51 protein-coding genes and 1 pseudogene (1 of these 52 running past the window's edge) are annotated in these 56,177 nt (G+C 74.4%); 26 read left to right on the top strand and 26 right to left on the bottom strand.

Annotated features, from left to right (window positions below; all coding sequences use genetic code 11):
• From KDL28_RS10545 to KDL28_RS10525, 5 genes are all read left to right on the top strand, one after another.
• Positions 1 to 960, top strand: the 3' portion of a protein-coding gene (locus KDL28_RS10545) for a substrate-binding domain-containing protein (protein ID WP_252437286.1). It extends 171 nt beyond the left edge of the window; the window shows 960 of its 1,131 coding nt (coding positions 172-1,131); its start codon lies beyond the left edge, outside the window; it ends in the stop codon at positions 958 to 960.
• A gap of 53 nt (positions 961 to 1,013) precedes the next feature.
• Entirely contained in the window at positions 1,014 to 2,534 is a 1,521-nt protein-coding gene (locus KDL28_RS10540) for a sugar ABC transporter ATP-binding protein (protein ID WP_252437285.1), read from the top strand.
• On the top strand, positions 2,535 to 3,629 hold the full coding sequence (locus KDL28_RS10535; protein ID WP_252437284.1) for an ABC transporter permease: 1,095 nt from the start codon (positions 2,535 to 2,537) through the stop codon (positions 3,627 to 3,629).
• A gap of 22 nt (positions 3,630 to 3,651) precedes the next feature.
• Entirely contained in the window at positions 3,652 to 4,911 is a 1,260-nt protein-coding gene (gene mtnK, locus KDL28_RS10530) for an S-methyl-5-thioribose kinase (protein WP_252437282.1), read from the top strand.
• Positions 4,912 to 5,001: 90 nt separating this feature from the next.
• Complete coding sequence (locus KDL28_RS10525) at positions 5,002 to 5,496, top strand: FBP domain-containing protein (protein WP_252437281.1); 495 nt, start codon at positions 5,002 to 5,004, stop codon at positions 5,494 to 5,496.
• A gap of 10 nt (positions 5,497 to 5,506) precedes the next feature.
• Here the strand turns inward: KDL28_RS10525 and KDL28_RS10520 are convergent, their stop codons facing one another.
• The gene (locus tag KDL28_RS10520) at positions 5,507 to 6,880 is read right to left on the bottom strand and encodes an L-serine ammonia-lyase (protein WP_252437280.1); all 1,374 of its coding nucleotides are present in this window, start codon (positions 6,878 to 6,880) and stop codon (positions 5,507 to 5,509) included.
• Positions 6,881 to 6,985: 105 nt separating this feature from the next.
• Here KDL28_RS10520 and KDL28_RS10515 point away from each other — a divergent pair, with 105 nt between their 5' ends.
• On the top strand, positions 6,986 to 7,660 hold the full coding sequence (locus KDL28_RS10515) for a GntR family transcriptional regulator (protein ID WP_252437278.1): 675 nt from the start codon (positions 6,986 to 6,988) through the stop codon (positions 7,658 to 7,660).
• 20 nt (positions 7,661 to 7,680) lie between these two features.
• Here the strand turns inward: KDL28_RS10515 and KDL28_RS10510 are convergent, their stop codons facing one another.
• The 7 genes from KDL28_RS10510 to KDL28_RS10480 form a co-directional block, all read right to left on the bottom strand.
• Positions 7,681 to 8,298: a trimeric intracellular cation channel family protein gene (locus KDL28_RS10510; protein ID WP_252437277.1), complete on the bottom strand. Its 618-nt coding sequence runs from the start codon at positions 8,296 to 8,298 to the stop codon at positions 7,681 to 7,683.
• A gap of 34 nt (positions 8,299 to 8,332) precedes the next feature.
• Complete coding sequence (locus tag KDL28_RS10505; RefSeq protein ID WP_252437275.1) at positions 8,333 to 8,932, bottom strand: sarcosine oxidase subunit gamma; 600 nt, start codon at positions 8,930 to 8,932, stop codon at positions 8,333 to 8,335.
• Positions 8,925 to 11,717 carry a 2Fe-2S iron-sulfur cluster-binding protein gene (locus KDL28_RS10500; protein WP_252437274.1) on the bottom strand — a complete coding sequence of 931 codons (2,793 nt, stop codon included), beginning with the start codon at positions 11,715 to 11,717 and terminating at the stop codon, positions 8,925 to 8,927. The genes KDL28_RS10505 and KDL28_RS10500 overlap by 8 nt, the downstream gene beginning before the upstream one ends.
• Complete coding sequence (locus tag KDL28_RS10495; protein ID WP_252437272.1) at positions 11,714 to 11,995, bottom strand: sarcosine oxidase subunit delta; 282 nt, start codon at positions 11,993 to 11,995, stop codon at positions 11,714 to 11,716. Before KDL28_RS10495 ends, KDL28_RS10500 begins: the two co-directional genes overlap by 4 nt.
• 9 nt (positions 11,996 to 12,004) lie before the next feature.
• The gene (locus tag KDL28_RS10490) at positions 12,005 to 13,264 is read right to left on the bottom strand and encodes a sarcosine oxidase subunit beta family protein (RefSeq protein WP_252437271.1); all 1,260 of its coding nucleotides are present in this window, start codon (positions 13,262 to 13,264) and stop codon (positions 12,005 to 12,007) included.
• A complete protein-coding gene (gene glyA / locus KDL28_RS10485) occupies positions 13,261 to 14,559 on the bottom strand; it encodes a serine hydroxymethyltransferase (protein ID WP_252437270.1) in 1,299 nt (432 codons plus the stop codon). The genes KDL28_RS10490 and glyA overlap by 4 nt, the downstream gene beginning before the upstream one ends.
• Positions 14,560 to 14,763: 204 nt before the next feature.
• The gene (locus KDL28_RS10480) at positions 14,764 to 15,009 is read right to left on the bottom strand and encodes a hypothetical protein (RefSeq protein WP_252437269.1); all 246 of its coding nucleotides are present in this window, start codon (positions 15,007 to 15,009) and stop codon (positions 14,764 to 14,766) included.
• Between the two features lie 291 nt (positions 15,010 to 15,300).
• Here KDL28_RS10480 and KDL28_RS10475 point away from each other — a divergent pair, with 291 nt between their 5' ends.
• Positions 15,301 to 16,194, top strand: coding sequence for an MBL fold metallo-hydrolase (locus tag KDL28_RS10475; protein WP_252437268.1), 894 nt, complete (start codon positions 15,301 to 15,303; stop codon positions 16,192 to 16,194).
• Positions 16,195 to 16,213: 19 nt separating this feature from the next.
• On the opposite strand, the gene KDL28_RS10470 is transcribed toward KDL28_RS10475, so the two are convergent.
• Positions 16,214 to 16,399 carry a hypothetical protein gene (locus KDL28_RS10470; RefSeq protein WP_252437267.1) on the bottom strand — a complete coding sequence of 62 codons (186 nt, stop codon included), beginning with the start codon at positions 16,397 to 16,399 and terminating at the stop codon, positions 16,214 to 16,216.
• An 84-nt stretch (positions 16,400 to 16,483) separates the two neighbouring features.
• The gene (locus tag KDL28_RS41445) at positions 16,484 to 17,749 is read right to left on the bottom strand and encodes a PP2C family protein-serine/threonine phosphatase (RefSeq protein ID WP_252437266.1); all 1,266 of its coding nucleotides are present in this window, start codon (positions 17,747 to 17,749) and stop codon (positions 16,484 to 16,486) included.
• A 152-nt stretch (positions 17,750 to 17,901) separates the two neighbouring features.
• Here KDL28_RS41445 and KDL28_RS10460 point away from each other — a divergent pair, with 152 nt between their 5' ends.
• The 6 genes from KDL28_RS10460 to KDL28_RS10435 all read left to right on the top strand — a co-directional run bounded on the left by KDL28_RS10460 (position 17,902) and on the right by KDL28_RS10435 (position 23,584).
• Entirely contained in the window at positions 17,902 to 18,909 is a 1,008-nt protein-coding gene (locus KDL28_RS10460) for an ABC transporter substrate-binding protein (RefSeq protein ID WP_252437265.1), read from the top strand.
• A gap of 7 nt (positions 18,910 to 18,916) precedes the next feature.
• Positions 18,917 to 19,963 (top strand): FecCD family ABC transporter permease, encoded by a 1,047-nt coding sequence (locus KDL28_RS10455; protein WP_252437262.1) that lies wholly within the window; start codon positions 18,917 to 18,919, stop codon positions 19,961 to 19,963.
• A gap of 8 nt (positions 19,964 to 19,971) precedes the next feature.
• Positions 19,972 to 21,039 carry a FecCD family ABC transporter permease gene (locus tag KDL28_RS10450; protein ID WP_252437261.1) on the top strand — a complete coding sequence of 356 codons (1,068 nt, stop codon included), beginning with the start codon at positions 19,972 to 19,974 and terminating at the stop codon, positions 21,037 to 21,039.
• On the top strand, positions 21,036 to 21,809 hold the full coding sequence (locus KDL28_RS10445; protein ID WP_252437259.1) for an ABC transporter ATP-binding protein: 774 nt from the start codon (positions 21,036 to 21,038) through the stop codon (positions 21,807 to 21,809). Before KDL28_RS10450 ends, KDL28_RS10445 begins: the two co-directional genes overlap by 4 nt.
• 88 nt (positions 21,810 to 21,897) lie before the next feature.
• Entirely contained in the window at positions 21,898 to 22,566 is a 669-nt protein-coding gene (locus KDL28_RS10440; protein ID WP_252437258.1) for a HEAT repeat domain-containing protein, read from the top strand.
• A gap of 4 nt (positions 22,567 to 22,570) precedes the next feature.
• Entirely contained in the window at positions 22,571 to 23,584 is a 1,014-nt protein-coding gene (locus KDL28_RS10435) for a MerR family transcriptional regulator (RefSeq protein ID WP_252437257.1), read from the top strand.
• Here the strand turns inward: KDL28_RS10435 and KDL28_RS10430 are convergent.
• Both KDL28_RS10430 and mgtA read right to left on the bottom strand, forming a co-directional pair.
• Complete coding sequence (locus KDL28_RS10430) at positions 23,581 to 23,847, bottom strand: GlsB/YeaQ/YmgE family stress response membrane protein (protein WP_252437256.1); 267 nt, start codon at positions 23,845 to 23,847, stop codon at positions 23,581 to 23,583. The two genes, KDL28_RS10435 and KDL28_RS10430, sit on opposite strands and share 4 nt — an antisense overlap.
• A gap of 3 nt (positions 23,848 to 23,850) precedes the next feature.
• Entirely contained in the window at positions 23,851 to 26,577 is a 2,727-nt protein-coding gene (gene mgtA, locus KDL28_RS10425) for a magnesium-translocating P-type ATPase (protein ID WP_305882194.1), read from the bottom strand.
• Positions 26,578 to 26,691: 114 nt separating this feature from the next.
• On the opposite strand from mgtA, the gene KDL28_RS10420 reads away from it, so the two are divergent.
• Together KDL28_RS10420 and KDL28_RS10415 are read left to right on the top strand one after the other, a co-directional pair.
• The gene (locus KDL28_RS10420; RefSeq protein WP_252437255.1) at positions 26,692 to 27,054 is read left to right on the top strand and encodes an ArsR/SmtB family transcription factor; all 363 of its coding nucleotides are present in this window, start codon (positions 26,692 to 26,694) and stop codon (positions 27,052 to 27,054) included.
• 121 nt (positions 27,055 to 27,175) lie between these two features.
• Complete coding sequence (locus KDL28_RS10415; protein ID WP_252437310.1) at positions 27,176 to 27,433, top strand: dodecin family protein; 258 nt, start codon at positions 27,176 to 27,178, stop codon at positions 27,431 to 27,433.
• A 24-nt stretch (positions 27,434 to 27,457) separates the two neighbouring features.
• Here KDL28_RS10415 and KDL28_RS10410 read toward each other — a convergent pair whose 3' ends face one another.
• Genes KDL28_RS10410 through KDL28_RS10395 form a run of 4 tightly spaced genes read right to left on the bottom strand, consistent with a single transcriptional unit; the run spans position 27,458 to position 31,333 of the window.
• Positions 27,458 to 28,411, bottom strand: a complete 954-nt coding sequence (locus KDL28_RS10410; protein WP_252437254.1) for an alcohol dehydrogenase catalytic domain-containing protein — start codon at positions 28,409 to 28,411, stop codon at positions 27,458 to 27,460.
• A gap of 51 nt (positions 28,412 to 28,462) precedes the next feature.
• Positions 28,463 to 29,119 (bottom strand): TetR/AcrR family transcriptional regulator, encoded by a 657-nt coding sequence (locus tag KDL28_RS10405; RefSeq protein WP_252437253.1) that lies wholly within the window; start codon positions 29,117 to 29,119, stop codon positions 28,463 to 28,465.
• Positions 29,116 to 30,669, bottom strand: coding sequence for a class I adenylate-forming enzyme family protein (locus KDL28_RS10400; protein WP_252437252.1), 1,554 nt, complete (start codon positions 30,667 to 30,669; stop codon positions 29,116 to 29,118). The genes KDL28_RS10405 and KDL28_RS10400 overlap by 4 nt, the downstream gene beginning before the upstream one ends.
• Positions 30,670 to 30,673: 4 nt before the next feature.
• Positions 30,674 to 31,333, bottom strand: a complete 660-nt coding sequence (locus KDL28_RS10395) for a nitroreductase family protein (RefSeq protein WP_252437251.1) — start codon at positions 31,331 to 31,333, stop codon at positions 30,674 to 30,676.
• Between the two features lie 111 nt (positions 31,334 to 31,444).
• Here KDL28_RS10395 and KDL28_RS10390 point away from each other — a divergent pair, with 111 nt between their 5' ends.
• The gene (locus tag KDL28_RS10390) at positions 31,445 to 33,361 is read left to right on the top strand and encodes a flavin-containing monooxygenase (RefSeq protein WP_252437250.1); all 1,917 of its coding nucleotides are present in this window, start codon (positions 31,445 to 31,447) and stop codon (positions 33,359 to 33,361) included.
• Here the strand turns inward: KDL28_RS10390 and KDL28_RS10385 are convergent.
• Positions 33,301 to 34,833, bottom strand: coding sequence for an MFS transporter (locus KDL28_RS10385; protein ID WP_252437249.1), 1,533 nt, complete (start codon positions 34,831 to 34,833; stop codon positions 33,301 to 33,303). The two genes, KDL28_RS10390 and KDL28_RS10385, sit on opposite strands and share 61 nt — an antisense overlap.
• A 254-nt stretch (positions 34,834 to 35,087) precedes the next feature.
• Entirely contained in the window at positions 35,088 to 36,071 is a 984-nt protein-coding gene (locus KDL28_RS10380) for a LacI family DNA-binding transcriptional regulator (protein ID WP_252437309.1), read from the bottom strand.
• Positions 36,072 to 36,179: 108 nt separating this feature from the next.
• On the opposite strand from KDL28_RS10380, the gene KDL28_RS10375 reads away from it, so the two are divergent.
• The 4 genes from KDL28_RS10375 to arfA are packed head-to-tail and all read left to right on the top strand — an operon-like array spanning position 36,180 to position 40,953.
• Positions 36,180 to 37,487, top strand: coding sequence for an extracellular solute-binding protein (locus KDL28_RS10375; protein ID WP_252437245.1), 1,308 nt, complete (start codon positions 36,180 to 36,182; stop codon positions 37,485 to 37,487).
• A gap of 46 nt (positions 37,488 to 37,533) precedes the next feature.
• Positions 37,534 to 38,490: a carbohydrate ABC transporter permease gene (locus tag KDL28_RS10370; RefSeq protein ID WP_252437241.1), complete on the top strand. Its 957-nt coding sequence runs from the start codon at positions 37,534 to 37,536 to the stop codon at positions 38,488 to 38,490.
• Positions 38,487 to 39,401: a carbohydrate ABC transporter permease gene (locus KDL28_RS10365; RefSeq protein WP_252437238.1), complete on the top strand. Its 915-nt coding sequence runs from the start codon at positions 38,487 to 38,489 to the stop codon at positions 39,399 to 39,401. The genes KDL28_RS10370 and KDL28_RS10365 overlap by 4 nt, the downstream gene beginning before the upstream one ends.
• A 28-nt stretch (positions 39,402 to 39,429) precedes the next feature.
• Entirely contained in the window at positions 39,430 to 40,953 is a 1,524-nt protein-coding gene (gene arfA / locus KDL28_RS10360; RefSeq protein WP_372496941.1) for an arabinosylfuranosidase ArfA, read from the top strand.
• Between the two features lie 20 nt (positions 40,954 to 40,973).
• Here the strand turns inward: arfA and KDL28_RS10355 are convergent, their stop codons facing one another.
• Together KDL28_RS10355 and KDL28_RS10350 are read right to left on the bottom strand one after the other, a co-directional pair.
• On the bottom strand, positions 40,974 to 41,942 hold the full coding sequence (locus KDL28_RS10355) for an LLM class F420-dependent oxidoreductase (protein ID WP_252437235.1): 969 nt from the start codon (positions 41,940 to 41,942) through the stop codon (positions 40,974 to 40,976).
• A gap of 5 nt (positions 41,943 to 41,947) precedes the next feature.
• Complete coding sequence (locus tag KDL28_RS10350; protein WP_252437234.1) at positions 41,948 to 43,522, bottom strand: ABC transporter substrate-binding protein; 1,575 nt, start codon at positions 43,520 to 43,522, stop codon at positions 41,948 to 41,950.
• A 422-nt stretch (positions 43,523 to 43,944) separates the two neighbouring features.
• Between KDL28_RS10350 and KDL28_RS10345 the strand changes: the two genes are divergently transcribed.
• Genes KDL28_RS10345 through KDL28_RS10330 form a run of 4 tightly spaced genes read left to right on the top strand, consistent with a single transcriptional unit; the run spans position 43,945 to position 47,943 of the window.
• On the top strand, positions 43,945 to 44,946 hold the full coding sequence (locus tag KDL28_RS10345) for an ABC transporter permease (protein WP_308215983.1): 1,002 nt from the start codon (positions 43,945 to 43,947) through the stop codon (positions 44,944 to 44,946).
• Positions 44,943 to 45,854: an ABC transporter permease gene (locus KDL28_RS10340; RefSeq protein WP_252437232.1), complete on the top strand. Its 912-nt coding sequence runs from the start codon at positions 44,943 to 44,945 to the stop codon at positions 45,852 to 45,854. Before KDL28_RS10345 ends, KDL28_RS10340 begins: the two co-directional genes overlap by 4 nt.
• Entirely contained in the window at positions 45,851 to 46,912 is a 1,062-nt protein-coding gene (locus KDL28_RS10335; RefSeq protein WP_252437231.1) for an ABC transporter ATP-binding protein, read from the top strand. Before KDL28_RS10340 ends, KDL28_RS10335 begins: the two co-directional genes overlap by 4 nt.
• Positions 46,909 to 47,943: an ABC transporter ATP-binding protein gene (locus tag KDL28_RS10330; protein WP_252437230.1), complete on the top strand. Its 1,035-nt coding sequence runs from the start codon at positions 46,909 to 46,911 to the stop codon at positions 47,941 to 47,943. The genes KDL28_RS10335 and KDL28_RS10330 overlap by 4 nt, the downstream gene beginning before the upstream one ends.
• Positions 47,944 to 47,949: 6 nt before the next feature.
• On the opposite strand, the gene entS is transcribed toward KDL28_RS10330, so the two are convergent.
• The 5 genes and pseudogenes from entS to KDL28_RS10305 form a co-directional block, all read right to left on the bottom strand.
• A complete protein-coding gene (gene entS, locus KDL28_RS10325; RefSeq protein WP_252437229.1) occupies positions 47,950 to 49,173 on the bottom strand; it encodes an enterobactin transporter EntS in 1,224 nt (407 codons plus the stop codon).
• An 87-nt stretch (positions 49,174 to 49,260) separates the two neighbouring features.
• On the bottom strand, positions 49,261 to 50,103 hold the full coding sequence (locus KDL28_RS10320) for a siderophore-interacting protein (RefSeq protein WP_252437228.1): 843 nt from the start codon (positions 50,101 to 50,103) through the stop codon (positions 49,261 to 49,263).
• A 211-nt stretch (positions 50,104 to 50,314) separates the two neighbouring features.
• Positions 50,315 to 50,458, bottom strand: a complete 144-nt coding sequence (locus KDL28_RS10315) for a ferredoxin (RefSeq protein ID WP_252437227.1) — start codon at positions 50,456 to 50,458, stop codon at positions 50,315 to 50,317.
• A 10-nt stretch (positions 50,459 to 50,468) separates the two neighbouring features.
• A pseudogene (locus tag KDL28_RS41085) lies at positions 50,469 to 50,660 on the bottom strand (cytochrome P450); the annotation flags it as partial.
• Between the two features lie 41 nt (positions 50,661 to 50,701).
• Positions 50,702 to 52,141 (bottom strand): fused MFS/spermidine synthase, encoded by a 1,440-nt coding sequence (locus KDL28_RS10305; RefSeq protein ID WP_252437225.1) that lies wholly within the window; start codon positions 52,139 to 52,141, stop codon positions 50,702 to 50,704.
• Between the two features lie 106 nt (positions 52,142 to 52,247).
• Here KDL28_RS10305 and KDL28_RS10300 point away from each other — a divergent pair, with 106 nt between their 5' ends.
• Entirely contained in the window at positions 52,248 to 53,828 is a 1,581-nt protein-coding gene (locus KDL28_RS10300) for a SagB/ThcOx family dehydrogenase (RefSeq protein WP_252437224.1), read from the top strand.
• Between the two features lie 89 nt (positions 53,829 to 53,917).
• On the top strand, positions 53,918 to 55,276 hold the full coding sequence (locus tag KDL28_RS10295) for a M20/M25/M40 family metallo-hydrolase (protein WP_252437223.1): 1,359 nt from the start codon (positions 53,918 to 53,920) through the stop codon (positions 55,274 to 55,276).
• A 26-nt stretch (positions 55,277 to 55,302) separates the two neighbouring features.
• Here KDL28_RS10295 and KDL28_RS10290 read toward each other — a convergent pair.
• Positions 55,303 to 56,177 (bottom strand): IS630 family transposase (locus KDL28_RS10290; RefSeq protein ID WP_252437222.1); only part of this gene is annotated, 875 nt, incomplete at its 5' end.

Below are 56,177 nucleotides of genomic sequence, written 5' to 3'. Positions count from 1 at the left end.
GCCCCGTTCGACGGGGCCGAGCCGGTCAAGATCGCGATCGTGCAGAACAGCGGCGCCGGCGACTACTTCCAGCAGTGGACCAACGGCGCCCGCCAGCAGGCGCAGGCGCTGGGCATGGAGATCCAGGTCTACGACGCCCAGGCCGACAACGCCCGCCAGGCCACCGACATGCAGACCGCGATCGGCTCCGGCGTCGACGCGATCATCGTCGACCACGGGCAGTCCGACACGATGTGCCCGCTGATCAACGACGGGCTCACCGCGGGGCTGCCGGTCGTCATCTACGACGTCGAGATCAGCGCCTGCGCCCCGGAGGCCGTGGAGACGGCCCAGGACGACGCGAACCTGGCGAGCCTGATCCTGGACAAGATGAGCGAGGACATCGGGCCGAACCAGCCGGTCGGCTACGTCAACGTCCTGGGCATCGCCCCGCTCGACCGCCGCAACGCGGTCTGGGAGCAGGTGCGCGCGCAGAACGCCTGGGACCAGAAGTTCTTCGTCGGCGAGTTCACCAACTCCGTCGCCACCGACAACGCCCAGCTGGTCGACGCGGCGCTGAAGGCGAACCCGGGGGTCGCCGGCATCTTCGCGCCCTACGACGAGCTGACCAAGGGCACGGTCTCGGCGGTGCAGCAGAACAACCTGCAGTCCCAGATCAAGGTCTACGGCGTGGACATCTCCACCGCCGACATCGAGGTCATGACGGCCGAGGGCAGCCCGTGGGTCGCCACCGCGACCACCGACCCCAACGCCATCGGCGCCGCCGTGGTCCGGGTGACCGCGCTGGAGCTGGCCGAGCAGCTCGACTCCCGCGAGGTCGTCTTCCCGGGGACGCTGGTGACCCAGGACCTGCTCAAGCAGAACGGCATCCAGAACCTCGACCAGCTGCGGGCCAAGCTGCCGGAGCTGAACATGACCGGGGTCGCCACGGCCGACTGGATCCCGGTCGTCTCCTTCTGACGGGCGGCGTCCGGACGGACCGAGCGGCGGGCGGATCTGAAGGCGATGGTCTAGTGGCGACGATCGAGCTGCACGACGTGCGGCACGCGTTCGGCGGCAACCCGGTGCTGCGAGGGGTGAGCATCGAGTGGGACGCCGGCGAGGTGCTCGCGCTGATGGGCGCCAACGGCGCGGGCAAGTCCACGCTGATCAAGGTGCTGGCCGGGGTGCACCCCCTGCAGCACGGCCGGATCAGCGTGGACGGCGCGTCGCCCGACCCGGCCGACGGCCCGCAGGCCGCCCGCCGCCTCGGCATCGAGACGGTCCACCAGCGGATCGACGAGGGCGTGGTCCCCGGCCTGTCGGTGGCCGAGAACCTGCTCTTCGAACGCATCGCGCAGGGCGACCTGCCCGCCGTCGGCTCGCTGCGCCGGCTGCTGCCCGCCGCCCGCGAGGTCGCGGCGGGCCTCGGGCTGGACTGGAGCGACGCGGTCCTGCGCGGTGACGTCCACGAGCTCGGCATCGCCGACCAGCAGCTCGTGCTGCTGGCCAGGGCGCTCTCGCGGCGCCCGAAGCTGCTGGTGCTCGACGAGCCGACCTCGGCGCTGTCGGGAGCGGAGACCGAACGGCTCTTCGGCGTCATCGACGACATGCGCCGCGGCGGGGTCGCCGTGCTCTACGTCTCGCACCGCATCGGGGAGATCGAGCGGCTGGCCGACCGGATCGCGGTGCTGCGCGACGGCAGCATCCGCTCCGAGCAGACCCGGCCATACGACTGGCAGGCCGCGGTGCGCGACATGCTCGGCGAGCGGGGCGCCCGCGAGCTCGCCGAGGTCCACGACCGGCGCGGCGACGAGGTCGCGCTGGAGCTGCGGGGGGTGCGGCTGTTCGCCGGCGCCGCCCCGTTCGACCTGGAGCTGCGCCGCGGCGAGGTCACCGGCGTCGTCGGGCTGCTCGGCGCGGGCAAGAGCGAGCTCGCGATGGGCGTGTTCGGCGCCGAGCCCTTCGCGGCGGGCACGATGCGCCTGGGCGACGAGCCCTACGCGCCGACGTCACCGGCCGCGGCGGTGGCGCGCGAGGTCTACCTGGTGCCCGAGGACCGGGCCGCGCAGGCGATGCTGCCCGGCTGGTCGATCGCGCGCACCGCGTCGCTGCCGTTCCTGCGGGCGCTCTCGCCGCGCGGGGTCCTGCGGCGCGGGGAGGAGCGCGCCGACGGGCGCGACGTCATCGACCGCTTCGACGTGGTCGCGTCCTCGGAGGACCAGGGCGTCGACGCGCTGTCGGGCGGCAACCAGCAGAAGGTCGTCGTGGGGCGCTGGCTCCGCGGGCAACCGAGGGTGATGCTGCTCGACGAGCCGTTCCGCGGCATCGACATCGGGGCCCGCCACGACCTGTCGCGCCGGGTGCGCGAGCTGGCCGCGGGCGGTTCGGCGGTGGTCGTGCTGGCCGCGGACGTGGACGAGGTGCTGGAAGTGGCCGACCGGGTGGTCGTGCTGGCCGAGGGCGTTCCCCGGCTGGATGCGCGCACCGCCGGGGTCAGCCGGGATCTGATCGTCGCCCGGATGGCGGCGCTCGACGGAGAGGACGTGGCCTGAGTGGCGCTGCCGGAGGTGGACGGGAGCGGGGCGAAGCAGACCGCGCCCGGGCCCGACAAGCAGGCCGTGGCGGTGGCACGGCCGTCAACGGGAGCGGGCGTGCGCGAGTTCGCCGTCCGCTACGGGTTCATCGCGATCACGGTGGGGCTGTTCGTCTTCTTCGCCGTCTCCGAGGAGAGCTTCCGGCAGCCGAGCACGCTGTTCTCGATGCTGAAGTTCGCCTCGGTGGTGGCCGTCGTCGGGCTCGGGGTGACCCTGACGATGGTGGTGGGCGGGCTCGACCTGTCGGTCGGCTCGGTCGCCGGCATGTCGGTGACCATCTCGGCGATGGCCATGGTGTTCTACGCGCAGGTCGGCGGCGTGGCCATCGCGGTCGTGCTGCTCGCGGGCGCGCTGGTCGGGGCGCTGAACGCGCTGCTCATCGTGGTGCTGCGGATACCCGACCTGCTCGCCACGCTGGCCTCGATGTTCGTGATCATGGGGCTGAAGCTGGTGCCGGTGGACGGCCAGTCGGTGTCCTCGGGCATGGTGCTGCGCGACGGCAGCGTGGCCCCCGGCCGCTTCACCCCCGACTTCCTGGCCATCGACCGGGCGTTCCTCGGTCCGGTGCCGCTGCCGGTCGTCATCGTCGGCCTGCTCGCCGTGGGCACCTGGTTCTTCCTCAACCGCACCCGCTGGGGCCGGCTGATGTACGCGGTGGGCGCCAACCCCGAGGCCGCGCGGCTGGCCGGGGTGCGGGTCGGTCGCTACCGCGCGCTGGCCTACGTGCTGTCCGGGGTGTTCGCCGCCATCGGCGGGCTCATCCTGTCCTCGCGGATCGGCCAGGGCGACATCAGCGCGGGCAACTCCCTGCTGCTCGACGCCGTCGCCGTGGCGCTGGTAGGCACCTCGGTGCTCGGCCTGGGCCGGCCCAACGCCTGGGGCACGATCCTGGGCGCGGTCCTGATCGGCATCCTGATCACCGGCCTGACGATCACCGGCTTCCCCTACTACGGCCAGGACATCGTCAAGGGGATCGTGCTGCTGCTGGCCCTGCTGTTCTCGTTCACGCTGTCGCGGCGCCGCTCCCGGTACGCGCCCGCCGCCGTCATCTGAACCAGCCATCCGAGGAGCGACGATGACGACCACGCAGACGGCGCTCGACGCGCCCTACGAGCTGCTCACCCCGGAGACCGCGCCCGCCTACGTGCGCTCCCGGCCCGCGCTGCACGAGCACATCGACGGCGGCGACATCCGCTCGGTGCGCGAGATCGGCGACGGCAACCTCAACCTGGTGTTCATCCTGGCCGACGGCGCCGGGCGCGGGCTCGTGCTGAAGCAGGCCCTGCCCTACGTGCGCCTGGTCGGCCCGAGCTGGCCGCTGGGGCCCGACCGGGCCCGCCACGAGGCCGAGTCGCTGCGGCTGCACGGCAGGCTCGCCCCCGGGCTCGTGGCCCGGCTGCACGACTACGACCCCGACCGCTACGTCCTGGCCATCGAGGACCTCTCCGACCACCGCGTCTGGCGCACGGCGCTCAACGACGGCCTGCGCCACGACGGCGCGGCCGAGGCGATGGGCCGCTACGTCGCCGCCGTCGCCTTCGGCACCTCGGTGCTGGGCATGGACGCGGCCGCGCGCGCGGCCACCCTGGCCAGCAGCGTCAACCCCGAGCTGTGCCTGATCACCGAGGACCTGGTGTTCACCGAGCCCTACGTCGACGCGGGGCGCAACAGCGTGCTGCCGGCCAACGAGGGCGACGCGGCCGAGCTGGCCGCCGACCGCACGATGGTCGATGCCATGGGCCGGGCGAAGTGGACGTTCATGACGCGGGCCGAGGCGCTCGTGCACGGCGACCTGCACACCGGCTCGGTGATGGTGCGCGCCGCCGACGGCGAGCAGGGCCCGGTCGACTCGGCGAAGGCCTTCGACCCCGAGTTCGCCTTCTACGGCCCGGTGGCGTTCGACCTCGGCGCCCTGTGGGGCAACTACGTGATCGCCGCGGCCCGGGCCACCGCGCTCGGCGACGACGAGCGCGCCGCGTGGGCGCTGGGGCTGTGCGCGCGCACCTGGGACGCGTTCGAGGCCGAGTTCCGCCGGCTCTGGACCGACGGGCGCGTCGACCCCCGCATGTTCGGCGACGACCTGCGCGAGCACCTGCTCGGCACGTGGCGCTCGGAGGCGTGGCTGTTCGGCGCGGCCAAGATGACCCGGCGCATCGTCGGGCTGGCCAAGACCACCGACATCGAGACGCTCCCGCCCGAGCTGCGCGAAGGCGCCGCGCGGGGGGTGCTGCGGACCGCGCGGCGGTGGGTGCGCGAGCGGGAGGTCGACAGCGCGCCGCGGCGGGCGGAGGAGGTCGCGGGGGAGCTGCTGGGGGAGGCGGCGACCCGCGGCTGACCCCGTGGCGGCGCTGATGCGCAGCGCAATCCGGAGGCGGGTGGTCGCCGCGCTGCCTAGGGTGGAGGCGACCCCGACGACGGACGGACGATGACCCGGACGACCAGCACCGAAGCCCGCATCCGCGGCGCCATGGCGAACTCGACCAAGGGCGAGGCGGCCCGGATGACCCTGCCGGCCTGGGTGCGCGACCTCGACCTCGACTCCGTCGACGACGTGCTGGGCTGGCGCGACCCGAAGGCGCCCGAGCGCGGCGTCCTGCTCGTCCCCGGCGCCGACGGGCCGGTGGGGATCATGCTGCGGGCGGGGGAGCGGGGCGCGCGCACGACCGCGATGTGCGCGCTGTGCCGCACCACCCACGCCCCCGGGCGGGTGGAGCTGTTCGTGGCCCGGCGACCCGGCCCCGCCGGTCGCAACGGCGACACCGCGGGCACCTACGTGTGCGGCGACCTCGCGTGCGCGGAGCACGTGCGGGTCGAGAAGGCGACCGCGGCGCGGAAGCCCACGCCGGGCACGGACGTCGAGCAGCGCCGGGCCGGTCTGCGCGAACGCGCCCAGGAGTTCGTCAGCGCCGTGCTGGGCTGAGCCGGCGGGCTCAGCACTCCACGATGTTGAGCGCGAGCCCGCCGCGAGCGGTCTCCTTGTACTTGTCCTTCATGTCCGCGCCGGTCTCGCGCATGGTCTTGATCGCCTTGTCCAGCGACACGTGGTGGGTGCCGTCGCCGCGCACCGCCATCCGGGCGGCGGTGATGGCCTTGACCGAGGCGACGGCGTTGCGCTCGATGCACGGGATCTGCACCAGGCCGCCGACCGGGTCGCAGGTCAGGCCCAGGTTGTGCTCGATGCCGATCTCGGCGGCGTTCTCGACCTGCTCGGGGGTGCCGCCCAGGACCTCGGCGAGCGCGCCGGCGGCCATCGAGCAGGCGGAGCCGACCTCGCCCTGGCAGCCGACCTCGGCCCCGGAGATCGAGGCGTTCTCCTTGAACAGCAGCCCGATCGCGCCCGCGGTGAGCAGGAACCGCACCACCGCGTCGTCGTCGAAGGAGGGCAGGAACGTCGCCGCGTAGTGCAGGACCGCGGGCACGATCCCGGCCGCGCCGTTGGTCGGCGCGGTGACCACGCGCCCGCCCGCGGCGTTCTCCTCGTTGACCGCGAGCGCGGAGAGGGTGACCCACTCCATGGCGTGCAGCGGGTCGGTGCGGTCGGCGTCGGCCTCCAGGCGCTCGCGCAGCCCCGCGGCGCGGCGGCGGACCTTCAGCCCGCCGGGGAGCACACCGCCGGTGCGGGTGCCGCGCTCGATGCACTCGCGCATGACCGCCCAGATGCGCAGCAGGCCTTCACGGATCTCGTCCTCATCGCGCCGGGCCAGCTCGTTGGCCAGCATGACGTCGCTGATGCGCAGCCCGGACTCGCGGGTCAGCGCGAGCAGCCCGTCGCCGGTGGTGAACGGGTAGCGCACCGGGGTGTCGTCCGCGACCAGGACCGGGCGGCCGGCCTCGTCCTCGTCGAGCACGAACCCGCCGCCGACCGAGTAGTACTCGCGGCGCTCGATCTCGGTGCCCTCGGCGTCGGCGGCGGTGAAGACCATGCCGTTGGAGTGGAAGTCGAGCCGCTTGCGGCGGTGCAGCACGACGTCGTCGTCGACCGAGAAGTCGATCTCGTGGGTGCCGACGAGCCGCAGCCGCCGGTCGGTGCGCACCGCCTCGACGGCCGGGCCGGCCGCGGCGGGGTCGACGAGGTGGGGCTGCTCGCCGGACAGGCCCAGCACCACGGCCTTCACCGAGCCGTGGCCGTGCCCGGTGGCCCCGAGCGACCCGAACAGCTCGCAGCGGACCGCCGCGGTGCGCGCGAGCAGGCCGGACTCCCGCAGCCTCGTGGCGAACAGGAAGGCCGCGCGCATCGGCCCGACCGTGTGCGAGCTCGACGGGCCGACACCGACCTTGAACAGGTCGAACACCGAGACGGTCATGTCGCTCCTCTGCCGTGCGCCGGTGATATGTCAGGTCATTCCGATTGGTACATCAACTGGATGTCGCTGTCGCTACGGATGGTTCGCACGTACTACGATGCCGGGGTGACCGCCGCCCCGCAGGAGCACGCGACGGCGCCGCCGGCGCCGACATCGCTGGCCGACCAGGCCTACACCGCCATCCAGGACCGGCTGATCATGCTGGACATCCCGCCGATGGCCCCGATCGACGACGCCGCGCTGAGCAGCTCCCTGGGGGTGGGGCGCACGCCGGTCCGCGAGGCGCTCAAGCGCCTGGAGGTCGACCGGCTCGTGGTCGCCTACCCCCGTCGGGGCACGTTCGCCACCGGGGTCGACATCACCGACCTGGCCTACATCTCCGAGATCCGGGTGCAGCTCGAACCACTGGCCGCGCGCCGGGCGGCCGAGGTGGCCGGGTCCGGCATGCGCACCGAGCTGGCCGAGCTGGCCGAGGCCACCGGCGGGCTCGACGCCGGGGCGGTCGACCGCACCGAGCTGATGCGCTGGGACCTGCGCGTGCACCGGGCGATCTACCGCGCGGCGGGCAACCCGCACCTGCAGGACACCCTCGTGCGCTACCACAACCTGGCCACGCGCATCCACTGCCTGTTCCTCGACCGCCTCGCCCACGTCGACCGGCACGTGGGGGAGCACGCCGGGCTGCTGCGCGCGATCGCCGCCGGCGAGGCCGACACCGCGGAGACGATCAGCCGCGACCACGTGACCGGGTTCGAGCGGGCCATCCGCGCGGTGATCTGAGCCCGCCCCGACCGGCCCCATCACGGCCGGTCCCGCGGCGCCGGGGGCAGCGGGGCGTTCCAACCCCGCAGCATCGCCACGATCCGCACGGCGAGCACGAGACCCGCGGCGCCGATCGCCACCGGGACGGGCGGCAGCCCCATGTCGTGCCCGACCACCACCACGGCCGCGCCGAGCAGGGCCGGGACCGCGTAGACCTCGCGCCGCAGCACCTGCGGCACCTCCCCGACCAGGACGTCGCGGATGACGCCGCCACCGATCGCGGTGATCAGCCCGACCACGACGGCGGTGACGCCAGGGGCGCCCGCCGCCAGCGCCGCGCCGGACCCGGCCGTGGCGAACAGGGCCAGCCCGAAGGCGTCGGCCCACTCGATGGCCCGCCGCAGCCGGGTCACCCAGGTGTGGAAGGCGAACACCAGCAGCCCGACGACGACGGGGGCGAGCAGGTAGGGCCAGCGGCGCAGGCTGGTCGGGGGAGTGAGCCCGAGCAGGACGTCGCGGATGACGCCGCCGCCCAGCCCGGTCAGCACGGCCACGGTGACCACGCCGAACAGGTCCAACCGTGCCGCGACCCCGGCCAGCGCGCCGGAGGCGGCGAACACGGCGATGCCGGCGAGGTCGAGGACCGTCAGGAGCATGGGTGGTGCCGCCCGAGCTCGGCGCCGGGCGCCATCAGAGCGCCGCGGCGGGGCCGGGCGGCTCGAACTCGACGGCGGCGTCGAGCAGCCAGTCGGCCAGGTAGCCGGCGAAGGAGGGCCGCACCAGGATCCGGTAGTCCTCGCCGCGGTCGTCGAGGGCCAGCAGCACGACCCCGACCAGCCCGAGCGTGGTCTGCGCGCTGCGGCCCGCCCCGAACACCGACGGGTGCAGGTCCAGGGCGCAGCCGGTGGCGAGCAGGGCGCGGGCGTGGCGCCCGCGCAGCCGCACGGCGGTGCGCTGGGCCGAGACGTCCACGGCGGCGCCGTCGTGCGGTGCGACCGCCGCGCGCAACGCCGCCTCCAGCGCCTCCGGGCGCTCGTCCGCGTCGCTGACCAGCCACTCGTCCGGCCCGAGCCAGACGACCTGGCCGCCGGGGCGGGCCACCCAGGTGTTCGGCTCCAGCGGCAGCGCGACGCCGACGACCCCGGTCGCACTCGCGACGGCGCCCTCGGGCACCCGCAGGTCGGCCAGCGCGACGTCCGGCTCCGCGACGATCTCCAGCCCCTCGGGCAGCCGGGCGAACGCGTCCTCCCGGTGCCGCAGCACGGGGCTGCGGTGCAGCGTGTCAGCCATCGCGACGGTTCCCTTCCGGGTCGACCAGGACCGAGGAGGTGATCTCGGCGGGGACGAGGGCGTCGCCGACCGGCACGTGCACGACGTCACCGACCCGCTGCCGCCCGCCCTTGACCAGGGCCAGCGCGAACGGGCGCCCGAGCGCGGCGCTGCGGTAGCTGGAGGTGACGTGCCCGAGCATCGGCACCGGCGGCGCGGGCAGCGCGCCGTCCGGGCAGAACTCCACCACCTGCGAGCCCTCCGGGATCTTGGTGCGCGCGTCGGTGGGCAGCAGCCCGACCAGCTGCTTGCGCAGCGGGTCGGTGTTCTCGGCCCGGCTGAAGGAGCGCTTGCCGATGAAGTCGGACTTCTTCTTCGACACCGCCCAGGCCATCCCCAGGTCGTGCGGGGTGACGGTGCCGTCGGTGTCCTGCCCGATGATCGGGTAGCCCTTCTCGGCCCGCAGGACGTGCATGGTCTCGGTGCCGTAGGGGGTGATGCCGTGCTTCTCGCCGGCGGCGAGCAGCCGCTCCCACACGGCGGGCGCGTACCAGGCGTTGACGTTGACCTCGTAGGCCAGCTCGCCGGAGAAGCTGATCCGGGCGACCCGGACCGGCACCCCGTCCAGCTCGGTGTCGCGCCAGCACATGAACCCGAAGGCGTCGTTGGAGACGTCGAGGTCGGCGAAGAGCCGGCTGATCACATGGCGCGAGCGCGGCCCGACGACGGGGAAGACCGCCCACTGCTCGGTGACCGAGGCCAGGTGCACGCGCAGGTCCGGCCACTCGGTCTGCACCCACTCCTCGAGCCAGTCGAGGATCTTGGCCGCGCCACCGGTGGTGGTGATGACCGTGAAGCGGTCCTCGGCCAGGCGCAGCACGGTGCCGTCGTCGATGACCATGCCGTCGGGGCCGCACATCACGCCGTAGCGCACGCGCCCGACGGCCAGGTTGCTCATCATGTTCGTGTAGACGCGGTCGAGCAGCACCGCGGCGTCGCGGCCCTGCACGTCGATCTTGCCGAGGGTGGAGCCGTCGAGGATGCCGACGCCGTCGCGCACGGCCGCGCACTCGCGCAGCACCGCGGCCTCCATGTCCTCGCCGGGGCGCGGGTAGTAGCGCGGGCGCTTCCACTGGCCGACGTCCTCGAACACCGCGCCCGCCCCGACGTGCCAGGCGTGCAGCGCGGTCGTCCGGACGGGGTCGAACAGCTGCCCGCGCTCGCGCCCGGCCAGCGCGGCGAACGCGACCGGCGTGTACGGCGGGCGGAAGGTGGTGGTGCCGAGGTCCTCGATCGGCACGCCCAGCAGCTCCGCGGTGATCGCCGAGGCCAGCACGCCCGAGGTCTTGCCCTGGTCGTGCGCGGTGCCGATGGTCGTGTAGCGCTTGACGTGCTCGGCGGAGCGCATGCCCGCGCCCACGGCGCGGGCGATGTCGGCGACGGTGGCGTCGCGCTGGACGTCGACGAACTGGCGGTCGTGCGGGCCCTCGACCCGCCAGACGATCGCGCCGGGGGTGCGCTCGGGCTCCCCGTCCGCCGACGGCGGCCGCTCGCCGCTCGCGCCCTCGCGCAGGCAGCCGGCCAGGTCGAGGGTGCCGTTCGCGGCCCCGACGACCGCGACCCCGTCGAGGTCCTCGCCCGGCCGGAACGCGCCCAGCGCCGGGTCGTAGGCCAGGGTGCCGCGCACGTGGCTGAACAGGTGCGCGGTGGGGTTCCAGCCGCCCGAGACGGCCAGCAGGTCGCAGCCGAGCACCGTCCGGGCGCCGTCGGCGCCGGTGACGACCGCGGCGCTGACGCGCCCGTCGCCCGGCGCGCCCTCGGTGCCGGCGACCAGCGAACCGGTCAGCACCGGGATGCCGCGGTCGGCGGCCGCGCCCGCCCAGTGCGCAGGCGCCTGCGGGCGGGCCTCCACGACCGTCACCGCGGCGCCGGCGTCGGCCAGGTCGACCGCGGCAGCGTAGGCGGCGTCGTCGCCGGTGAACACCACGACCTCGCGGCCGGCCAGCACGCCGTAGCGGTGCAGGAGATCGCGCGCGGAGGCGGCGAGCAGGATCCCGGGCCGGTCGTTGTCGGCGAAGACGATCGGGCGCTCGTGCGCGCCGGTGGCGATGACGGTGCGCCCGGCCCGGATCCGGTGCACCCGCTGGCGGGACAGGGTGCGCGGGGCGTCGGCGCCGAGGTGGTCGGTGCGGTGCTGCAGGGCGAGCACGAACCCGTCGTCGTAGCGGCCGAAGGCGGTGGTCCGCTGCAGGTGCGCCACCTCGGGGTGGGTGGCGAGCTCGGCGACGACATCGGCGACGAACTCCCGCGACGGGCGGCCGTCGATGCGTTCGGTGCCGGTGAGCGAGCCACCGGGCTCGGGCCGGTCGTCCAGCAGCGCCACGCGCTCGCCCCGGCGGGCCGCGGCCCGCGCGGCCAGCAGCCCGGCCGGCCCGGCCCCGACGACCAGGGTGTCGACGTGGTGGTGCATGCGGTCGTAGCGGGCGGTGTCGGCGACCTCGGCGAGGCGGCCCTGCCCGCCCAGCCCGCGGGCGACCAGCCCGTCGACCAGCTCGACCGTGGTGGCCAGCAGCATCGGCTCCGGGAAGGGCTCCTCGACCTGGACCAGGCCGGTGGCGTCCTCGGACCAGGCGGCGCTGATGCCGCGGGGCCGCCCGAGCGTGACGCTCGACCCGATCCGGTGCACGCCGTTGGCCAGCAGCGCCGAGGCCAGGGTGTCGCCCGGGTGCCCGGTGTAGCTGCGGCCGTCGAAGGTGAAGCCCAGGGTGCGCGAACGGTCGATCCGCCCGTATCCGTCGACCCTCACGACGCCACCTCCGGGCGGGCCTCGCCCGGCTTGTAGACGGCGAGGAACCGGTAGGTCCGCGTGTCGCGCACCGCGTTGAACCAGCGCCGGCAGCCCGCGCTGTGGCTCCACCGCTCGGCGAAGGCGCCCTTGGGGTTGTCGCGGAAGAAGACGTACCGGGCCCACTGCTCGTCGGTGAGCGCGGCGGGATCGTCCGGGTAGGCGACGTGGGCCTGCCCGCCGTAGTGGAACTCGACCTCCTCGCGGGGGCCGCACCAGGGGCAGCGGATGAGTTGCACGGTGGTCTCCTAGTGGGCCACGGCGGCGGCGCCGTGCTCGTCGACCAGCGCTCCGGTGGTGAAGCGGTCGAGGCTGAACGGGGCGACGTGCGGGTGCGGCTCGTCGTGGGCGATCGTGTCGGCCATGCACCAGCCGATGCCGGGGGTGGCCTTGAACCCGCCGGTGCCCCAGCCGCAGTTGAGGTAGACGTTCTCGTAGGGCGTGCGCCCGACGATGGGGGAGGCGTCCGGGGTGACGTCGACGATCCCGCCCCAGGTGCGCAGCAGGTGCGCGCGGGCGAACACCGGGAACAGCTCCACCGCCGCGGCCATCTGGCGCTCGATGACGTGGAACGCCCCGCGCTGGCCGTAGCCGTTGTAGGAGTCCACGCCCGCCCCCATGACCAGCTCGCCCTTGTGCGCCTGCGACACGTACACGTGCACGGCGTTGGACATCACCACCGTCGGGTGCACGGGTTCGAGCAGCTCGGAGACCAGCGCCTGCAGCGGGTGCGACTGCAGCGGCGCGGCGACGCCGAGCATGTCCAGCAGCACCGACGTGTGCCCGGCCGCGCACAGCGCGACCCGGCCGCAGGCGATGTCGCCGCGGGTCGTGCGGACCCCGGTGACCCGGTCGCCGTCGGTGGTGAAGCCGGTGACCTCGCAGTCCTGGATGAGGTCGATGCCGGCCGCGTCGGCGCGGCGGGCGAAGCCCCAGGCCACGTAGTCGTGCTTGGCGATCCCGGCGCGCGGCTGGTAGGTCGCGCCCTGCACGGGGTAGCGGATGTCGGCGGAGACGTTGACGATCGGGCAGAGCTTGGCGACCTCGTCGGGACCCAGCCACTCGGCGTCGACGCCGTTGAGCCGGTTGGCCTCGACCCGACGCACCGAGTCGCGCACGTCCTGCTCGCTGTGGGCCAGGTTGAGCACGCCGCGCTGGGAGAACAGGATCGGGTAGCCGAGGTCGTCCTCCAGCCCCTCCCACAGCTTCAGCGCGTGCTCGTAGATCGCCGCGGACTCGTCCCACAGGTAGTTCGAGCGGATGATGGTGGTGTTTCGGGCCATGTTGCCGCCGGCGAGCCAGCCCTTCTCCAGCACCGCGACGTTCGTGATGCCGTGGTTCTTGGCCAGGTAGTGCGCCGTGGCCAGGCCGTGCCCGCCGCCGCCGACGATCACGACGTCGTAGGTCCTCCTCGGCTCGGGCGTGCGCCAGAGGAAGTCGGGGTGCTCGGGCAGGTGCGCGCCCGGTGGCGTGCGCTGCGCCGATGATCCGCTCGCGAGCTCGCTCATGCCGGCAGCTCCGGGTAGAGGGGGTGGCGGTCGGCGAGCGCGGCGACCCGGTCGGCCAGGGCGTCGAGCTCGGACTCGGGGGCGGCCGGTCGCAGCGCCCTGGCCACGATGTCGGCGACCTCGGTGAAGTCGTCGGTGTCGAAGCCGCGCGCGGCCAGCGCCGGGGTGCCGATCCGGACACCGGAGCTGACCATCGGCGGGCGCGGGTCGAACGGGACGGCGTTGCGGTTGACCGTGATGCCCACGCGGTGCAGGCGGTCCTCGGCCTGCTTGCCGTCGAGCTCGCTGTCGCGCAGGTCGACCAGGACCAGGTGCACGTCGGTGCCCCCGGACACGACGCCGACGTCCTTCTCGGCCAGCAGCCGCTCGGCCAGGATCCGCGCGCCGCGCAGGGTGCGCTCCTGGCGCTCGCGGAACTCGGGCCCGGCGGCGACCTTGAACGCCACGGCCTTGGCCGCGATCACGTGCTCCAGCGGCCCGCCCTGCTGGCCGGGGAACACGGCCGAGTTGAGCTTCTTGGCCAGCTCCCGCCCGGCCAGGATGAACCCGCCGCGCGGGCCGCCGAGCGTCTTGTGGGTGGTGGAGGTGACCACGTGGGCGTGCGGGACCGGCGACGGGTGCAGCCCGGCGGCGACCAGCCCGGCGAAGTGGGCCATGTCGACCATCAGGTAGGCGCCGACGGAGTCGGCGATGCGCCGGAACTCGGCGAAGTCGAGGTGGCGGGGGTAGGCCGACCAGCCGGCGACGATCAGCTTCGGCCTGCGCTCATGGGCCAGGCGCTCGACCTCGGCCATGTCGACGCGGTGGTCGTCCTCGCGGACGTGGTACGCGGCCACGTCGTAGAGCCGGCCGGAGAAGTTGAGCTTCATGCCGTGCGTGAGGTGGCCGCCGTGGGCGAGGTCCAGGCCCAGGATCGTGTCGCCGGGGGCGAGCAGGGCGGCCATCACCGCGGCGTTGGCCTGCGCGCCGGAGTGCGGCTGCACGTTGGCGAACTCGGCCCCGAACAGCGCCGCGATCCGGTCGATCGCCAGCTGCTCGATGACGTCGACGTGCTCGCAGCCGCCGTAGTAGCGGCGGCCGGGGTAGCCCTCGGCGTACTTGTTGGTCAGCACCGATCCCTGCGCCTGCAGGACGGCCAGCGGCGCGAAGTTCTCGCTGGCGATCATCTCCAGGGTGCGGCGCTGGCGGGTGAGCTCGGCGCTCACCGCCCGGTGCACCTCGGGATCGAGCTCCGCCAGGTCCGCACCGAGGATCCGGCCGGGGCTGCGCAGGCCCTGCCCCACATCGACCGCCATGACGTGACCTCCGGAACAGCTGTTGATGAAGACTGATATATCAACTGCCGGTCACGGTAGGCGGGTGGGTTCGGGGGCGTCAAGGGTGTCTCGCTCTGGTCTCCTCCCGCCTGGGCGCCACCACCACCCCGCCCTCACCCGTCGAGAACGAAGCTGTCGTCGATTGGACCGGTCCAAAACGACGACAGGTTCGTTCTCGACGGGTCAGGGGTTGCGCTCCGCGGTTCCCTCGGCGCGGGCTTCGGCACCGGACCAGCCGGCGTCCCCCTCGGTCTGGCCGGCGACCCGCCCGACGAACTCCTCGTTCGTGCCGGTCCCGGTGGTCGTGGCGCTGTCGGCGTCGTCGTGGTCGGCGCCGCCGGTCTCGCGCGTGCGGGCGGTGTGGTCGTCCGCGCTGACGTCCTCGGCCGTCGGTAGCAGGCCGAGCTTCTGGCGCATTCGGTCGAACATCGTCGCCCTCCTCCATGTGATCTTGGAGGGATGTACCCGCGGGGGGCGCCGCGACGCCTCGCAGCCCGGCCGACTTGCCCACACCGAGGACGTCGCCCCCAGGCGCTCAGGACCCGGAGAACACCGTGCTGGACGAGGCGACCGCGCTGGGTCGGCGCGCATGTGCATCGAGCCCACCGCCGACCCCCGGCCCTACCCGGCGGCCGCCCCCGGGCTGAGCGCGCCCCTTCCCGCGCGCCGGCCGAGAGGCAAGGATCTTCCGGGACACCGACGTCGAACCGGGAGCGGGCGATGGCGCAGGGCTGGGAACAGGTCGAGCACGGCGCGGTCGCGGTGCTGCGCGCGGCCAACGGCGGCACCTACCCGTACGGGAACTCCCTCGTGGTGCGCGGGTCGGGCGGGACGCTGCTGGTCGACCCGTCGCTGGCGCTGGGCGGGCCCGACGAGCTGCCCGCGGTGGACGCCGTGGTGGTCAGCCACGCCCACGAGGACCACGTCGTCGGCCTCGGCGAGATCGACCGGCCGGTCCACGTGCACGAGGCAGACCTCGCCGGGATCCGCTCGACCCGGGCGCTGGTCGAGGGCTACGGGCTGCCGCCCGCGCTCACCGAGGACCTGGGGCGCAGCCTGCCCACCGACTTCCGGGTCGCGGCCCGGCCCGACGCCACCGGCGTCGCCGACGGCCACGTGTTCGACCTCGGCGACCGCACGGCCACGGTGGTGCACCTGCCCGGGCACACGGCCGGGCACAGCGGCCTGCTGGTCGAGCCGGACGGCTTCTTCTACGTCGCCGACATCGACCTCACCTCGTTCGGCCCGTACTACGGCGACGTGGGCAGCGACCTGGAGGACTTCGAGCGCTCCATCCGGGCCTGCGCCGAGGTCGACGCCCGCTGGTACGGGACCTTCCACCAGAAGGGCGTGGTCGAGGGGGCCGAGGAGTTCCGGGCGCGGTTGACGGCCTACCGCACCGTGATCGCGCGCCGCGACGCGGCGCTGACCGAGTTCCTCGCCGAACCCCGCTCGCTGGCCGACGTCGTGGCGCACCGGCTGGTGTACCGCCCGCACGTCGACACGGCCTTCGTCGACACGGTGGAGGCGCGCACGGCCGAGCAGCACATCGCCCGGCTGGTGCGCGCCGGGTCGGTCGTCGAGGTCGCGCCGCTGACCTACCGGGCGGCCTGAGCGGCGGACGCCCGCCGGCTCAGTGGACCACCGGGGGCAGCGTGTACTCGAACTCGTCGTCGTGCACCCGCGGCGTCCCCGGCCCGCGCAGGGGCACCGTGACCGGCGCCAAGGTGTTCGCGGTGACCTCGGTCCACCCGATGACGAGGTGCTGGGCCTCCTCGATCGTCACGATCAGCGGGTAGCCCTGCGGGATCATGTCCATGCCCGTCCCCTCCCGGCCGGCGTCCGATGCGCCGGTCCGGGATCGATCCTCACCCGATCACGCGCCGCGGGCCGGGTGGGGGCCTCAGCCGTCGGTGAAGCTCGGGATCATGCGCAGGTGGGCGGTGTGCGACCACTCCACCAGCAGCAGCGTGGCGTCGTCCTGCAGCCTGCCGTCCTGGTGGTCGAGCACGGCGATCGCGAGCCTGCGCAGCGTCTCGGGGGCGGGCAGGCGGTCGGCGGCGGCGCGCTCGGTCAGCTCGACGAGGCGGTCCTCGCCGAAGAACGCGCCGTGCGCGTCGCGGGCCTCGGTGACGCCGTCGGAGTACATCAGCAGCTGGTCGCCGGGTTCGAGCTGCTCGCGGGCCACGCGCACCGGGGGCAGCCCGTCCGACGCGCGCGTGGCGACCCCGAGCGGCACGCGGTGCGGCCCCGACAGCTCCTTGACGACCTTGCCCCGGCGGACCAGCAGCGGGGGCACGTGGCCCGCGTTGAGGTACTCCAGCACCCCGGAGGCGGTGTCCAGCGCGGCCAGCACCGCGGTGGCGAACCGCGGGGGACCGGGCTGGGTGGCGATGAGGGCGTGCGCCCGGTCGGCCACGGCGCGCAGGTCGCGCTCGCCGTCGCGGCGCGCGTTGCGGGTGCCGGTGACCGCGAGGGCGGCGGTGGTGCCTGCGCGCAGGTCGTGCCCCGCGGCGTCGAACACCGCGAGGTCGACGCGGTCGCCCTCGACGCTGTAGTCGTAGGCGTCGCCCGCGACGTCGCGGTGGGGTTCGAGCACCGCGGACACGACGAGGCGCTCGGTCGCCGCGGTCCGCGGCAGCATCATCTGCCAGAGCAGCTCCGACGGCGCGGAGATCGGGCCGCGGCTGCGCCTGCGCCGCACCCGGTCGCTGTAGACGGACTTCGCCGCGAGGACGTGCCCGGCCAGCCCGGCCAGCGTCCAGAGCCGCCGGTGCAGGAGCGGGTCGTCGCGCACGCCGTCGATCCGCGGGACCGGGCGCGCGTCGAGGCCGATGCGCAGCACGCCGAGGCGGTCCATGCCGTCGAGCACCGGGATCCACACCGTGCACCCGCCGTCCTCGGCGGTGCCCTCCAGGATGTCGCCGTACTGGTAGGCCCGCCCGGGGACGGTGGCGCCGATGTCGACGGGCTCCCGGGGCTCGGGGTGCAGCGGGATCAGGACGCGCTGCGCGGTGTCGGCCACGAGCAGCTCGGCGTCGAGCCCCAGCGGCCCGACCGCGTCGTCGAGCACCGCCGAGAGCCGCTCGGCGACGACGAGGTGGCCCGCGTCGATGACGTCGGCGAGCGCCCGCTCCCACAGCGCGCCCGGCCCGGTGCTGCTGCTCACCGCCGGAACCTACCGTCGCCGGGGCGGTGCGGGGGACGGAGATCGAGTGCGCCGGATCACGGCCCCTAGCCAAGACCGTCAGCTCTGGTTAGCCTGCCCTAACTGCTGAGTCCTCGGCTCACCCCCACCTGACGTGAGAACGGAAACCCACCATGCGCGTGTGGCGTTCGCTCCTGGCTGCTGCGGCTCTGAGCGCGGTGCTCGCCGGCTGCGGTGCCGAGGCCCCCTCCTCCGGTACCCCCGCCGGGTCGTCCGGGCCCTGGTCGTTCACCGACGGCTCCGGCCAGGTGGTGACGGCGGAGAGGACGCCGACGCGGATCATCGCGCACGCCGGCGAGGCGAACGCGCTGATGTCGTTCGGCATCCGGCCGGTCGGCATCTACGCCGACGAGCCGGTCGCCACCGACCCGAACCTCAAGGACCTCGACCTCGACGGCATCGAGATCCTGGGCGAGGAGTGGGGCAAGATCGACGTGGAGAAGGCGGCCTCGCTGCGGCCGGACCTGATCGTCGGCGACTGGTGGCCCGCCGAGAAGGCGCACTCCGGCCTGGAGGAGGGCGTCGACGAGAAGAGCAAGAAGCTCGCCGAGCTGGCTCCCGTCGTCGGCGTCTCGCAGGGCAAGTCGATCGTCGAGCTGGCCGAGGGCTACGAGGACCTGGCCGTGAGCCTGGGGGCGAAGGTCGACGACCCGCGGATCGCGGCGAACAAGCAGCGCTTCGACGAGGCCGTCGCCCGGTTCAAGGCGGCCGTCGCGGCCAAGCCCGGCCTGACCGTACTGGCGATGTCGCCCGCCGACGACCAGGTGTACGTGGCCAACCCCGAGTACGCGCCCGAGCTGCTGGACCTGCAGAGCTGGGGGCTGCAGGTGATCAACCCGGACAGCCCCGACCCCGCCTTCCCCTACTGGGAGAACCTCAGCTGGGAGAACGCCGACAAGTACCAGCCCGACGTGATCCTGTGGGACGGGCGCTCGTTCACCCCCACCGCCAACGCCGAGTGGGGCGCCAAGCAGCCCACCTGGTTCCAGATCCAGGCGGCCCGGGCCGGGTCCGTGGTGGCCTGGCCGGCGTACTGGCTGCACACCTACGGCGACTTCGCCACCGAGCTGGACCTGCTGACCGCGGCCGTGGAGGCCGCGGACGCGAACATCGGCGCCTGATCCCCGGGTGAGGACCACCGCCACCCGCGCCACCGCGGACCGCACCGCACGGCGGGCGACGGCGCTCGCGCCGGGGCTCGTCGTGCTGTGCGCCGCGCTCGCGTTCGTCGCCTTCCTCAGCGTCACGTTGGGCTCGCGCTCGATCGGCCTCGCGGAGGTGCTCGCCGCGCTGGGCAGCCTGCAGAGCGACGGCACCATCACCAGCACGGTGACCCTCGACCTGCGCGTGCCCCGCACGCTGCTCGGCATCCTGGCCGGCGCGGCGCTCGGCGTCGCGGGGGCCGTCCTGCAGGGCGTCACCCGCAACCCCCTCGCCGACGCCGGGATCATGGGCGTCAACCAGGCCGCGGCCGCCTTCGTCGTCTTCGCCATCACCGTGCTGGGCGTGCGGGGCGTGGGCGTGTACGTGTGGTTCGCCTTCGCCGGCGCGATCCTGGCGATCGTGCTGGTCTACGCGACCGCGTCGCTGGGTCGCGAGGGCGCCACCCCGGTCAAGCTGGCGCTGGCCGGCGCGGCGGCCACCGCCGGCTTCGGCTCGGTCACCACCGGGATCGTCATGACGAACGTCGACGCGCTCAACGAGCTGCGGTTCTGGCAGGTCGGATCGCTCGCCGGGCGCTACGCGCCGATCCTGGTCGGCGTCGCGCCGTTCCTGATCGTCGGGCTGGTCGCGTCGCTGGCCTTCGGGCGCGTGTTGAACGGGCTCGCGCTCGGCGACGACACCGCCCGCGGCCTCGGCCAGCGCGTCGGGCGCACCCGGGCCGCCGCGTTCGCCGTGGTCGCGGTGCTGGCCGGGGCGGCCACCGCGGCCTGCGGCCCGATCGTGTTCGTCGGGCTCGTCGTGCCGCACGTCGCCCGGTTCCTGTGCGGCCCCGACTACCGGTGGATCCTGCCCTACTCCATGCTGCTCGCCCCGCTGGTGCTGCTGCTGGCCGACGTGCTCGGCCGGGTCGTCGGGGCTCCCGGGGAGCTGCAGGTCGGTGTGGTGCTGGGGGTCCTCGGGGCCCCGGTGTTCGTCGGGATCGTCCGCTACGCGCGGCTGGCGGAGGTGTGAGCGCCACGATGCCCACCACGACGTTCTCCGCCCCGTCGCCGACGGTCGGGGCGCAGGCCGCGCTGCGCGCCACCCGGCGGCGCCGCACCAGGCGCGCGGCGGTGGTGACCACCGCGCTGGCCGCCGTCGCGGCGGCCCTGTTCGTGGTCACCATGATGGTCGGCAGCTTCGGGCTCACCGCCGTCGAGGTCGTCGTGTCGGTGCTGCACCTGCGCGAGGACCCCGCCGTCGACTTCATCGTCCGCGACCTGCGGCTGCCCACGGCGACCACCGCACTCGCGGTCGGGCTGGCCCTCGGCGCCTCCGGGACGATCTTCCAGCAGCTGCTGCGCAACCCACTCGCCTCGCCCGACTTCGTCGGCGTCACCTCCGGCGCCGGGCTGGCCGCCGTCAGCGGGATCGTGTTCCTGCAGGCGGGCGGGCTCGCCGTCAGCGGGTTCGCGCTCGGCGGCGCCCTGCTCGCGGCCCTGCTGATGTACGTGCTGGCCTGGCGCGACGGCGTCAGCGGCTACCGCTTCATCCTGATCGGCATCGGCGTGCTGATCTTCTTCGACGGCCTCACCGGCTACGTGCTCAGCCGGGCCCAGCTGTTCGAGGCCCGCCAGGCGATGCACTGGCTGACGGGGTCGGTCGGGCAGGCCGGCCCCGAGGAGCTGCGCCTGCTGCTGGGCGCGCTGGTGCTCCTGCTGCCCACCGCGCTGCTGCTGCAGCGACAGCTGCGGGCGCTCGAGCTCGGCGACGACGCGGCCCGCGCGCTGGGCAACCGCACCGAGCTCAGCCGGGCCGCCCTGCTCGCCACGGCCGTGGTGCTGGTGGCCCTGGCCGTCGCGGCGGCCGGTCCGATCATCTTCGTCGCGCTCGTCGCCGGCCCGGTGGCCGACCGGCTGCTCGGACCGGCGGCCGGCGGCATCCCGGCGGCCGCGCTCGTCGGCGCGGCCCTGCTGCTCACGGCCGACCTCGTCGCCGTGCACCTGCTGGCGTCCCCCTTGCCGACCGGCGTCGTCACCGGTGCCGTCGGCGCCCCGTACCTGCTGTGGCTGCTGGCCACCACGAACCGGCGAGGAGCGGGCGGATGACCCGGCTGCGCGCACAGGACCTGACCCTGGGCTACGACGACCGGGCGGTCGTCAGCGGCCTCGACGTCGACATCCTCGACGGGAAGGTCACCGCGATCGTGGGCGCCAACGCCTGCGGCAAGTCGACGCTGCTGCGCGGCCTGGCCCGGCTGCTGCTGCCCCGCGCGGGCGCCGTGCACCTCGACGGCACCGCGCTGGCCGACCTGCGCACCCTCGACATCGCCAAGGTCCTCGGCCTGCTCCCGCAGACCCCGGTCGCCCCCGACGGCATCACCGTCGCCGACCTCGTCTCCCGCGGTCGCTACCCGCACCAGGGCTGGTTCCGCCGGTGGACCGACGACGACCAGGACGCGGTGGCCCGCGCCCTGGACGCCACCGGCACCACCGACCTCGTCGACCGCCCCATCCGCGAGCTCTCCGGCGGCCAGCGCCAGCGCGTGTGGGTCGCCATGGCCCTGGCCCAGGACACCGACCTGCTGCTGCTCGACGAACCCACCACCTACCTCGACATCAACCACCAGGTCGAGCTGCTGCGGCTGCTGCGCAGGCTCAACACCGACGCCGACAAGACCATCGTCGTCGTCATGCACGACCTCAACCTCGCCTGCCGCTTCTGCGACCACGTCATCGCGATGGCCGACGGCGCGATCGTCGCCGAGGGGGCGCCGGGGGATGTCGTCACGGCGGAGCTGGTCGCGAAGGTCTTCGGCATGGCCTGCGTCGTCGTGCCCGACCCGGTCGCCGGGACGCCGATGGTCGTGCCGGCCTAGCGAGTGGGACGAATCGCGCGGCACGCGGGCCTCGCTTGACCTTGACACAGTGGCAAGGCCTTCACTGTGGCCGAGGAGGTGGTCGGCGATGACCGCGACGGAAGCGGACCAGAACACGCTGCGGGCCCTCGAGGGCCTGCGGAGCGAGAGCTCGTCGGTGCGGCTGCGGGCGGCGATGGCGATCGGCACGAGCCCGGACCCGCGGACGGTCGACGGGCTCGTCGAGCGGTGCGCGGTCGAGCCCGAGTTCTCCGTGCGCGAGGTGCTCACCTGGGCGCTCACCCGCCACCCGCCGGCGTCGACGGTCCCGAAGCTGGTCGACGAGCTCGGCTCGCGGCGTGCGCAGGCCCGCAGCCAGGCGCTGCACACGCTGTCCAAGATCGCGGACCGGCGGGCATGGCCGGCGATCACCCGGGAGCTGCTGACCGACGCCGACGACGAGGTGGCGCGCAGCGCCTGGCGGGCCGCGGTCGTGCTCGTGCCCGACGGCGCCGAACCCGGACTGGCCGCGGTGCTGGCGACGCAGTTCGGGCGCGGCGGGCGCGAGGTGCAGCTGAGCCTGAGCCGGGCGCTGATCGCGCTCGGGGACGCGATCGTGCCGATCCTGTGCGCCGCGGCGGCCGATCCCGACCCCCGCGTGCGCCGGCACGCGGCGGCCACCGAGCGACTGCTGCGCGACCCGGACTCCGGGTTCGAGCTCGCGGTCGAGGAGGCGAAGCGTGCCGTCGCCCTCGGCCCGCCGGGCCGGGAGGGGTGATGCCGTGCTGATCGGTGACGTGGCTCGGCGCTCCGGGGTCAGCGCCCGCATGCTCCGCCACTACGAGTCGCTGGGCCTGGTCCGGCCGACGGGCCGGACCGGGGCCGGCTACCGCGAGTACTCCCCCGAGGACATCCGGCGGATCTTCCACATCGAGAGCCTGCGGTCGCTGGGGCTGTCGCTGCGCGAGGTCGGCAGCGCGCTGGACGATCCCGGCTTCACGCCCTCGGACCTCGTCGACGACCTCGTGCGCCGCACGCGCGAGCGCATCGCGCGGGAGACCGAGCTGCTCACGCGGCTGAGCCGGATCGGCGCCGCCGAGCCCGAGGGGTGGGAGGACGTCCTCGACGTCGTCGCGCTCCTGCACGCGCTGGGGTCGGAGAGCGCCGGGAAGCGCCAGCGCGCGGCCCTGTCCTCCGGTCCGCACGCCCCGGTGGAGGCCCTGGTCGAGGCGGCGCTGAGCGAGGCGGACCCGAACGTCGCCGGAGCCCTGCGGTGGGCCCTGGCGCGCTCCGGCGACGGCGGGCTGGCGCTGCTGGCCGAGGGCCTCGACGCCGCGGCGGCCGACGTGCGCCGGCGCGCCGTCCAGACCATCGTGGAGATCCCGGGCGCCGAGGCGACCGCCGTGCTGCGCGACGCCCTCGCGAACCCCGACGTCGTGGTCCGCCGGTGCGCGGCCCTGGCGCTCGGGACGCGCGGCGTGGCCGACGCGGTCCCGACGCTCGTCGACATGGTCGTCGAGGAGGCCAACGACGTCGACGCGGCCGACGCGCTGGCCGCGCTGGCCGGGGATCCCGCGCTGGCCGACCGGATCGCCACCGGCCTGGTCGACCTCCTGGCCGACGCCACCACCGCGCCGTCCGCGCGTCGACGGCTGACCCAGGCGCTCGCCGACATCCCGGGGGCCACGACGTCACGCGCCCTCGCCGCCCTGGTGGACGACGAGGACCGCGCCGTCGCGCTCACCGCCGCGTACCTCCTCGACCTGCGCGCCGGGCGGCCACCGCCTCCGGACTAGGCGCGGGACTTGCGCCCGGTGACCCGGTTGTAGATCACCAGCACGATGACCGCGCCGATGATCGAGCCGATCCAACCGGCCGGCTCGAAGCCGCGCAGGCCGCCGGTCAGCAGGCCGAACAGGAAACCGCCCACGACCGAGCCGACGACGCCGAGCACGATGGTGCGAAGGAGGCCGATGTCGTCCTTGCCCGGCACGATCGCGCGGGCGATGAAGCCGGCGATCAGGCCGAAGAGGATCCAGCCCAGGATGGTCAGCAGCATTGTCTACTCCCTTGTCGTTCCCCGGACCGCCCCGTGCGGCTCCGGTGGGGTGGAGGGCGACGTGCACCGCACGTAGGCGGGCACGAGCGCGCGGACCGCGACCAGGTACCCGGCCACGATGAGCGCGAGCCAGGCCAGCGCGGCCGGGGGGATCGCGGTCATGTCGACCGCGGCCGCGAACGGGGTGGCGGGCAGGGCCAGCGCCACCGCGGCGACGACCGCCGCGACCCCCCAGAGCGCCGCCGACGGGCGCGCGCCGCGCGGGCGCAGGACCAGCAGCACCAGCACCTGGGACAGGATGCCCTCGAGGAACCAGACCGCCTGGAACACCTGCTGCTCGGCGGGGGTGTCCATGCCGAGGACGGTCCACACCACGAGGAAGGTGAGCAGGTCGAACGCGGTGCTCAGGGCGCCGAGCAGGAGCATGAACCGCAGCAGGCCGCGGTGGCGCCAGCGGTGCGGGCGGCGCAGCTGCGCCGGGTCGACCCGGTCGTGGGGGATGGCCAGCGCGACGGCGTTGTAGAGCAGGTTCTGCAGGATGAGCTGCACCGGCAGCAGCGGCAGGAACGGCAGGAACGTGCCGGCCAGCGTCATCGACGCGGCGTTGCCGAGGTTGAGCCCGGCGGTGATGGTGCTGTAGCGGGTGGCGGCGGTGAGGGTGCGCCTGCCCTCCTCGATCCCGGTGGCGACGACGCCGAGGTCGCCGCGCAGGACGACGAGGTCGGCCGCGGCCCGGGCGGCCTCGGCGCCGTCGGCGAGCCCGATGCCGACGTCGGCGGCGCGCAGCGCGTCGACGTCGTTGACGCCGTCGCCGACGAACCCGACCGAGCGGCCCCGCCCGTGCAGCGCGGCGACCAGCCGGGCCTTGTGGTGCGGGCGCAGGGCCGCGAACAGGGCGGCCCCCTCGACGACCGCGCCGAGCTCGTCGTCGTCCAGCTCGTCGATGTCGCGGCCCAGGATCGTCCGCCCCGGGGCGGTGCGCGGGGACGGGAGGGTGATCCCGGCTGCCGCGCAGACCCGCGCGGCGACCTGCGGCGCGTCGCCGGTGAGCACCTTGACCGCGACGCCGAGCTCGGCCGCGCGCGCGACGGCCGCGGCGGCGCCGTCGCGGACCGGGTCGACGAAGCCCACGAAGCCCAGCAGCGTCAGCTCCCGCTCCAACCCCGCCACCCCGTCGCGGGCCGCGTGCCGATCGACCCGGCGGCGGGCCACGGCGAGCACCCGCATGCCCTGGCTGCGGTGCTCGTCCAGGCAGGCCCGGGCCCGCCGGCGCAGGTCGTCGTCGAACGCGACGGTGCGCCCCTCGGACAGCACCTCGGTGCACAGCGGCAGCAGGGTGTCCGGGTCGCCCTTGGTGACCAGCAGCAGCGGGTCGTCGGGCCGGGTCAGGGCGTCGTGCAGGACCAGGGTGCTGCGTCGGCGCCGGTGGTCGAAGGGCAGCTCGTCGACCAGGTCGTACACGGCGTCGCTGAGCAGGGTGTCGGCGTCGTCGAGCAGCCCGCCCAGCGCGTCGTCGAGGGGGTCGGCGGGCACGGTCTGGAAGTGCGCGGCCAGGAAGGCGTGCCGGGCGACGCCGGGGTCGGGGCGCGAGCCGATGTCGACGGCGTGGGTGTAGACGACGCGGCCCTCGGTGAGGGTGCCGGTCTTGTCCATGCAGAGCACGTCGATGCCGCCGAGGTCGTGGATGGCCTCGAGCCGGGAGACCAGCACGCCCGCCGCGCGCAGCCGGCGGGCGCCGCGGGCCAGGGTCGTGGTGACGATGATGGGCAGCAGCTCGGGGGCCAGCCCGACGGCCACCGCGACGGCGAAGGTCGTCGCGGTGGCCCAGTCGCCGGTGAGGGTGCCGTTGACCAGCAGCACCACCGGCACCAGCACGACCATGAACCGCAGCAGGTCCCAGGTGGTGGCGCGCACGGCGGACTCGGCGGCGCTGCGGGTCCGGGCGCCTGCGCGCGCCGGGGCGTGCAGCCGGGTCCGGTCGCCGGTGGCCAGGACGACCGCGGTCGCGGTGCCGCGGACGACGGTGGTGCCGGCGAAGCCGATGGTGGGCAGGTCGGCGGGGTCGCCGGACCCGGTGGGCTCGACCGGCCGGGACGGCACCGGCGCGTCGTGGCCGGGGGCGTGCTTGGCGACCGGGAGGAGCTCGCCGGTCAGCACCGACTGGTCGACCAGCAGGTCGGCGCAGGTGAGCAGGCGCACGTCGGCGGGGATGAGGTCGCCTGCGGCCAGCTGCAGCACGTCGCCGGGGACGAGGTCGGCCACCGGGATCTCGCGCCGGCGGGTCGGCCCGTCGCCGATGCGGCGGCGCACCAGCGCGGTGGTGGTGGTGTGCGAGCGCAGGGTCTGCAGCACCCGCCGCGAGCGCAGCTGCTCGGCCAGCCGCAGCGCGATGCTGCACGCCGCGACGACCAGGACGACCACCGCGCCGGGCGCGTTGCCGACCACCGCCAGGATCGCGCCCAGCACGAGCAGCATCCCGGCGAACGGGCTGCCGACCGCCGTGCGCAGGTGGGCGCCCAGGCCGGGGTCGCGGGTGGGGGTCGGGGCGTTGTCGCCGTGGCGGGCCAGCCGCCGCTCCGCGTCGGCCTCGTCGAGGCCCTTGAGGGAGCTGAGCGTTCGGCGCAGGACCACCAGCGGTGGGGCCTCGGCCAGGTCCTCGGCGTCGACCGCCGGGCGGGGTGACGGGGGCGCCTGGGCGTGCGCGGAGGTCGACTCGTGCCGGTCGCCCATCCGGCCCCTCCCGCGCTCGTCAGCGGACCGCCGGTGCGCGCCCGCGAATCGACGGTATCACTTGCGCAACTGACGCAAGTGTTGGAAACTTCATCCCATCGCGGAAGGAGAGCCGTGCCCGAAGTCGAACCGGCGCTCGCACCGGCTCCCGTCCCGGTGCTGGAGCCCCCCGTGCTGCACGACGTCGCGTCGGTGTTCGGGCTGCTGAGCGCGACCGCGCGGCTGCAGATCATGTGGCTGCTCTCGGCGGGCCCGCGCGACGTCGGCACCCTCGCCGCCGATCTCGGTCAACCGGTGGCCGCGGTGAGCCAGCACCTGGCCAAGCTGAAGCTGGGGGGCCTGGTGCGGGCGCGGCGCCAGGGCAGGCACCAGATCTACGCCGTCGACGACGCGGTCGTGGGCGAGGTCGTGCGCATGGTCGTCGGCCGCTTCCAGGACCGCGGGGGGAGCACCGCCCGACGGGCCGGCTCGGCGTGAGCCGGCGCGGGCGCGCCCCGGCGAGCGGCGGGTCGTTGTGGGGGAGTGGGCGATGGGCGTGCGGCGAGTGGCCCCGGGTGCGCCCGGGACGTGGCGAGAAGGGCGTGGAGCTCAGGTGAGGATGGTGCGCGTCACCGAGGTCGTCGGCACGAGCGCGGAGTCGTGGGAGGCGGCCGGGCGCGCCGCGGTGGCCGACGTGGCCCGCACGGTGGCGGGGCTGCAGTCCGCGGAGGTGGTCAAGCAGGACCTGGTGATCGAGGACGGGGTGGTGGTCGCCTACCGGGTCCGGCTCGCCGTCGCCTTCGACCCCGGCGGCGGGGGCTCCTCGCGGCGCCGGTCGACCACCGTCGTCGACGAGCGGCGGGCGTCGGGGGTCTGACCGGCGCTGCCGGAGGACGACGGGTCAGAACGTGAGCACGAGCCGCCCGCGCACCCCGCCCGCCTCCAGCCTGCGGTGCGCCTCGGCGGCCCGCTCGGCGGGCAGCTCGTCGGCGACGCGCAGCGTCAGCTGACCGGCCAGCACCAGCTCGGCGAGCCGGGCGATGCCGTCGCCGTCGTGCAGGTGGTCGCGCACCTTCACCGGGTGCACGCGGATGTCCCGCTCGGTCGGCCCCGACCAGAACCGCACCGTGGCCAGCACCCCGCCGTCGCGGACGATGCCCAGCGCGGCGGCGTCCAGTACCGCGGCGTCGACCAGCCCGTCGACGCCCTCGGGTACGGCCTCGCGGAACGCGGCCACCTCGGCGGCGGCGTCGCGGGAGGCGGGCACGACCACGTCGGCGCCGAGCCCGGCGACCAGGTCGCGGTCGCGCTCGGCGGAGTCGGCGACGACCCGCAGCCCGGCGACCCGGCCCAGCTCGATCGCGTAGCCGCCGACCGCGCCCGCGGCCCCGGTGACGCCCAGCACGGCGCCCTGCGGCAGGGCCATGTGGTGCAGCGCGGACGCCACGGTGAGCCCGTTCATCGGCAGCGTCGCGGCCTCGGCGTCGCTGATCGCGTCGGGCACCGCGGCGACCGCGTCGGCCGCGACGACCACCCGCTCGGCGTAGGCGCCGCCGAGCGGGCGGCGCGGCGTGACGATGGCCATCACCCGCCGCCCGAGCCCCCACTCGACGCCCGCGCCGACCGCGTCGACCACCCCGGCCAGCTCCATGCCCGGCACCCACGGCGGCGCCAGGCCCTCCTCGGGGCGCGCTCCGACCTGGCGGAAGACGGTGTCGGTGGGGTTGACCGCGGCGGCGGTGGTGCGGATGCGGACCTCGCCCGGGCCGGGCTCGGGCACCGGCAGCTCGACGGTCTCCAGGACCTCCGGACCGCCCGGGCTCCGGACGCCGATCGCGCGCATGGTGGTCGTCATGCCCTCACACCTACCGTGATCTCGCCGCCGCCGCGTCCCCGGGCGCCGGCGTCACGCCGTGGCGCCGGTGCGGCCCGCGCCGAGCATCCGCCCGACGACCAGGTCGACGTAGCCGACCACCACGGCCTCCAGGCCGAGCTCGCCGTCGTCGTGGAACCAGTTGCTGATGCCGTTGAGCGCGTCGCAGATCGCGAACGCGGCCAGCCGGGCGTCGGGCACGTCGAACTCGCCCGCGCGCACCCCGGCCGCCACGACGTCGCGGACCCGGCGCTGGTAGTAGCGCCGGTGGTCGTCGACGACCGCCCGGTGCTCCGGGGTCAGCGCGGCCAGCTCGTGCAGCCCGACGAGGTGCTCCACGCGCCTGCGGTGCAGGTGCTCCAGGTGCCCGCGCACCAGCGCGGCCACCCGCTGCGCGGGCGTGCCCGGGGCGTCGAGCAGGGGCAGGTTCAGCTCGTTGGGCTCCTGGGTGACGGTCAGGCAGATCGCGTAGAGGATCTCCTCCTTGGACCCGAAGTGGTGGTACAGGCTCGCGCCGCGGATGCCGACGGCCTCGGCGACGTCGCGCATGCCGACCGCGGCGTAGCCGTCGCGGGCGAAGGTGCGCGCCGCGGCGTGCACGATCTCCTCGCGCCGGCCGCGACCCATCCGGCGCGTGGCGATCGGCTCGGCGGCGCGCTGTGCCGATGATTCGCTCGCAGGCTCGCTCATGCCGGCAGCTCGACCGCCCGCAGCTCGCGCTTGAGGACCTTGCCCTGCGCGTCGACCGGCAGCTCCGCCACGACGTGCACCGCCTTGGGCGCCTTGAACGCGGCGAGGTGCTCGCGGCAGAACGCGATCACCGCGGCCGGGTCCGGGTCCGCGCCGGGGCGGGGGACCACGAACGCGGTGACGGCCTCGGACCAGTAGTCGTCGCGGCGGCCCACCACCGCGGCGCGCAGCACCTCGGGGTGGCTGTGCAGGACCCGCTCGACCTCCTGCGAGGACACGTTCATCCCGCCGGACTTGATCATGTCGGTGAGCCGGTCGTGGAAGAACAGGTTGCCCTCGGCGTCGACGCGCACGATGTCGCCGGTGTGCAGCCACCCGTCGCGCAGCACCGCCTCGGTCTTCTCCGGCGCGCGGTGGTAGCCCAGCATCACCGACGGCGAGCGGCAGATCAGCTCGCCGACCTCGGCGTCCTGGCCGTCGTCGTCGACCACCCGGACCTCCAGGTGGGTGACCGGCTTGCCGATCCACGACGGGTCGCCGCCGGGGATGTCGTCGAGCGTGGCGAACCAGCCGACCGTGCCGAGCTGGGACAGCTCGGACTGCCCCCAGTAGGTGCCCCACCGCGCCTCCGGCGCGGCCGCGGCCCACGCCTCGACCGCCGCGGGCGCCACCTGGCCGCCGTAGGTCATGCACCGGCGCACCGCCCCGACGGCATCGGCGCCGAAGCCGGGCTGGGCGGCCAGCCCGAGGTAGAACGTCGGGGTCTGGGCGATCACCGTGACCCGCTCGCGGGCGATGATCCCCAGCGCGGTGGCCGGGTCGACCGTGGAGGGCAGCACGATCGTGGCGCCCATCAGGGTCAGCGTGGTCATCGACCCGAGACCGGCGATGGTGAAGAACGGCATCACGAACAGCCACGTGTCGTCCGGGCCGGTCTGCAGGCCCCAGCTCCACGCGGGCGCGGTGGAGATCAGGTAGTTGCGGTGCGGGATCAGCACGCCCTTGGCCGCGGCCTCGGTGCCGCTGGTGTAGACCAGCATCGCCACGTCGTCCTCGTCGACCTCGGCGTCGGGCTCGGTGTCGGGCAGCCCGGCCAGCTCCGCGTCCAGCTCGGGGCCCAGGGCGACCGGGGTGGCGCCCGCCTGGGCGAGCCGGTCGGCGAACTCGGCGTCGGCGAGCACGATCTCCGGCTGCGCGTGCTCGAGCTGCTCCCCGATCTCGCGCGCCCCGAGCAGCACGTTCACCGCGCTGAACGCGGCGCCGACCTTCAGCGCGCCGTAGTAGGCGGCGATCATCGCGACGCTGTTGCGGCCCATCGCCGAGACGACGTCGCCCCGGCCCACGCCGCGGGCCCGCAGCAGGTGGGCGTAGCGGTTGGCGAGCCGGTCGAGCTCGCCGTAGGTGACCTCCGAGCGGTCCGGCGCGTACGCCACGACGGCGAGCTTGCCCGGCTGCGTGCGGGCGTGCCTGCGGAGCTGGTCGCCGATCGTCGCCCGGGCGACCGGGGCCCGGTACTGGCCGCCGGTGCCCGCCCATCCCTCGCGCGCCACCGGCTCAGCCGCCGGTCGGGGTGGGGGTGGGGAAGTAGGGGCGCTCGAACGTCTCGGCGAAGACGATGTCCTCGACCGGCGAGCGGCTGAGCTTGCGCGGGAACGGCCGCTCCGGGTACCCGACGGCGATGTGACCGGCGGTGATGAAGCCCTCCGGGATCGCCAGCAGCTCGCGGACCGCGGGCTCGGTGATGCAGAGCAGCGTGGTGAACGCCGTCCCGACGCCCTGGTCACGCAGTGCGAGGCAGAGGTTCTGCACCGTCGGGTAGATCGACCCGCCGCCCACCACGGACAGCCTGCCCAGCTCGGTGTCGGTCGGGTGCAGCCCGTCGAGCTCGGCGCAGGCCACCACGATCGCCGGGACCTCGGCCATGTGCTCGGCGAAGTGGTCGGCGTCGCGGACCGTCCGCGGCAGGGTTGCGACGTTGACGCTTCCCGCGGAGATGCCGTCGAAGTAGGCCTTCCACAGCGGGAGGTAGAGGTCGGCGAGCGCCTTCCTGTTCGCGGGGTCGCGCACCACGACCCAGCGCACGGGCTGGCGGTTGCCGCCCTGCGGGCCGAACCGGGCCGCGTCGAACGCGCGGTGCAGCACCTCGTCGGGCACGGGGTCGGGCCGGAAGTACCGGCAGGTGCCGGTGGTGCGCATGGCCTCGGTCAGCTCCATCGCTGTCCTCCCCTGTCCGCGGTTAGGTCGAGCCTGGGAAGGATGGGGGTGATCGCGACGGACGTCAATACGCTCCTTCCGTCGTCGCCTAACGGCGGTTAGCTTGGGGGGATGAGCACCGACGCCCTGACCGAGCCCGTCCCCGGATCGCCGCCGGACCGCGACGCGCTCGCCGGGGCGCTGGAGCACGCCAACCTGCCCTCGCTGGTGCCGGTCCTGCACCAGCTCACCGGCGACCGGCGCTGGCTCGCCGAGCCCTACCGCCCCGGGCGCAGCCGCGGCATGGACGACAACGACGACGGCGGCTTCCCCGACGGGGTCCGCGCCGAGATCCGGGCGGCCGCGCTCGAGGCGGTGCTGGCCTGGTCGGCGGGCCGGGAACCGGCGGTCGCCGCCCCGACCGGCGAGGCGCTGGTCGAGCTGATGAGCCTGGCGGTTGGCGAGCCGGTGCCCGCCGAGTACGCCGCCATGACCGCGGAGGACATGGGCTTCCGCCCGCCCGAGCCGGTCCGCCCGGTCACCGGGTCGGGCCTGCGGGTGGTCGTGATCGGCGCCGGGGTCTCGGGCATGCTCGCCGCGATCCGGCTGCACGAGGCCGGGATCGAGCACGTCGTGCTGGAGAAGAACGACGACGTGGGCGGCACCTGGTTGGAGAACGCCTATCCGGGAGCGGGGGTCGACACCCCGAGCCACCTGTACTCCTACTCGTTCGCGCCGCGGCAGTGGTCGACCCACTTCGGCAAGCGCGACGAGGTGCTGGCCTACCTGCGCGACGTCGCCGAGCGCCATGACCTGCGCGGGCGCATCCGGTTCGGGGTCGAGGCCGCCGGGGCCGAGTACGACGCGGCGCGCCAGCGCTGGACGGTGCGCACCACCGACGGCGAGCGGATCGAGGCCCACGCGGTGATCACCGCGGTCGGCCAGCTGAACCGGCCCAAGGTCCCCGACCTGCCCGGGATGGCCGGGTTCCGCGGCCCGATCTTCCACTCCGCGCGCTGGCCCGCCGACCTCGACCTCACCGGCAAGCGGCTGGCCGTGATCGGCACCGGGGCCAGCGCGATGCAGATCGTGCCCGCGGTGGCCGGCACCGCCGCCCAGGTGACGATCTTCCAGCGGTCGCCGCAGTGGGCGGCGCCCAACAGCGTCTACTTCAGCCCGATCGACGAGCACGTGCGGCTGCTGATGGAGCACGTCCCGTTCTACCGGCGCTGGTACCGCACCCGGCTGGCCTGGAACTTCAACGACCGGGTGCACCCCACCCTGCAGGTCGACCCGGAGTGGGAGCACCCGCAGCGGTCGGTCAACGCGGTCAACGACGCCCACCGGCGGGTCTTCACCCGCTACCTGGAGTCCGAGCTGGCCGGCCGCGACGACCTGGTGGCCAAGGCGCTGCCCGACTACCCGCCCTTCGGCAAGCGGATGCTGCTGGACAACGGCTGGTACGCCGCGCTGCGCCGCGACGACGTCACCCTGCTCACCGAGCCCGTCGCGGCGATCACGTCCACCGGCGTGCGCGGCGCCGACGGCACCGAGGTCGAGGCCGACGTCGTGGTGCTCTGCACCGGCTTCGAGACGCACAAGCAGCTGCACCCGCTCGACGTCCGGGGCCGCGGCGGCGCCTCGCTGCGGGAGCTGTGGGGCCCCGACGACGCCGACGCGCACCTCGGGATCACCGTCGCCGGCTTCCCGAACCTGTTCCTGACCTGCGGGCCGGGCACGGTGCTCGGGCACGGCGGCAGCTACATCACCATCGCCGAGTGCCAGGTCCGCTACATCGTCGAGGCGCTGGTCACGATGGCCGAGCGGGGGATCGGGGCGGTCGAGTGCCGCCCGGAGGCGCACGCCGACTACGCCGCCCGCCAGGACGCCGCCCACGAGCGGATGATCTGGACCCACCCCGGCATGCGCAACTGGTACCGCAACCCCGCCGGGCGGGTGGTCTGCACGCTGCCCTGGCGGATCGTGGACTACTGGGAGATGACCCGCCGCGTCGACTGGGACGACTTCAGCACCGAACCGGCGAGGTGAGCCGGGGCGGGTGCCGCGGCGGTGCGCCGGGACCGGGCCGAGCGCCGCGCGCCGAGCACGGCCAGGATCGACAGGGCCGAGACGACGGCCATCCCGCCGAGGGTGATCCGGTAGCCCGCCACCAGCTGCTCGACCGCCCCGGGTGCCACGTCCGCGAGCGTGCCGGCGAAGACGGCGGGGCGCAGCGCCGCGGGCAGCGTGCTGGTGACCGAGGTGAGCGCCAGCGCCGTGGTCAGCACGATCGCGGTGTTGATCACCATCAGGCGCATGGCGTTGACGATCCCCACCCGGTCGGCCGGTAGCTCGTCGAGCAGGGCGGTGGTGTTGGCCGGCACTAACAGGCCCGAGCCGACGCCCAGCAGGACCAGGGCGACGCAGACCGCCGCGTACCCGCCCGACGCCGAGACGCTCACGGTCAGCAGCAGCAGGCCCGCGGTGCTGACCGCGGTGCCCAGCGCGGCGGCGCGGTGGGCGTCGAGCCACCGGTGCAGCAGCCCCGAGCTCGCCGCGACGACCATCATGGCCGCCGACATCGGCAGCACCCGCAATCCGGCGGTGACCGGGTCCTCGCCGTGCGCGGCCTGGTAGAACAGCGCGACCAGCAGCACCACCGCCATGCGCGCGACCGTGCTCAGGAACGACGCGGTCAGCCCGAGGCTGAACACCCGGTCGGCGAACAGCCCCATGTCCACGACCGGCTGCCTGCTGCGCCTCTCCACCAGCACGAACACCGGCAGCAGCAGCACGAACAGGGCGATCCCGACCAGCACGACGGGCGCGGTCCAGCCGTGGTCGGAGACCTGCGACAGCCCCAGCAGCAGCCCGCCCAGCGACACCAGCACCAGCAGGTTGCCCGGCAGGTCCAGCCCGCGCTCCCGCTGGGCGACGGGGGCGCGGCGCAGGGCGAAGACCCCCCACACCAGGCAGGCCAGCCCGAGCGGGACGCTGAACCAGAACACCCACTGCCAGCCGAAGCGGTGCGACAGGAAGCCGCCCAGCGTCGGCCCGACCAGCTGGGCCACCGAGAACGAGGCGATGTAGACGCCCATGCCGCGGCCGAGCTGGTGGCGGGGGAAGGCGTCGGTCAGCAGGGCGGCGCTGTTGGCCAGCAGCATCGCCCCGCCCGCCGCCTGCACGACCCGCAGCCCGACGATCCACCACTCGTCGGGGGCGAAGCCCAGCGCCAGGCTGGAGCCGGTGTAGGTGGCCAGGCCCCACAGGTACATCGCGCGCCTGCCGAACATGTCGGCCAGCCGGCCGAAGACCACCATCAGCACGGTGTTGGCCAACATGAACGACAGCAGCATCCAGCCGGCGGCCGCGGCGCTCGCGTCGAAGGCCCGCACGACGTCGGGCAGGGCGACGTTGAGCGCGCTGGTGCCCAGTGCGAACGCGATGCTGGCCGTGCTGACCACCGAGAGCACGCGCCACGCGTAGCGCATCCGGTCCCGATCGGTCGGGTCGGGCGCCACCGCTGCCTCCAGCCGCCCGGGCCCCGGGCGTCGACGGACGGGAAACTTGCTCGATGCTAAGTGTTGGGTCGGGGCCCGGCCGTCGTCGGCCGCAGTGGCCTACCTCACGGCGCGCTCGGGAGCCGATCACCAGGTCGCTGTCGGAGCGGGCGCCGGGGTAGCGGTGGGTCCACCGGGTCCCGCCGGCCCGACCACGAGCACGTCCAGGTGCGGGGGCGCGGTGGCGGGCGGTGCGGGGGCCGCGATCGACCGGGTCAGGTGCTCTCCCGCACCACGAGCCGGTGCGGGGCCGTGCGGCTGCGCGGGGGCAGGTCGGGCTCGGCCAGCCGCGAGGTGGCCAGCTCCAGGGCCGCCTCGGCGACGAACGCCCGGTCGATCGCCACGGTGGTGAGGGCGGGCGTGGTGAACCGGCTCTCGGGCACGTCGTCGACGCCGACGACGGCGACGTCGTCGGGCACGCGACGGCCGTGGCGGTGCAGAGCCCGCAGGACGCCGATGGCGAGCACGTCGTTCGCGGCGAACACGGCGTCGACGTCCGGGCGCTGGGCGAGCAGGGCGTCCGTCGCGTCGGCGCCGTGCCGGCGGTCCCAGCCGGGCACGGTGCGGATGAGGGCCGCGTCCACCGGCAGCCCGGCCTCGTCCAGCCCCCGCGTGTAGCCCAGGACGCGCTGCTCCATCGCCGACTTCGGCAGCTCCTTGTGGCCGACCATGGCGATCCGCCGCCGACCCGTCGCCGCGAGGTGGGCGGTGGCGAGGGCGCCGATGGCGACGCTGTCGATGGCGACGCGGTCGGCGCCCGCGACGGCGGCGCCGTGCTCGCCGAGCAGCACCATCGGCGTGTCGTGGCGGGCCGCCAGCTCGGAGGGCGGCATCGTCAACGGGCTGAAGATCAGCGCGTCGGCGAACCGGACCGGGGATCCGGCCGCCACCTCGCGCTCGCGCTCCACGTCGCCGTCGGTCTGCTCCACGACGACGGTCAGCCCTCGGTCGCGGGCTGCCCGCACGAGCAGGGCGGCCAGGTCGGCGAAGTAGGGCATGTCGACGCCGGGCACGGCCAGCGCGATCGCGCCGGTGCGGCCGTGGCGCAGCTGGCGGCCGACGGCGTGCGGCCGGTAGCCCAGGGCCTCGACGTGGTGCTGGACGAGTGCGCGCATCTCCGGGCGCACGTGGACGTACTCGTTGACCACGTTGGACACGGTCTTGGGCGACACACCGGCCGCCCGCGCCACGTCCCGCATCGTCACCGGCCGCCGTCTGCTCCCCACACCCGCATTCTGCCGTGCCGTCCCTTGACAGCGGACCGACTTTCCGGCCAGGGTTTACCACGATGTAAAGGAGCGTGGTCGATGACGACTGCCCCCCGCCTGACGCGCCGCACGCTGCTGCGCGCCACGGTCGCCGCCGGCGGTGCCGCTCTGCTGTCCTCGTGCGCCGGTGGCGCGAGCGGCGGCGCGGTCGACCTGGCGTACTGGAACTTCTTCACCGGCAGCGACGGCGAGCTGATGGTCGACCTCGTCGAGGCCTACCGCGGCGAGGCGCCCGGCGTCCGGCTCACGGACACGACGCTGATGTGGGGCTCGCCCTACTACACGAAGCTGGCGATGGCCTGCGCCGGCGGGCGCGCCCCCGACCTGGCCACGATGCACGCCTCGCGGCTGGCGACCTTCGGGCGCGACCTGCTCGACGAGTGGGACCGCGACGAGCTGGCCGCCCGCGGCGTCACCCTCGACGAGTTCCCGCAGCCGGTGCAGGACCGGGTGGTGATCGACGGCAGGCTGATGGCGCTGCCGCTGGACACCCACCCGCTGGTGCTCTACTACAACACCGACATCTGCGAGCGGGCCGGCCTGCTCGGCGCGGACGGCAGCCTGTCCCCCATCCGCAGCGCCGAGCAGATGCTCGACGCCGGTCGGCGCGCCGCGGAGGTCACCGGGGCCACCGGCATCGCCTTCGGCGCCGCCGACAACTTCGCCAGCTGGATGGTGTTCTGGTCGACCTTCCGCCAACTGGGCGGGGAGATGCTGCTGCCCGACGGGGGACCGGCCGAGGTCGACCGCGACGCGATGGTCCAGGCGATGACCTTCATGCACGACATGTGCGACGGCACGATCGCCTCGGGCACCCTCGACGGCCCGGCGGCACCGGCGGCGTTCGCCAGCCAGCAGGCCGGGTTCCTGCTCATCGGCCCCTGGGAGGTCACCACCGCGCGGACCGCGGAGATCCCGTTCTCGATGACGCAGTTCCCCCTGCTCTACGGCGACACCCCGTACGCCAGGGCGGACAGCCACAGCTTCGTGCTGCCCTCGAGGGTCTCGGTGGACCCGGCGGTCCGCAGCGCCGCGTACGACATGGCGGTCTCGATGCTGCGCAACAGCCTCGGCTGGGCCGCAGGCGGCGGCCACATCCCGGCGCTGTCCGCGGTGGCCGAGAGCCCCGAGTACCTCGCCGAGAAGCCGATCTCCAACTACCGGGACGCGGCGCAGGTGGTGGCGTTCGACCCCGAGGGCTACTTCAGCGGGTCCGGCTCGACGCTGATGTCGCGTGCGGGGCAGACCCTGCAGGGCGTCAACTCCCGGGCGCTGACGCCCGAGCAGGGCGCCGACGACCTGATCGGCTGGCTCGACCAGCAGCTCAGGCTGGGATCCCCGCTGTGAGCGGGGCTGTGAACCGGGCCGTGGACGCGTCAGGGGAGGTCGAGCGATGAGCACGTCGAGCACGGTCCGGGACCCGGGAGCCACCGCCCCGGGCAGCACCGGCCCGCAGCGGGCCGACCGCCGCACGGGCCGCAGCCTCGTCGGTGGTCGCGGCGGGATCTGGTTCGTCCTGCCGTTCATGGTGGTCTACGCCGCGTTCGTGCTGTGGCCGCTGCTCTACGGCCTGGGCCTGAGCTTCTTCGACACCAGCCTGGTCAGCGACGAGTCGCAGTTCGTCGGGCTGGACAACTACGCCCGGCTGCTCGGCGACTCCGAGGTCTGGCGCACCCTGTGGGTCACCGTGCTGTTCACCGCGGGCAGCACGATCCCCCTGGTGGCGATCGCACTGGTGATGGCGCTGCTGGTGCAGACCGGGGTGCGCGGGCAGTGGTTCTGGCGCTTCGTGTACTTCGCACCGTTCCTGCTGCCGGTGGCCACCGTCGTGCTGATCTGGCAGTGGCTGTTCTCCGGCGACTTCGGGCTGTTCAACGGCGTGCTGACCGGGCTGGGGCTGCCGGAGGTCGGCTGGCTCACCGAGCCCGAGATGGGCCTGTGGTCGGTCATCATCCTGACCGTCTGGTGGACCATCGGGTTCAACTTCCTGCTCTACCTCGCGGCCCTGCAGGGCATCCCGGACCAGCTCTACGAGGCGGCCGAGATCGACGGGGCCGGCGGGTGGCGGCGGCTGTTCTCGATCACACTGCCCCTGCTGACCCGCACCACCGCGCTGGTGGTGGTGCTGCAGGTGCTGGCCTCGCTGAAGCTGTTCGACCAGGCCTACATCCTGTACCGGGGCAGCGGCGGACCGGGCGGGTCGGCGACGCCGATCCTGCAGTACGTCTACGACACCGGCTTCGTCGACTACCGGCTGGGCTACGCCTCGGCCATCTCCTACGTCTTCTTCGTGCTGATCATCCTGATCGCCCTCGTCCAGGCCCGGCTCAGCCGCAGGAGCGAATCGTGACGACCACCGAGACCGCCAACCCCGCCACCACCACGGTCCTGCCGGGGGCGGGCCGGGAGACCGCCGGGCCGTCGACGGTGCAGCGCTACACGCCGCTGGCCCGCGCCGGGATGGTCACCGGGCTGGCCGTGCTGGCCGTGCTGTGGCTGGCGCCGCTGGTGTGGGCCGTGCTCACCTCGCTGAAGTACGAGGCCGACACCACGACCGTGCCGCTGGAGGTGGTGCCCGAGCGCGGGTTCACCCTGGAGGCCTACACCTCGGTGCTGGCCAACGGCAACCTGGTCACGTGGTTCGTCAACAGCACCGTGGTCACGCTGGTGGTCACCGTGCTGACCGTGGCGCTGTGCGCGGCGGCGGCCTACGGGTTCTCCCGCACCCGCTTCCGCGGACGCCGCGCGCTGTTCGCGCTGACCGTCGCCGGGATCATGGTGCCGCCGCAGATCCTGATCGTGCCGCTGTACCGCCAGATGGTCTCCTGGGGCCTCGCCGACACCTACCTCGGCATCATCCTGCCCCAGCTGGTGGTGCCGGCGATGGTGTTCATCCTCAAGAAGTTCTTCGACGGCATCCCGCACGAGCTGGAGGAGGCCGCCCGGATCGACGGCGCCGGCCAGCTGCGGATCTTCCTGCAGATCGTGCTGCCGCTCTCGCGCTCGATCCTGGCCGCCGTGTCGATCTTCGTGTTCATCCACGCCTGGAACAACTTCCTGTGGCCGTTCATCATCACCTCCGACCCCGCCCTGATGACGCTGCCGGTGGGGCTCGTGCAGGTGCAGAGCAGCTTCGGGGTCCGCTACGCCCAGATCATGGCCTCGGCGATCCTGGCAGGGCTGCCGCTGGTGGTGGCGTTCATGCTGTTCCAACGACAGATCGTCCGCGGGGTCGCCACCACCGGCCTCGGCGGCACGTGAGAAGCACCGCCTGCAGGAGGGAACCGGTTTGCCCCGCGCTCGTCTGACCATCGACCCCGACTTCACCATCGCCCCGGTGCCGCGCCGGTTGTTCGGCTCGTTCGTCGAGCACATGGGCCGCTGCGTCTACACCGGCATCTACGAGCCGGGGCACCCGAAGGCCGACGCCGACGGCCTGCGCACCGACGTGCTCGACCTGGTGCGCGAGCTCGGCCCCACCGTCGTGCGCTACCCGGGCGGCAACTTCGTCTCCGGCTACGAGTGGGAGGACGGCGTCGGGCCGCGGGAGCAGCGGCCGCGCCGGCTCGACCGGGCGTGGCGCTCGATCGAGACCAACGAGTTCGGGCTCGGGGAGTTCGCCCGGTGGGCGCGCGCGGCCGGGGCCGAGCCGATGATGGCGCTCAACCTCGGCACCCGCGGCATCCAGGAGGCCTGCGACCTGCTGGAGTACGCCAACCACCCGGGCGGCACCAAGTACTCCGACCTGCGCCGCAGCCACGGCAGCGCCGACCCGTTCGACGTCCGGCTGTGGTGCCTGGGCAACGAGATGGACGGCCCGTGGCAGGTCGGGCACAAGACCGCCGCCGAGTACGGCCGGCTGGCCGCGGAGACGGCGCGGGCCATGCGCCTGGTCGACCCCCGCATCGAGCTGGTCGCCTGCGGCAGCTCGCACTCGGGCATGCCGACCTTCGGCGAGTGGGAGCGGGTGGTGCTGGAGGAGGCATACGACCAGGTCGACCACATCTCCGCGCACGCCTACTACCAGGAGCACGACGACCCGCGCGACTTCCTGGCCTGCGCCCGCGACATGGACGCCTTCATCGAGTCCGTCGTGGCCACCGCGGACGCCGTGCGGGCCCGCGGCAAGCACCGCAAGCACATCGGCGTCTCCTTCGACGAGTGGAACGTCTGGTACCAGTCGCGCTACCGGGAGTCGGCGATCGCGAAGGGCGAGAGCGAGTGGGAGGTGGCGCCGCGGGTGATCGAGGACGAGTACTCGGTCACCGATGCCGTCGTCGTGGGCACCCTGCTGAACTCCCTGCTCCGCCACGGCGACCGGGTGACGATCGCGTGCCAGGCCCAGCTGGTCAACGTGATCGGGCTGCTGCGCAGCGAGCCGGGCGGCCCGGCCTGGAAGCAGTCGATCGCGCACCCGTTCGAGCAGGTCCGCCGCCGCGCGACGGGCGACGTCCTGGACGTGCGGGTGCGCAGCGACCGCTACGAGACCCCCCGCTTCGGCGACGTCGACCTCGTCGACGCCGCCGCCACCTGGGACGCCGAGAGCGGGGTCCTGTCGCTGTTCCTGGCCAACCGCGGCCTGGCCGAGCCGGCGCAGGTGCAGGTCGGGGTGCGCGGCTTCGGCGACCTCCGACCCCGGCACGCCGCCGTCCTCGCCGCGGCCGACGGCCAGGACCGGCACACCACCAACGACGAGCAGCACCCCGACCGGGTGGGGCTGCGCCCGCTCGACGGCGTCCGGGTGGAGGAGGGCAGCGCGCACCTGGAGCTGCCGCCGCTGTCGTGGGCGGTGGTGCAGCTGGCCCGCGGCTGACGCCGACCGGGGGGCTCCCGCTACCGCGGGGCCAGCGCGCGCACCGTCGCGACCGGATCGCCGACCCCGAGCGGCATCAGCACCGGCGTGCTCACCCCGGCCTCGACGTAGGCCCGCACCTGCTCGCGCACGGACTCGGCCGGGCCGTGCAGGACCAGGCTGTCGACCACGGCGTCCGGGATGGCGGCGAGCGCGCCGCGCCGGTCGCCGCCGGCCCACAGCGTCCACATCGGGCCCAGCTCGGTGCGCCCGAGCCACTCGTGGAACCCGCGGTAGACCGGCACGTTGAGGTAGGCCGCGATGGCCCGCCGCCCGACCTCGCGGGCCTGCTCCGCGGGCACGTCCGGCAGCACGAAGATGCGGGCCACCAGCTCGGCGTCGGGCCTGCCCTGCCCGCGCACGTGCGGGGCGACGGTGCGGACGTCGTCGGCGGTCAGCCAGTTCAGGATCGCGCCGTCGGCCTCGCGCCCGGCCAGCCGGAGCATCCCCGGCCGCAGGGCCGCGAGCAGGATCGGCGGGGCCGGCTCGGGCGCCTCCGGGAGCCGGAAGCCGCGGATCGCGAACGACGGGTACTCGTGGTCGACCTTGGCCCCGGCCAGGGCCGGGCGCAGGAAGCGCAGCAGGTCGCGCACCCGCGCGTAGGGCTCGTCGAACCCGATGCCGTTCCAGTTGCGCACGATCACGTCCGAGGACGTGCCGATGCCCAGCGCGAACCGGCCCGGCGCCAGCCCGGCCAGCGTGGCCGCCGACATGGCCACGGTGGCCGGGCCCCGGGTGAACGCCGGGATGATCGCCGTGCCCAGCCGCAGGGACGGCGCCCACTGCGAGGCCAGCACCAGCGGGGTGAACCCGTCGCTGCCGCCCGCCTCGCCGGTCCAGACGTCGGTGTAGCCGAGGTCGGGCAGGGCGGCCACGACGTCGCGCTGCTCGCGCAGCGGCAGGCCGGCCAGCGGGATCGTCAGGCCCCAGCGATCGGGTCGCGCGTTCATGGCCCTCAGCGTCGCACTCCCAGCGTGCGGAAGTTGATCTGGCCGGTGACCAGCGTCTCGAACCCGACGATGGTGTCCTTGGTGGCGATGACCGACTGGTCGGAGGCGATCGGCACCTGGAACGCCTGCTCGACGAGCTCGCCGACCTCCTCGTGGATCGTGGCCGTGCGGGCGTCGGGGTCGAGGGTGTCCAGCGCCTGGCGCTGCAGCTCCTCCAGGCGCGGCGTGGTGTGCCGGCCGGGGTTGGAGAACCCGTCGCCGGTGAACTGCAGGTCGATGGTCATCGACGGGTCGGGCCGCCCGCCCCACTGCGACACCAGCGCGTCGCCCTGCTGCTGGCGGTAGTAGACGTCGGCGGTCTGGGCGGCCTCCACGGAGCGGATGTTCGCGGTGATGCCGACCTCGCCCAGCATGTTCTGCACCGCCTCGCCCGCCTGGATGTAGGTGCTCAGCGAGGTCACCAGCATCTCGAAGGAGAAGCCGCCCGCCAGCCCTGCCTGGGCGAGCAGGTCGCGCGCCTTCTGCGGGTCGTAGGGGTAGTAGTCGCCCGGGTAGGCCGGGTTGTGGGCGTAGTAGCCCTCCGGGAACGGCTGCACGGTCGGGCTGCCCGCGCCGAAGTAGATGCCGTCGACGATGGCCTTGCGGTCGATCGCGTGGTTCAGCGCCTGGCGCACCAGCGGGTTGCCGAACTCCGAGCGCGCCCGGTTGAGGTAGAGCACGAGGTAGGTCAGCGTCGGGTCGCGGTGCACGACGATGCCGGGCAGCCCCTCGGCCTCGGGGGCCAGCCGGCCGGTCAGCAGGGCCATGTCGACCTCGCCGGTGCGCAGCGCGTTCATCCGGGTGACCTCGTCGGGCAGGATCCGCAGCTGCAGCTCCTTCGCTCCGACGACCTCGGAGTCCCAGTAGCCGGGGTTGCGCTCGTAGAAGATCGTGTCGTTGGGCCGGTACTCGCGCACCCGGTACATGCCGGTGCCGACGGGGGCCAGGTCGAGGTCGGGGTTGTCGAACGCGGTCGGGCTGACCATCGCCCCGGCCCGGTGCGAGAGCAGGCCCAGCAGCATGCTGTTGCGCTCGCTCAGCCGCAGCCGCACCGTCCGCGGGTCGACCACCTCGACCGTGCTCACCATGGCCAGGTCGGCGGCGACCGAGGAGCCCTCGACGGTCTTGGCCCGCTCGATGTTGGCCCGCACCGCCTCGGCGTCGAACTGCGCGCCGTCGTGGAACTCCACGCCCTCGCGCAGCGACATCCGCAGCGCGAGCCCGTCGTCCTCCCAGGCCCACTCGGTGGCCAGGCCGGGGATCGGCTCGCCAGCGGGGGACAGGTGCACGAGCCGGTCGTAGACGGGGGCGAAGAACCGGATGTCCTGGCCGATGGTCGAGCGGTGCGGGTCGAACCGGCTGGGGCCGACGGCGTCGGCGAACCGGATGGTCGCCTCCGGGTCGACGTCCTCCGGGGCGACCGGGGCCTGCTCGGCGGGGGCCTGGCCGCCGCCCGCGGGCTGGATCGGCGCGCAGGCCGCGACGGCCAGCAGCGCGGCGATGGCGACGGCGAGGGTGGGGACGAGGGGTGACAGCTTCATCGTTCCGGTTCACCTTCCGGTTCCGCGGCGGTGCGGTCGAGGCGAATGCAGGGGCGGCGGGAATGCGGACGAGTGGCACGTCCAGGGGCGGCCGCGATCACCGTACCCCGGGCCCTGACGATTGAGTAGACGCAATTCGACCGCCGTTCCGCGGCGATTCCCGGGCGGCTCCCGCCGGTCGTCGGCGCAGCCGAGTGCGCATGATCGATGAGCCGATCGGCGGCGCGGCCGATGGTTACCCGAGGGTAGCGGCTGATCGATATCAGCCGTCTGACCTGCGGATAGCTGGTTCGGCCCCGTCGGGATCCCGGCCGAGCGTTGACCGGTGGGGCGGTGGCGGTTTACCTTAACGGCCGATCAGTTGTCGCACCGTCCGACCACGAGTCGTTTTCCCGCGGTTCCCCATCAGCAGCCACAGCGGAGTGGTGAGCGAACGCGCCACCCCGCTGGCCCGACGTGCGGGGAGAGTGCCTGGAATCGTGCCGCAATACGCGCTGAAACGGGTCCTGATGATGGTCCCGCTGCTCTTCCTGGTCTCGCTGGGCGTATTCGCGCTGGTGCTGCTGATCCCCGGCGACCCGGCGATCACCATCGCCGGCGAGAACGCCACCGAGGCCCAGATCGAGGCGACCCGCGAGCGGCTGGGGCTCAACGACCCCGTCATCGTGCAGTACCTCGGCTGGGCGGGCTCGGCGCTGACCGGCGACCTGGGCACCTCGCTGTTCAGCAACGAGTCGGTGAGCGGGGCCATCGCGGCGAGGTTCCCGGTGACCATCGCGGTCACCGCGGCCGCGATGACCGTGGCCCTGCTGATCGCCGTCCCGGCCGGGATCATCGCCGCCGTGCACCGCGGGCGCTGGCCCGACCGGCTGGCCACCCTGTTCGCCTCGATCGGCATCTCGATGCCCAACTTCTGGGTCGGCATCCTGCTGATCATCGTGCTGGCCCTGATGTTCCCGATCTTCCCGGCGGTGGGCTACACGCCGATCTCGGAGGGGATCGGCGCGTGGGCGCACAACCTGGTGCTGCCCGGGCTCACCCTCGGCACCACGGTCGCCGCCGAGATCACCCGCCAGCTGCGCGGCTCGCTGCACGACGTCATGCAGCAGGACTACATCCGCACGGCCAGGGCCAACGGCCTGCGCGGCGGCGTGGTGATCGCCAAGCACGGGCTGAAGAACGCCGCGGTGCCGGTGGTCACCGTGATCGGCTTCCAGGTGGGGTTCCTGCTCGGCGGCTCGGTGATCGTCGAGCGGGTGTTCGGCATACCGGGGCTGGGCGACCTGGCCATCCGCGCGGTGCTGCAGCGCGACATCCCCATGATCCAGGGCATCGTCGTGGTCACCGCCCTGGTGGTGATGCTGGTCAACCTGGCCGTCGACCTCAGCTACGGCTACCTCAACCCGAAGGTGAGGCAGGGATGACCGCGCAGTCGGCCGCACCGGTCAGCCCGGACGAGCAGGAGGCGCTCGACACCCCCGAGCTGAGCGCGGGCGCCCGGTTCCGGCGGCGGTTCCGCCGCCAGTACCCGGCGCTGCTGGCGCTGGGCTGGCTGGTGCTCGTGGTGCTGACGGCGCTGTGCGCGCCGCTGCTGGCCACCCACCCCCCGCTGGAGCAGAACCTCGCCGGGGTCCTGCAGCGCCCCGGCCAGGGCGGTCACCTGCTGGGCACCGACGACCTGGGCCGCGACGTCTACACCCGCGCCCTCTACGCCGGGCGGATCTCGCTGGTCGCGGCGGCCCAGGCCGTCGCGGTGGCCGTCGCGCTGGGCGTCGTCCCCGGGCTCGTCGCCGGCTACGCCGGGCGCCGGGTGGACGCGGTGATCATGCGGATCACCGACGGGGTGATGAGCTTCCCGCCGCTGATCCTGGCCATCGCCTTCGTCGGCGTGCTCGGCCCGAGCCTGACCAACGCCATGTTCGTCATCGGGGTGATCTTCGCGCCGCGCTTCGTCCGGCTGGTGCGGGGCAGCGTGCTCTCGGTGCGCCAGGAGACCTTCATCGAGGCCTCCCGCTCGATCGGCACCCCCACCCACCGGGTGATCCGCCGCCACGTCGTGCCCAACGTGCTCTCGCCGCTGATCGTGCAGATCTCGCTGGCCGCGGCGATGGCGATGCTCGCCGAGGCGAGCCTGTCGTTCCTGGGCCTGGGCGTGCAGCCGCCCGACGCCAGCTGGGGGTCGATGATCGAGCGGGGCTTCCGCTACACCGCGGCGGCGCCCTGGCTGACCGTGTTCCCCGGGCTGCTGATCGCGCTGACCGTACTCGCCTTCAACGTGCTCGGCGACGGCCTGCGCGACTCGCTGGGCCGCGAGGAACGGAGGGCGGCGTGACACCCGCGTCGACCGGGGCGCCGGCCCCGTCCACCGCAGGCGGGGCCGCGGGGGGGACCGACCCGGTGCTGGTCGTCGAGGACCTCGAGGTGCGGTTCGCCACCGACGGCGGCTGGCTGACCGTGCTCGACGGGGTCTCGTTCAGCGTCGGGCGCGGCGAGACCGTCGGCATCGTCGGCGAGTCCGGCTCGGGCAAGACGGTGACCAGCCTGTCGGTGCTCGGCCTGCTGCCCCCGCACTCCTCGCGGATCACCCGCGGCAGCGTGCGCCTCGACGGCGTCGAACTGGTCGGCATGGCGCGCCGCAAGCTGGAGGCCGTCCGCGGCGACGACATCTCGATGATCTTCCAGGAGCCGATGACCAGCCTGAACCCCGCGTTCAAGGTGGGCGACCAGATCGCCGAGGTGGTGCGCAGGCACCGCGGCGGGTCGTGGCGCTCGGCGACCGCGCGCGCCGTCGAGGTGCTCGACGAGGTCGGCATCCCCGACGCCGCCCGCCGCGCCCGCAGCTTCCCGCACGAGTTCTCCGGCGGCATGCGCCAGCGCGTGATGATCGCCATGGCGATGGCCTGCCGACCCAAGGTGATCATCGCCGACGAGCCGACCACGGCACTGGACGTCACCATCCAGGCCCAGGTGCTCGACCTGATGCGGACGATGAGCCGCGAGCACGGCACCGCGGTCGTCTTCGTCACCCACGACCTGGGGGTGGTCGCCGACATCTGCGACCGGGCGGTCGTCATGTACGCCGGGCAGGTCGTCGAGCAGGCCGTGGTGGACGACCTCTACCACCGGCCCCGCCACCCGTACACGGCGGCGCTGATGACGGCCATGCCGCAGCTGACCGGCCGGTCGGGGCGGCTGGCCACGATCCCCGGCCGCACGCCCGCCCCGGGCTCGATGCCCGCCGGCTGCCGGTTCCACCCGCGCTGCGCCCACGCGGTGGACCGCTGCGTCGACGGTGATGCCGACGGCCGCGTGGAGATCCGGGAGCTGGCCGGCGGGCGGTCCAGCCGCTGCCTGCGGGTGCACGAGCTGACCCTGGAGGGGACCGAGTGACGCCGTCGGTGGACCGCCCCGCGGTCGGCACGGGCAAGCCCACCGCCGCGGTGGCCGAGGCGCCGGTGCCGGTGGCCGAGGTCGAGGACCTCGACGTCGAGTTCCGGCTGCGCCGCGGCCCCCTCGGCGGCACGGTGCCGCTGCGCGCGGTGCGCGGGATCGACCTGGCCATCGGCGAGCGCGAGACCCTCGGCCTGGTGGGGGAGTCCGGCTCGGGCAAGTCCACGACCGGGCGGGCGCTGCTGCGGCTGATCGAGCCGACCGGCGGCCGCATCCGGCTGGACGGCCAGGACATCACCGCCCTGCGCGGCGAGGCGCTGCGCGGCGTGCGGCGCAAGATGCAGATGGTCTTCCAGGACCCGTACTCCTCGCTGGACCCGGCGATGGTGGTCGCGGAGAGCATCGCCGAGCCGCTGGACACCCACCTCGCGCTGACCCGCGCCCAGCGCACGGCCCGGTTGGCCGAGCTGATGGAGCAGGTCGGGCTCTCCCGCCGGCACCTCAACCGCTACCCCTACGAGTTCTCCGGCGGCCAGCGCCAGCGCATCGCCATCGCCCGCGCCGTCGCCGTGCACCCGCGGCTGGTGGTCTGCGACGAGGCGGTCAGCGCGCTGGACGTGTCCACCCAGAACCAGATCCTCAACCTGCTCGAGGACATCCAGGCAGGCTCCGGCATCTCCTACCTGTTCATCGCCCACGACCTGGCGGTCGTGCGGCACATCGCGCACCGCGTGGCGGTGATGTACCTGGGCGAGATCGTCGAGACCGGGCCCACCGACCGGCTGTTCGACCGGCCGGCCCACCCCTACACCGAGGCGCTGCTCTCGGCCGTGCCGCTGCCCAGCCCGCGCCGCCAGCGCGAGCGCGAGCGGATCGTGCTGACCGGGGAGGTGCCCGACGCCGCGGACCCGCCGCCGGGCTGCTCCTTCCACACCCGCTGCCCGTACGTGATGCAGCGCTGCCGGGTCGAGGTCCCGGCCGAGACCCCGGTCGAGGGGGGCGGCACCGTGCGCTGCCACCTGCGGGGGTGAGCGTCGTCAGCGGCGCAACCGGCGCAGCCCGGGCAGGGTGGCGACGAGCGCGGTCAGCACGATCCCCATCACGCCGTACACCGCCAGCGCCCAGCGGGTCGGCACCACGGCGGCGACCGCGGCCGCCGTGGCCGCGCCGGTGGCGGCGGCGCCGAGCACCTGCGCGGTCCACACCGCCGACACCCGTCCGCGCAACCGGTCCGGCGCGGCCTCCAGCACGGCGGCGTAGCGCAGGATGTCGCCGCTGGACCGTCCCAGGCCGAACGCCGCCAGCGCGACCGCGGCCGGGAGGGCCGCGCCCACCGCGCCCGCGGCCGCCATGCCCAGGGCGGCCAGCAGCGCGGCGCCGAGCAGGGCCCGCCCGACCCCGTGCACGGTGCCGGTCCAGCCGCTGACCAGCGAGCCCAGCAACGCGCCCACGGCGGGAGCCGCGTAGAGCACCCCGACCAGCTCCGGCCCGGCGCCCAGGACGTCCGCGGCGTACTCGGGCAGCAGGACCGTCCAGCCCGCGGTGGCCATCCCCACCAGGCCGAGCGCGAGCACCGGGCCCACCCGGGCGTCCCGCACGGCGAACCGGGCCCCGTCGGCGAGCAGCCGCACCGCGGGCTCGCCGCCGCCTTCCGGCGGCAGCGGCGGCAGCCGCAGCAGGCTGGTCACGGTCACCACCGCGGTCGCCGTGCAGACCGCGTAGTTGGCCGCGAAGCCGCCCGCTGCGACCAGCACACCGCCCAGCGCGGGCGCGGCCACCGCACCGATGTTGACCATCAACGCCATCAGCGCACCGGCGGCGGCCAGCTGCTCCTTCGGGACCAGCTGCGGGGTGGCCGACATCAGCGCGGTCGAGGAGATCCCGCCGCACAGCCCGTCGACGACGCCGCACAGGTAGATCGCCCACAGCGCGGGCTCGGGCACCAGCGCGCCGGCCGCGAGCCCGGCGTAGCCCAGGCCGGCCCCGGCGCGGGCCAGCAGGATGACGGTGCGCCGGTCGTAGCGGTCGGCCAGCACGCCGCCGCCGAGGGTGCCGACGAGCGCGGACAGCCCCACGGCCGCGGTCACCCCGGCCACACCCGCGGTCGAGCCGGTCAGCGCGAACACCTGCAACGGCACCGCGACGAGCACGAACCCCAGCCCGAAGACCGAGACGGTGCGGGCCACGAACACCGCGCGGAAGCCGCGGTGGCGCAGCGGGGCCGGGTCCAGCAGGAGGCGGCGCCGCGGCCGGGAGGTCATCGGGCGGCCGTCCGCTCCGGCCGGGGCCGCGCGGTGCCCGCCGGGACCGGGTCGGGAGCCGGCGCGGTGATCACCTCGGGGTGAGCGCTAGCTCGCGGGCTGCTCGATCTCGTCCATCTCGGCGTACATCTCCTGCATCTCGTCGAGGAAGCGCTTGTCGTCGTGCACCTTGTGCAGCCAGTAGCCGCAGAACTCGACGCGCCGCTTGTCGACGCCGAGGTCGCGGACCAGGTGCCGGCGAACCTCCTTGACCATCCCGGACTCGCCCGCCACCCAGGCGTACACCTGGCCCTCGGGCAGGCGCGCCTGGCGCAGGGTGCGGACGACGATGTCGCTGCGGCCCGCGGTGACGCCCTGGCGGTGCAGCCAGACCAGGTCGACGTGCGGGCCGGTGGCCAGCGCGATCTCGTCCTCGGGGCCGCCGACCTCGACGTAGACCAGTGCCCGGTGGCCCGCAGGCAGTTCCTCGAGGATGACGGAGAGGGCGGGCAGGCCGGTCTCGTCGGCGACCAGCAGCAGCCAGTCGGTGTCGGCGGGGGGCTCGGCGCTGGCCGCGTCGTGGCAGACGCCGACCACGTCGCCCGGGGCCGCGCGCAGCGCCCACGCCGAGGCGGGCCCTTCGTCGCCGTGCAGCACGAAGTCGACGTCGAGCTCCAGGGCGTCGGCGTCGAAGCGGCGGACCGTGTAGTTGCGCAGCGCGGGGCGGTGGTCCTCCGGGATCGCCTGGTAGGTCTCCCACCAGTCGCCGCTGTCGGGGATCACCGGCTCGCGCTGCCCGGGCCGCGGGAAGAACATGCGCACGACCTGGTCGCGGCCGACGCCGACGAACCGGGTCAGCTCCGGGCCGCCGAACGTGATCCGGGTCATGTGCGGCGCGACGGGGGTGGTGCGCAGGACACGGGCCGCCATCGCGGCGGGACGTGAGCTCATCGGCTCAGCTTAGGCATGCCTACGCTCAGCGCAAGGAGCCCTCCTCTGGTCCCCGTGGAACCCGCGACGACAGGTTCGCCTACCGGGCAGGTCCACCGGGACGCCACGACGATCGACGACCCGGCGGCCCGCGCCGTGCTCGACCTCTGCACGAGCTGCCCGGGACCTCCGGGGTGGCGAGGTCCCGGACAGCTGAGCGGGTCGGCCCGGCTCAGTCGGTGACGGTGATCGCGGCCGCCGGGCAGACGTTCGCGGCCTCGCGGACGCTCGCGTGGTCGCCCGGCTCGGGCTCGACCTCCAGCAGCACGACGACGCCGTCGTCCTCGCGCTGGTCGAGGACGTCCGGCGCGAGCATGACGCGGGTGCAGCAGCACCTCCAGGGTCACCTGCAGCTCGGTGCGGGCGAGCGCCTGCCCGAGGCACGAGTGCGCCCCGGCGCCGAAGCTCAAGTGCGGGTTGGGGGAGCGGGTGAGGTCCATGTCCTCGGCGCCGTCGAACGCCCGGGCGTCCCGGTTGGCCACGCCCATGCTGCTCATGACGGTCTCGCCCGCGGCCAGGGTGGCCGACCGATCGACTCGGAGCTGGGTGTGTCCAGCCGCTAGCCTCCCAGCAGCTGGTCGGTCGGCGCGTAGTCGTCGGTGAGCACGCTCGCCCCGGCGGCCAGCGCGCGCACCCCGGCGTCGCCGACGACCGAGTCGGGCTCGCCGCGCGCCGCGGCGCGCTCGGCGAGCGCGGTGAGGTCGAGCGGGCGGTCGGAGGCGACCAGCACGACGTTGCCCCGCCCGCCCGGCGCGAGCTGGTCGGGGCGCACGAGCAGGGCGAGGTGCCCGAACCGGGTGGCGAGGGTGGCGGCCTCGGCCGCGACCAGGGCCATCGGGTCGGCGTCGATGACGTTGAGCACGTAGACGCCGTCGGGGCGCAGCACGCGGTGCACCTGCCCGGCGAACTCGGTGGTGGCCAGGTGCCACGGCACCTGCCGGGCGCCGAACGCGTCGCCCACGACGACGTCGGCGGACGCGGCGGGCAGCTCGGCGAGGGCCGTGCGCGCGTCGGCGATCCGGACGTCGAGCCCGGGGATCTCGTCGACGCCCAGCTCCCGACGGCCCAGCTCGACCACGCCGCGGTCGACCTCCAGGACGGTCGAGGTCGAGCCCGGGCGGGTGGCGGCGAGCCAGCGCGGCATGGTGAACCCGCCCCCGCCGAGGTGCACCGCGTCCAGGGCGCGGTCTGTGGGGAAGGCCGTGTCGACGGCGTCGGCGAAGCGCTGGGTGTAGGCGAACTGCAGGCGCCGCGGGTCGGTCAGGTCGACCGCGGAGTGCCGCAGGTCGTCGAGGACGAGCACCCGCGTGGAGGGCCCCTCGGCCTCCACGCGCGCGCAGTGGTGGACGGTGTCGGCGTCGCAGCGGCCGGGCACCGCCACCAGCGCCACGGCGAGCAGCGCGGCGGCCCCGCCCACCCGCGCGACGTGGGTGCGCGACGTGGCGGTGGCCATGGCCAGCAGCAGGCAGGAGCCCGCGGTGACGAGCAGGATCATCGACACCGGCAGCAGCGCGACCAGCACGAAGCCGGTCAGGAAGGTGCCGGCGAGCGAGCCGAGGGTGCCGGCCGCGGAGAGCTGGCCGATCACCGCGCCGGAGCCGTCCACGCTGTGCAGCCGGGCGCGGGTGACGGCCGGGGTCACCATGGCCAGCGCGGCCACCGGGGCCAGCGTGGAGGCGGCCACCAGCAGCACGGCCGCGACCGGCCCGGCCCCGACCGCCGGGCCCAGCACCCGCACGAGGGGCTGCACGGCGAGCACGCCCAGCCCGCCGACGGCGAGCGCACCGGCCGCCACCCGCGTCGGCGCGACCACGTCGGCCCAGCGCCCGCCCAGCGCCGCCCCGGCCGCGATACCGGCCAGCGCCACGCCGATGACCGCGGTGGTGGACTCGAGCGTCAGCCCGACGTAGGGGGCGACCAGCCGCGTCGCGAGCGTCTCGACGATCAGGATCGCCGCGCCGGACAGCAGCACGACAATTCGGGCGAAAAGGGGCGTCACGGCATCAGTCTCCGGCACGCCCCGCACCGGCGCGAACGCCCCTGCGGTGGCGCCGGTCTCAGGTCCGGCGCCGCTCCGGCGCGCGGTCGGGGAGCAGACTTGCCGGGTGTCCAACGACGACGTCCAGCGGGCCATGGCCTTCCACGACGCGACGAAGTACTACGCGCTCGACGACGCCGCGCCGGGCGACGAGCGCATCGGCATCGGCGATCCGGCCGCGCGGACGCCGGCGATCTGGCAGCGCGACGCGAGCATGAAGCCCATCCTCTACAAGGTCTACGAGACCCCGCCCTCGGTCGAGCCGCCGCGCGACCTGCCGGCGACGGGGGCACCGGCGCTGGAGGCCCTGGCCGCGGTCGGGTCGGAGGCGGCCGGGCCGCGCGTCGTGCCCGACCGGGCGCTGCTCGGCCGGATCGGCCTGCTGACCAACGGCGAGCTCGACCGCACCTACACCACCCGCGACGGCCGCGTGAACCACTACCGCACGGCGGGCGGCACCGGGGCCCGCTACCACCTCGAGCTGTACTTCGTCTGCGCCGACCTGCCCGACCTGGACGCCGGCGTCTACCACTACAGCCCGCTCGACCACGGCCTGCGCCTGCTGCGCGCGGGCGACCACCGCGCCGCGCTCGCCGCGGCGACCGGCGACGAGCCCTCGATCGCCGCCGCGCCGGTCGTGCTGGCCGTGACCAGCACGTTCTGGCGCAACTCGTGGCGCTACCGCGAGCGCGCCTACCGGCACGCCTACTGGGACGCCGGCACGTCGCTCTCGCACGTCCTCGCGGTCGCGGCGTCGGCGCGCGTGCCCGCGGCGCTGGTGCTCGGCTTCGCCGATCCGCTGGTCGCGGCGCTGCTGGGGGTCGACGGGGAGCGGGAGGCCGCGGTGGCGCTCGTGGCGCTCGGCCGCGATTACGCCCCGGTGCCGCCCGCGCCCGCGGCGGGCCCCCTCGACCTCCCGGTCAGGCCGCTCTCACCCGCCGAGGTGACCTGGCACGCGATCACCGACCTGCACCGCGCGTCCTCGCTGGGCAGCGGCGCCGAGATCGCGCGGTGGCGCTCGCGCCGGTGGCGCCGGCCCGACCCGGAGCCGACGGGTGAGCTGGTCGAGCTGCGGCCGCTGCCCGCCGAGCGGCTCGACCCGCGCGGCGTGGAGGAGATCATCCTCCGGCGGCGCTCGACCCGGAACTACGACACCGGCGTCGAGATCGGGTTCGAGGCGTTCTCCACCCTGCTGGAGCGGTCCACGCGCGGCACGGCCTCCGACGCGCTCACCCCGGGCGCCCCGCTCACCGACCTCTACCTCATCGTCAACGCCGTCGAGGGGCTCAGACCGGGCGTCTACCTGCACCACCCGGGGCGGAGTGCGGTCGAGCTGGTCCGCGCGGGGGAGTTCCGCGAGCGGGCCACCCGCATCGCGGCCGCCCAGCGCTACGCGGGCGACGCGCACGTGAACCTCTACTACCTGGCCGACCTGCCCGCGATCCTGGGCCACTACGGCAACCGGGGCTACCGCCTCGCCCAGCTCGAGGGCGCCCTGCACGCCGGCAAGCTGCACCTGGGCACGCACGCGCTGGGGTTGGGCGCGGTCGGCTCGACGTCCTTCGACGACGAGGTGGTCGAGTTCTTCTCCCCGCACGCCGAGGGCAAGGCCTACATGTTCGTCACCGTCTTCGGCAAGCGCCGGTAGCCGCCGGGGTCCTCGTCGTCGCCCGTGCGACCGGCTCCGGGGCTCGCCAGGGCCGGTGCCGGGGCGCGGGTCCTGGGTAGGGTGCCCCGATGGCGTCGGTGTCGGTCGGCAGCGGGCGGGAGGCCGCGCCGGCGGTGGCCAAGCTGCGGGCGCTGGTGCGCATCCCCACGGTCGGCGACCGCGATCCCGCGCAGGTCGACCACGCCGTCTTCGACGCCTTCCTGGCCGAACTGCGCGCGCAGTTCCCGCTGCTGCACGAGCGGCTGGAGCTCACCGCGCTGCCCGGGCACGGGCTGCTGTTCCGCTGGCCGGGCCGCTCGCCCGCCGACCCCGTCGTGCTCGTCGCCCACCTCGACGTCGTCCCGGTGGTCGCCGACGACTGGCGCCGCCCGCCGTTCGGCGCGGAGCTCGCGGACGGCGCGGTGTGGGGCCGCGGCACGCTCGACGACAAGGGCCCGCTCGTCACGATCTGCGAGGCGGTGGAGACGCTGCTGGCCCGGGGGAGCGTCCCGGCGCGCGACGTGTGGCTCAGCTTCGGCGGCGACGAGGAGGTCGCGGGCACGTCGGCGCGGCACGCCGTCGACGAGCTGGAACGCCGTGGGGTGCGCCCGTGGTTCGTGCTCGACGAGGGCGGCGCCGTCGCCGGTGGTGCGCTGCCGGGGCTGCGGGTGCCGCTCGCGGTCGTCGGCGTCACCGAGAAGGGCGTCGTCACCCTGCTGCTGCGCGCCGAGGGAGCGGGCGGGCACGCCTCGACACCCGCCCGGATGGGCCCGACCGCGCGCATCGCGCGCGCCGTCCTGCGGCTCGAACGCGCCCCGCTGCCGGCCAGGGCCCCCGCGCCCACCCTGGAGCTGTTCCGCCGGATCACCCCGCACGTCCCGCGGGCGGCGCGCCCGCTGCTGGCCCGGCTCACCGGGCTGCCGCGCCTGCTCACCCGACTGCTGCTGGCCGCCGGCCCGGAGGCGGCGGCGATGGTGCGCACGACGCTGGCGGTCACGACCCTGTCGGGCAGCCCGGCGCTCAACGTCATCGCGGCCGGCGCGACCGCGGGGGTGAACGCGCGGGTGATGGTCGGCGACACCGTCGCGGGCGTCGTCGCGCACGTGCGCCGCACGATCGCCGACGACGGGATCTCGATCGAGGTCGTCGAGCGGCACGAGCCGAGCCCGGTCTCGCCGTGGGACGAGGCGTTCGGGCTGCTGGAGTCGACCACCGCCGCGGTGTTCCCGGACGCCGTGACCACGCCGTACGTGATGATGGCCAGCGCCGACGCCCGGCACTTCACCCGCATCTGCGAGCGCGTCTACCGGTTCGCGCCGCTGCGGATGTCCCGCGCGCAGCGCGCGTCGATCCACGGCGCCGACGAGCACGTGCGCGTGGCCGACCTGCTCGACGGGGTCGAGTGGTACCGGCGGCTGCTGCTCGCGCTGCCCGGCGGGGACGGCTAGTGCGGTGACCACATAGGTCCACCGGGTCAGGCTGCCGCGGGTCGGCCCCAGCGGCGTTGGCGTTCGCTGCGGACCCGAGCCCGCTCACGTCGCTGGGCGGCGAGGACGTCGGGATGGCGGGCGTTGGCGTTGCGCCAGCGCAGGTAGTCCTGCAACCGGCGCGCCAGCGCCGGGTGGTTGGGGTGGTTCGAGGCGCCCATGACAAAGCTGCGCAGCGGCCCGAACTGGGCCTCGATCGGGTTGGCCCAGGACGCATAGGTTGGGGTCAAACACAGCTCAACGTTGTTCGTTGCGGCCCAGGCCCGGATCTTCGCGGTCTTGTTCGCCGACAGGTTGTCCATGATCACGTAGATCGGGGCGCCGTCCAGGCGGGCCGCTCGGATGCTCTTGAGAGCAGCCAGGCTGTGGTCAGCGCCTTTGCGGCGCCGCGTCACGCCCCAGAGCTGGTCATCGCCGAGGCTGTAGCAGCCGTGGAAGTAGCGGATGCCGTGCGTGCGGGTGTAGGTCGCCGGCAACCGAGCCGGCTTCGACTCGGGTGCCCAGCTCGAGCCGTGACACGGCCGGATGGACAGCGGCCCGAACTGGTCGAAGGCGAAGCAGCGGTCCAGGAACCGGGTGGTGACCTCGTCGATGCGGTCGAGCTTGGCGTCCTTGTCCGGGTCGCGGGACTCCTTCCAGGTGCGCGTGCGCTGGAACGACACGTGCTGCTCGCGCAGGATCTGGCGCAGCCGCTCACGACTGAGCACGACCCGGCGCTCGTGGCAGCGGCCCAGGTAGTCGACCAGTTTGCGCAGGCTCCAGTGGGTGAAGGGGCACCCGAGCTTGGTAGGTCGGGTGGTGGCCGTCGTGACGATGAAGGCGATGTCGTCGTCACTGATCAGGCGGGGACGGCCTCCCGCCC

This window comes from Pseudonocardia humida, assembly GCF_023898865.1.
GTDB classification, from domain to species: domain Bacteria; phylum Actinomycetota; class Actinomycetes; order Mycobacteriales; family Pseudonocardiaceae; genus Pseudonocardia; species Pseudonocardia humida.
This window is presented reverse-complemented; position numbering and strand designations above follow the sequence as displayed.

Coding starts and splice junctions, on each gene's coding strand:
- mtnK (WP_252437282.1), top strand. CDS start 3,652: ATGACGACCACGCAGACGGCGCTCGACGCGCCCTACGAGCTGCTCACC.
- KDL28_RS10525 (WP_252437281.1), top strand. CDS start 5,002: ATGACCCGGACGACCAGCACCGAAGCCCGCATCCGCGGCGCCATGGCG.
- KDL28_RS10520 (WP_252437280.1), bottom strand. CDS start 6,880: ATGACCGTCTCGGTGTTCGACCTGTTCAAGGTCGGTGTCGGCCCGTCG.
- KDL28_RS10510 (WP_252437277.1), bottom strand. CDS start 8,298: ATGCTCCTGACGGTCCTCGACCTCGCCGGCATCGCCGTGTTCGCCGCC.
- KDL28_RS10505 (WP_252437275.1), bottom strand. CDS start 8,932: ATGGCTGACACGCTGCACCGCAGCCCCGTGCTGCGGCACCGGGAGGAC.
- KDL28_RS10490 (WP_252437271.1), bottom strand. CDS start 13,264: ATGAGCGAGCTCGCGAGCGGATCATCGGCGCAGCGCACGCCACCGGGC.
- glyA (WP_252437270.1), bottom strand. CDS start 14,559: ATGGCGGTCGATGTGGGGCAGGGCCTGCGCAGCCCCGGCCGGATCCTC.
- KDL28_RS10480 (WP_252437269.1), bottom strand. CDS start 15,009: ATGTTCGACCGAATGCGCCAGAAGCTCGGCCTGCTACCGACGGCCGAG.
- KDL28_RS10475 (WP_252437268.1), top strand. CDS start 15,301: ATGGCGCAGGGCTGGGAACAGGTCGAGCACGGCGCGGTCGCGGTGCTG.
- KDL28_RS10470 (WP_252437267.1), bottom strand. CDS start 16,399: ATGGACATGATCCCGCAGGGCTACCCGCTGATCGTGACGATCGAGGAG.
- KDL28_RS10460 (WP_252437265.1), top strand. CDS start 17,902: ATGCGCGTGTGGCGTTCGCTCCTGGCTGCTGCGGCTCTGAGCGCGGTG.
- KDL28_RS10450 (WP_252437261.1), top strand. CDS start 19,972: ATGCCCACCACGACGTTCTCCGCCCCGTCGCCGACGGTCGGGGCGCAG.
- KDL28_RS10445 (WP_252437259.1), top strand. CDS start 21,036: ATGACCCGGCTGCGCGCACAGGACCTGACCCTGGGCTACGACGACCGG.
- KDL28_RS10440 (WP_252437258.1), top strand. CDS start 21,898: ATGACCGCGACGGAAGCGGACCAGAACACGCTGCGGGCCCTCGAGGGC.
- KDL28_RS10430 (WP_252437256.1), bottom strand. CDS start 23,847: ATGCTGCTGACCATCCTGGGCTGGATCCTCTTCGGCCTGATCGCCGGC.
- mgtA (WP_305882194.1), bottom strand. CDS start 26,577: ATGGGCGACCGGCACGAGTCGACCTCCGCGCACGCCCAGGCGCCCCCG.
- KDL28_RS10415 (WP_252437310.1), top strand. CDS start 27,176: ATGGTGCGCGTCACCGAGGTCGTCGGCACGAGCGCGGAGTCGTGGGAG.
- KDL28_RS10410 (WP_252437254.1), bottom strand. CDS start 28,411: ATGACGACCACCATGCGCGCGATCGGCGTCCGGAGCCCGGGCGGTCCG.
- KDL28_RS10405 (WP_252437253.1), bottom strand. CDS start 29,119: ATGAGCGAGCCTGCGAGCGAATCATCGGCACAGCGCGCCGCCGAGCCG.
- KDL28_RS10395 (WP_252437251.1), bottom strand. CDS start 31,333: ATGGAGCTGACCGAGGCCATGCGCACCACCGGCACCTGCCGGTACTTC.
- KDL28_RS10390 (WP_252437250.1), top strand. CDS start 31,445: ATGAGCACCGACGCCCTGACCGAGCCCGTCCCCGGATCGCCGCCGGAC.
- KDL28_RS10380 (WP_252437309.1), bottom strand. CDS start 36,071: ATGCGGGACGTGGCGCGGGCGGCCGGTGTGTCGCCCAAGACCGTGTCC.
- KDL28_RS10375 (WP_252437245.1), top strand. CDS start 36,180: ATGACGACTGCCCCCCGCCTGACGCGCCGCACGCTGCTGCGCGCCACG.
- KDL28_RS10370 (WP_252437241.1), top strand. CDS start 37,534: ATGAGCACGTCGAGCACGGTCCGGGACCCGGGAGCCACCGCCCCGGGC.
- KDL28_RS10355 (WP_252437235.1), bottom strand. CDS start 41,942: ATGAACGCGCGACCCGATCGCTGGGGCCTGACGATCCCGCTGGCCGGC.
- KDL28_RS10350 (WP_252437234.1), bottom strand. CDS start 43,522: ATGAAGCTGTCACCCCTCGTCCCCACCCTCGCCGTCGCCATCGCCGCG.
- KDL28_RS10340 (WP_252437232.1), top strand. CDS start 44,943: ATGACCGCGCAGTCGGCCGCACCGGTCAGCCCGGACGAGCAGGAGGCG.
- entS (WP_252437229.1), bottom strand. CDS start 49,173: ATGACCTCCCGGCCGCGGCGCCGCCTCCTGCTGGACCCGGCCCCGCTG.
- KDL28_RS10320 (WP_252437228.1), bottom strand. CDS start 50,103: ATGAGCTCACGTCCCGCCGCGATGGCGGCCCGTGTCCTGCGCACCACC.
- KDL28_RS10315 (WP_252437227.1), bottom strand. CDS start 50,458: ATGCTCGCGCCGGACGTCCTCGACCAGCGCGAGGACGACGGCGTCGTC.
- KDL28_RS10295 (WP_252437223.1), top strand. CDS start 53,918: ATGGCGTCGGTGTCGGTCGGCAGCGGGCGGGAGGCCGCGCCGGCGGTG.